Below are 57671 nucleotides of genomic sequence, written 5' to 3'. Positions count from 1 at the left end.
ACACGCATACAGCCGCCCTGAGGTCCCCTTGAGCACACTTCTCGACGCCGATCTCACCGCCGACCAACTCGTCCTTCTCCACCTACTGGGAGCACCGTGGGCCGAGACCGGGGAGTGGCCACGCTGGGGCTACGTGCAGCACCACTTCGATACGAAGCGACGCTCGGACGCCGAAGCCATACTCCGGTCCCTCCCCCGCATCGGATCAGACACGCCTTTCGGGGCCGGCTACGGCCTCACCACCGCCGTCACAGACCACCGCGCCATAGGCGAGACCGACACCATCCGCCTCACCATCGCCGGCTCCATCCACATCGCCTCCATGCGACAGAAGGCTGGCATCCCATTCGTCCGTGTCCTCAAGCACATGATCCAACTCTGGGACGACAAACCCGTCTCCCCCAGCGACCCCGGCAAGGCCTATCTACGCTCTGAAGGCCTCGCCCAGAAGCTGCGCCTCCGCCAAGTCTTCGTCGACGCACTGCCCGACCTGTTGTCCTACGAACCAGCCATCACCACCGGCAACGGCACCACCACGGCCGACGGCACCTGGGAACGCGAGATCACCCGGAGCGTTCTGCAATACCGCGACACCAAAGGCCTTGAGGATTACATCGCCGCCACCGAACGGATCGTCGCAACCAACGCCGCCCAGTACATCTCCTTCCCCGCCACCAGCCACCTCCCCCAGCCCACGCCGGACCCCACCCCCGCAGCGACCGATTCCCAACCGCCCTACCTCGACGCCGAACTCCTTGCCGACCTTGCGGGCGTGGCCGAAGACACGAAGTGGAAGCTCGGCAAGCTCCTCGCACTGTGCCACGAACTCAACAACAACTACGCAGCCCGCAACCCCTACGCCTGCGCCGCCCTCATCCGAGCCATCACCGACCACGTCCCACCTGTGTTCGGACACGCCGACTTCAAGCAAGTCGCCGCCCAGCACACCTTCGCAATGCAGCGGACCGACAAGGCCCACGCCCGGGCACTCGCCGACTTCAAGGACATCGCACACGACGCGCTCCACCGCCCCATCAGCCCCAACCTCCCGATGATCACCATGCACGACCTGCCCGGACCCACGCGGCTCAGAGCCGTACTCCACGAACTCGTGACGGTCCTACAGCGGCAGGAACCCAGCTGACTACATGCTGAGTGGCGGCGGCCATGCTCTCACGGGCCCGGAACGAGCACCCGGAACCAACCGGGCGTCCTGGGGACCGACAGGCAAGCGGTCTACATCCGGTCGAGACCGAACATCCTGTTCACGGCTTGCTTGATGGTGAACTTCGGCCTGGGTGAAGCACCTGCCTGACCGCACCCGACAAGTCCTACTGCTGCGGAGCAATGAACATGGTCCACCGGCTCTCCAGTGGATCAAAGCGGTATCAGGTGCGCTTGATCGTGGTAGCCCATGGGGTGAGGGATCCGGACGTCAGGTGATAGGCGCCGGAGACGGTTGTGCGCTGCTGTGAGGGCCGATGCGGCTCGGCCCAATAGACCTTCTCTCCCAATGTCCATCCCCACAGGACCAGTTCGTGGCGTGCCAAGCATTCTTGTAGGTGGCTGGCCTTGACCCACAGAGCCAGCGGGGCGGCGAATTCATGGTCGCTGAGGCCGGAGGCGAAGGCGACCAGGCCGCCGCCCGACTGCCAGCTGTGATCGGACTCCGCAGGGCCAAGTTGGTATGCCGTGTGGAGGTGACTGGCCGTGGGGGCCCACCGGGCTGCGAGGAGCCCGAGTAGGGCCGGCGAGGGCATGAGCCCACCCTTGAGAGTCTTGACACTGTGATCGTGGGTTGCCTGATGGCTGTAGGAGGTGGTGGTCAGAGCCAGGTCACAGGTGAGGCCGCGGGTATCGAGTGTGCTCCAGTGCGGGTCGGTAGGCGGGGTGCTGCGGACGCCGTAGTGACTTGTTCGGATCTCGTCCAAGTGGAAGGGCCAGGGTCCGAGGTCGGGGTACTCACCGAGCAGCCCCAGGGTGAACGGTGTGGGTGTCGGCATCCACAGGCCCATCCAGTCCTGCTGGGCCGCCCAGTCCCCGATGCGGCGGACATCGGCGCTACGTGCGAGGTAGGCATGGCTGCGCATCCACTGCTGACGCTTGGATCCCGCGAAGGGCGTGTGTTCCGATGTCTCCCATAGGACATGGGCTTCCAGGGCGACCCACCTCTCACCGAATGGGTCGGTTGCTTGTAGCAGGCTGGTGTGGTGGGGAATGTCGGAGCGGTCGTCCAGCCAGCTGACGTCGTCGCCCGTTTCGCTGAGGCGGTGCTGGAACACATAGTTCCACCATGCGGTGCTAGAACGCCGCGCGGACGCAATGGCTTCAGACGGAGGCTCGTCGCCTCGGGCGATGATGCAGGGGTCGATATCGCGAGTGCCGGACAGCTGCCAGGGATCAGTGAACGGAGCGCTGGAGCTGTGCGGTTCCTGGATGTGGCATGCGCCCAGTTCATGGAGTACGTGGTGGTAGGCGATCCAGGTGTACTTCTTTGCGAAGCGTTCGCTCTCCGCCCGTCCGTAGTCTCGGGCCTCACGCAGCGCGGCGTCGATGGCCGCGAAATGGTCAGGGGACCAACCCAGGTCGAGTACGCGTTGGGCGACCCATCGGCCCACCAGGTCCGAGTCTGGCCTCACCAGTTCGTCGCCCTCGGCCCGCAACAGAGCGGTGTCCAGCCGCTGAAAGTACGCTGCGGCTTCCTCGTCGAGCGCATCCCGTAGGCGGTACCAGGAGACTCGGCTGCCGTCGGGGACGAGGAAGCTGCTGATCCAGTCTCCAAGGCCGGCGGGCTCGTCGTCTCCTGGTTCCGGCTCGGTGATCCCCTCGTCGCGCTCGCCGGAGGCGCTGTTCTGACCCGCAGCTTCCTGGAGTGCCAGTGCCAGCTCGTTCAGCACCGTCGTGGCGTCTACCGAGTCGTTCGGGTCCGGCCCCGGGTCCACCGGGCGGGTGCGGCGTAGACGGAGGCAATCGTCCAGCTGGGCAAGGCGTGCTTCGTCGCCGCGGGATGACAGCAGGGTGCGCAGCAGACCGGTGAGGTGGTCGATCTCCTGATTCACGGCTTGAAGTTGCTGCGCCTGGAGCCGATCCTGGTCTGGTAGTACGAGCCGGTCGCACGCATATCGGATGACGTAGTGCTCGAAGTCGTCCCCGATCTCACTCACGGCGAACAGGAAGTCGGACGGCTCCCTGCCGTAGGCGGTGGCCAGTTCGTGCAAGGTGGGCGCGGCCAGGGACAGGGAGCGTTCGGGGTTCGCAGGGGTGGGCGAGTCAGCGCTGACTGTGGTGAGTTGTATGCATGCTTGGACGTAGTGGCGGACGAGGATGTGCTCGGCCACGGACGCATCCGCCAGGCCTGTGGCGGCTGCGCCGATCCGAGCCCAAGCAACCTGCGCTTCCTGATCGCGGGGAGTATGGCGGTGTCGCAGAAGGTGCCCGTATGCGACGGCTGTGATCCGTTCGACGACGTACGGGTCGTCGATGTCGGCGTCGTCGAGGAGCGCGGCCAAAGCCCGTGGCCGGTGGTCGAGGATGCGTACCAGGGCCTTGGTGGCGCTGTCGCGGAGTCTTCGGTTGGGGCTGGCGAACAGCCACACAAGCAGTTTGGACGCGAGCAGGGCCACTTCTGAATCTGCGTGGTCGGTTCTTACGGACCATGACCAGTTGATGAGCCGCGTGAGGGGGTTGTCAGGGCGGGTCGTGAAGATCCGGGTCGCCTGCGCGGTCCAGGTGCGGTCTCGGTCGGCCAGCGTGAGACGCCGAAGTTGAGTGTCTCGCCATTGGCTATTGAAGGGGTGGCCGGGGATGCAGGCGACATTGAGGGTGACCGTGAGCAAGCGCTGCTCGAAATGAGGGTCTGACGCCGCCAGATGTTCGACCAGGGCAACTGTTCTGGGTTGGATCGAAGCGGGGGAGCGCCAGACGAGTGAGTCGAGGAAGTGCTCGGCCAGGTAGCGGTCAACCCATGGGGTTTCGTGCAGGGCGTCGTCTGCTACCACGAGGGCATACAGCTCGGTGTCGGTCTGCTCGCCGATCACAAGGGCGAGGGCCTCGAACAGGCCGAGATGCCGCCAGTGGGAAGGCCCGGCGAGCATCCGGTGCACGTCTTGGGCCACGTCCTGGGGCATCGGCAAGCGCTGGAGGAGGGCTTCGGCCCGCACGTGGTCGGAGAGTCGCTGATACGTGAAGCGGACCTGTTGCTGATTGCGTGATGCGGAGTTCGGCGCGGGCTCCTTCAGCAGGAGGCCCTCCGTGATCAGGGCGTTGAGGAGGGAGCTGCTGTATCCGCCGCGGGAGGGCAGGATTGTGGCACACAAGGTAGCGGCGGTGTGCACGGGGAGCGCCTCGGTCTGGTCGTCGAGCATGCGCTGCGCGAGAAGGCGCATGGCCTGATGGACTACGCCGTCCTCGACGGCGTAGTCCAGCCGGTCGGGGCGGGCCAGACGGGCCTCGATGGCATCAAGGAGGCCGTCGAACACCCAGGTCAACGTGGCGGCGCCACGAGGAAAGGTGTGCAGCCCCTGACCCTGGATCGATTCGCATAGGGCGCGTAGGAACAGCGGTCGGCTGAACTCCGGTTGCAGCGGCGGAAAATCCGGTTCACGCAGCCCGTAGTGCTGGGCGTACACGGTAAGCGCTGTGTGTTCCTGGCCCGCGAAGCCGGGGTGTGTCACGTGCACCGTGGTGCTGCGGACCTGCTCGGGAACGACCGCGTCGGCGTAGGTGTCGCGGACGGTGACAGCGACGGCCACCCAGGGATGGCGGGCTGCATCGGCGAAGAGGCCGGCGAGTTGCTCGCGCCAGACGTCCGCTCCACCTCCTTCATTGAGTGCGTCGATGATCAGCAGTGCGCGTCCATCGCGCCGAACGCGGGCGGCTTGAGCCAAGGTGGCCCAGAAGTCCGACGCCGTGAGGTCGAGCCCGACCTGGGCCGCGATCTGCGGCCAGGCAGCTCCCTGTTCGAACTGCTGCCCAAGCAGAAGAAGTGTCGGTCTGCCATGAGCGGCACGTTGTATGGCGGTGTCGGCCACGAGATGACTCTTGCCGCAGCCAGCGGGTCCCGAAATCAGCATCATTGGCGGGCGCAGGGCGGCTTGGACGAGTTCGGTCAGCTGCAGTACGGCAAGGTGACACGCGTGCAGCGGCCTGCTGACCGCTCGGGGTGGCTTGCCGGCTGTCTGCCCGCTGCGAGATCCGGTGCAGGCACTGTCGAAGGGATCGAAGGTCTCGTACTCATCCTCCAAACGCCGGAGGTTGGCTACACGAGCGCACTCAACGGCGCGGGCCGCACGCGTGCAGGCTGCCTCGAGCTTTCGGTAGATGTCCGATTCCGCGTCCGTCAGTTCCTCGGCGCGGGCCTCCCCGTCGTCGGCGAGGGCACGAAGGCAGGTCCGCAGGGCGGCGAGGGATGCAAGGGAGCCGTTCCCATCCTGTTGCGTGTCCGGTGCTATGGGCAGTTCGCGGCTGACGTCTCGAACCTTGGCGAGGGCTCGCCGGACAGAGTGGACGAAGTCGGGGCCGAGGGTGAGGGTGTCGAAGGAGGAGGCAATGTTGATGTCAACATGAGCCTTCGGCAGGTATCGCTGCCCAAGATTACGGACAGCCCTGCCAACCTGTGTCTGGCAGAAAGTGCCGGTGAACGCGTCCTGGTCGAAGAAGTAGCGCAACGTGCCGGCGTGTTCGTCCCGCAGAAGGGCGGTCAGCAGAGCCGAGTGCCCCAAGTAAACGAACTCGACATCCCGGCCCGCCTGCCGGGCCCAGCCTCGCCAAGTCTCCACATGCTCGTCCCACCGTTGCAGACCGCTCTTGCCCACTGCCTTCCCATGGCGAGTCGGTTGCCGTCCGGAGCGATCGGTGGGCAGGTAGAAGGCGTAGCGCACCAGATCCGGTGTGGTCGCAAGAGCTTCCCTCACGCTCTTGTCCATCTGACTCATGGTGGCCGACTCAAGGTTGAACAGGTACTTGGCTTGCCACGCCCACGTCCCCTGACCTCCCGGTGCGGGGCAGGAGAACTCAATTCCGCCGTCGGGTGTTCCGCGCCGGACCATCTGCGTTCCTGCCGGCAGGTCCTCCATGGTGGGGACCAAAACGTACCCGAGTTCCTCGAAGGCTCGCTGCTGGCTGGTCTCGTGCTCGCGGATGTTCCGGAAGTCCACCCGGGGAAGCGGATCACTCATGACCGCAAGCGTCTCACGCCCCACTGACACGCGAACGTGCCACGAAACTCCCTGGCGGTAGCGGGCCGCCATGCGCCTCGTCTGCGATGAGTCAGCTGAAGCAAGCCCGGCTGCCTCTGCTCGGCTTCAGGGTTACCTCAGTTGCCGACACTCGACTCCGCCAACCTCCGTAAGGACAACCCCGAGGGTAGCTGGCCTCGGTGAAGACGGGCTGGTCACCCTCGTCGGTCTTCCGGGGCCCGCCGCTAGTGCTCTGACGAGGAAGGTTCGCCGGGATGAGCCGTGCGAGATGGTCGCGTCATGAATGAGATCGTCTTCATGGCTGATCCGAAGGTAGCGGCCATACCCGTTGCGGAATGCGGTGGAAATGGTGAATAACTGCATGAACCCCCCTGTAACCTACGTAGACCTGACTGGGCTTTATGGACTGGACGGCGTGGTGCTCTACCCTGTCCAGGGCCGCAGCCCACACGATGCTGCGACCGCCCAGTTCCTCGGGTCGGTCGGCCTGCCCAACGACAGGTTCTTCACTTCCCGTGCCGGGGTGACTGGGGATAAACGGGACCCATACGAGGTGGGCGCTCTCTTCGCACTCGACGATCGTTACTGCCCCGAGGAGTCTCGGAATTGGCAGGTACTCGGCTACCTGCCCGCAGCACTGGTCACTCTGGATCCCTCATCGGGCACCGTGTACATCTTCCAGGAAAGCGCCCGTGACTATCAGATTGCGCACCGGGATATCACGGCATTCGTGCACTGCCTGACGGAATTCCGGAAACTCGAAGACGCATACAAGGAACCTGACCCCGACGTCGAAGACCTCGTCGACGCGTTCCGCGCCTCAGTCAACGCATTTGATTCGACTCCACTGAGCGACCCTGAGTCTGAGTGGAATCGCATGCTCGAGGAAGTGCTTGAGGAAATGTGGTAGCAGGCCTCACCGGTCCCCGTCTGGCTACCTCGAGTCACAAAACATCGGACGGGGTGCGGTGGGCTCTCGGCCCAGCCGCGGCCAGGACAAATCCCACGCCGTCGACGCCACCCTGGCGCGGAAGCCACCGACGGCGCGATCTTCCCCCTGCGGATCACCGCCCGCAACCCATGTCCCGCCTGCGCCTCCAGGACCGACGAGAAGGCTGCACGGTCCTGCACGACCTGCGAGGTGGAAGGCCGGATCACCCGGGAGCAGCAGCACACCTACAAAATCCGTGTCCCCGCCGGCGTCAAGGACGGCCAGGGGGTCAGGATCCGCGAGCTCGGCGGCCCCGGCCAGCACGGCGGCGCGCCCGCGGACCTGTACGTCATCGTGCACGTCGTCGACTGACCAGCTGCCGGACTTCGGCGCCAGGGGACTGGTCACGGCCTGGTGCGCATCCGCTCAGGCACCCGGCTGGTCTGTCCGAGCCAGATGGCGACACAGCGGGCACGTCGTTTCCGGCAGTTCGTGAGGCTTCGGCTCCAGCAGCGTGAGGGCCCGCACTGTCGGGTGCGGGCCCGCACGCTATGGGGGCTACCTGACTTCTATCCAAGCGCTTCGGATGGTGTAGAAGCCGGATCCGCACCAGACATCCGAGTAGGCATTGGTTGCGGCCTTCCTCCAGGGGCCGGGTGCGTAGAAGCCGAACTCGCCCCACTCGTCGACGCCGCCGCAGTCGGCGACCACCCGGAACTGGCCGGTTCCGCCGTCGCACCAGCCCCAGGCGTGCAGGTCGGAGTAGGTGAAGTACGTGCCGCACCGGCTGGGCGCGGCACTCGCCGTGGTGGTCGTTGCTCCTAAGAGAGTCGTGGCCATGATCATGGCCGCACCGAGCGCATGACGTTTGCGCATGATTGTCCCCCGTCGTCGGCGTGATGAGCTGGATGTGCACCAACGGAAGCACGGTCCTCAGGGAAGCCAAAGGGGCCATTCACGCCACTTGCTGCGACCCCGTTACTGCGAATCCACACGGCCGCTGACGCCAGCCGGTCCTCGGCTACGCCGGACTGGTCCTGCTGACGCGTCTACAGGCGGCCGCGGCGCCGGCGGTGCCTTGCCCGTACCGGGCGCGGGCGCGGTCCAGGGCGGTCTCCAGGTCGCGAGCCTTGTCGTCGTGGGTGTCGAGGGTGAGTTGGTGGGTGGCGGTCTCGGCGGGTTGGAGGCGTTCGGCTCGTGGCCGGTGCCGGCGAGTGCGGGGGTGCGGGCGGTGGCTTCGGTCAGGATGCGGGTGCGGCTGGTTGTGGTGCGGTCGGCGTAGGTGACGTTGAGGGTGAGCGCGGCCGCGATGCTCTGGTCGTGGCGGAGTTGGGCGCCAAGTTGCTCGACGAGGCCGAGGACGGCCCGGTGGTGTTGCTCGGGGTCGAGTTCGTCGCGGTCGAAGCGGTGTGTGCGGGAGAGGGACTTCGGGGCGGCGTCGGGGACGATCGGACGGTCGTCGGTCCCGAGTGCACGGTCGTGGGCCTGGCGGCCGGCGGCGGTGCCGAGGATGCGCTGCAGGGTGGCGAGGGGGGTGTCGGCGATGTCGCCGACGGTTCGGATCCCGAGGCGGTCCAGGACTCGGGCGGCCGCGGGGCCGATGCCGGGGAGCGCGGCGGCCGGCCGGGGCCGCAGGAAGGCCGCGATGTCGTACGGGGTGTTGCCGACGATGGTGGCGGCGCCGGGTGGCGTGATGTCGGCGGCCATCGCCGCGATCATCCGGTTCGGTCCCGCGCCCGCGCTCGTCTGGACGCCGTGGAGGGCGAGCGCCCGCAGCCGGATCACACCCACGAGCCCGGAGCCCCGGTGAGGGAGACGTCGGCGGAGTAGTCGGCCGGGTGCGCCTCGACCTGCGGGGTGATGCCTTCGAGGAGGGCCAGGAGCTGCTCGTAGAGACCCCGCGTCGGGTTCAGGCAGGTGGAAACGCGCATCAGGGTGCGGGGGCTGGTCGTCATCCGGCGCTCCCGAGGCCGGTGTGACCGAGGCGGGTGAGGTCGGCGGAGCGGGTGCCGACGGGCTGCAGGTCGGCAGCTCCGCAGCCTCGGCCTGCTCCGCAACGCGCGCGCCACCCACTGGACGCCCCCAGAAGATGGGCCTCACGCCTGACCAGTGGGCTCGCGATCAGCACGCAGAGACCGGCGTCATCATCCCGTTGCCCCTCTCGGTCACGCCCCTGGCAAGGGACGACGCCGCGGCTGGCGGCGAATCCGAGGGCGAGGAGGAGTGGCAGGTCACGACGTTCATCCTGCTGCTCGACTCACCGCAGTACGACGACGAACTGCGCGCCCTGATCGAGTGGGTAGAGGTAGTGCTCGTACCCGGCTACCTGGCCGAGCCATCGGCCGACGCCCGCCGGTGCCACATGTGGTTCGAGCACCCCGTCGCCATCGCGCGCCTGCACGCGCTGTGGCTGGCCTGGCAGGAACTCACCGAGCCGGCCACCTGCAGCTGCACAGCGTGGAATCATGCCGAGTCGTGAGGCATCCTGTAGCGAGCCAGGAGCCCTGCGCGCTTGGCGACCGGGGTGAAGGTCTCGCGTCAGCCACGAGTCAGCCTCCGGCCGGAAGGAGCCGGCAGGCTGCAGTCGAGCGACTGATTCAAACCCGACCGCCGACACGATCCCTTCTGTCTGGAGCAGTCACACCATGAGCACACCCCAGCCTGCGCCGGACTGGGAGTACTGCGGCCAGGGCTCCCACCCAGACACGGATCCCATCGGCTGCCGCGGAATCTATGTCCCCGGCCATAGCGCCTGCCTTGCTCACCTGAGCGACACGGACCGCGACACATACCTGGGAGGTTTGACCCCGGGCTCGTCCATCGACCACCGCGGCACCCCCTTCACCGAAGACCTCCTGGACCGGCTCCTGACTGCCCTCACCGACCCCACATCCGGCGATCCCCACTTCGGCGACGCCAATTTCCGCATGGCTACGTTCGCCGGCCGCGCCGTGTTCGACAAGGCTCAGTTCCTTGGCGAGGCGGCGTTCGGAGGGGCGCAGTTCGCCAGGGCCGCCCGGTTCAAAGTGGCGCGGTTCTCCAGGGCTGCCCTGTTCGGCGGAGCGCGGTTCTCCACCACCGCCGGGTTCGACAGGGCCCAGTTTTCCGGGAATGCCACGTTCATCAGGACACAGTTTTCCGGTGACGCCCGATTCGACGGGGCGGAGTTCTCCAACGTCGCCGTGTTCGACAGCAGCCAGTTCTCCAGGGTCGCCTGGTTTTGCAGAGCGCAGTTCTCCAGCCGCGTTCGGTTCCTCGCGGCGCAGTTTTCCGGCGAGGCGCAGTTCGGCGGGGCGCAGTTCTCCGGCGAGGGGCACTTCGGCGATAGCCAGTTCTCCGGCCGCGCTGACTTCGGAGAGGCGAAGTTCTCCAGCAACGCCGACTTCGACAAAGCGAACTTCTCCAGGGTCGCCTGGTTCACCAGGGCGAAGTTCTCCGGCCCGGCCCGGTTCAGCGGGGCGCAGTTCTCCAGCGAGGCCTGGTTCTACAGGGTGCAGTTCTCCAGCGACGCGGCATTCAACGGGGCGCAGTTCCTGGCGGCTGATCGGTTGGGGCCGTTGGTATGCGCCGGTCTGTTGGATCTCTCCGGGTCGGTGTTCGGGGCGCCTGTGACGCTGGAGATAGCAGCAGGTGAAGTGCGCTGCGAGCGGATCAGATGGGAGTCAACGGCCACCGTGCGGCTGCGCCGGGCCTCGCTGAATCTCAGCTATGCGGTGCTGGCGGCTCCTCTGGCGGTCACAGCCCACCCCGCCCCCTTCACTACCGCCAGCGGCTCCGTGGGCGAGAGCCTGCTCACTGGCCCGGAGGGCGTTCAGGTGACCTCGGTACAGGGAGTGGACGCCGCCCACCTGGTCCTGACCGACACCGATCTCTCGGACTGCCTGTTCTCGGGAGCTTTCCACCTTGACCAGCTCCGCCTGGAAGGACGTACGGTCCTCGCGCCCACGCCCACCGGCTGGTACCGCCGGGGCATAGCCCCCCTGCGGTGGACACGCCGGCGCGCCCTGGCCGAGGAACACCACTGGCGCGCGCAGACCGCCGGCCAGCCCGCCGTACCCGCCGACACCGTGCCACCGATCGGCCAGTGGCGCACCGGTCCTCACCACGCCGACCCCGCCCGCACCCCTGACCCCGACGATGTCGCCGCCGTGTACCGGCAACTCCGCAAGGCGTTCGAGGACGGCAAGAACGAGCCCGGCGCCGCCGACTTCTACTACGGCGAATGCGAGATGCGCCGCCACGACCACACCGGCACCCCCAAGTCCGAGCGCGGACTCCTGTGGGCGTACTGGCTACTGTCCGGCTACGGCCTGCGCGCCTCCCGCGCCTTCGGCTGGCTCGCTGCCGCCATGCTGACCACGATCCTGCTGCTGATGGCCTTTGGCCTGCCTGCCTCCTCCCCCAAACAGGAAGCTACCGGCACCGTTCCCCCCGGCGGGGGCAAGGTCACCTTCACCATCGACAAGCAGGACCCGAAGAACCCCACCGGGGACCGGTTCACCACCAAGCGCTTCGACAAGGCCCTGAGCGTCACACTCAACTCCGTGGTGTTCCGCTCCAGCGGACAAGACCTCACCACCACCGGCACCTATATCGAGATGACCTCACGTCTCCTCGAACCTGCTCTTCTCGCGCTCGCCGTCCTCGCCATCCGTGGCCGCATCAAACGCTGACCGCCGATGGCTCGGGTGCCAACGCGCCGGGACGTGACTCGCGGTCAATGGGGAGCACCGAGCCCGCCGTGGGATCGGTAACGGGCTGCTTCGCAGACCCAGGACTGGGATCATCAGCTGGCCACACGGCAGCGGGCGCACCACCAGGCGCTGTCGAGACGAGAGAAGGCTTCTGTGCACAGAGGAATACGACGCGCGCTGACGGTTGCTGTGCTGTCGGCTACTTCCATAGCCACCACGGCCTGCGGGCCGACAGCCGACTCGGCCAGCGGGCCCAAGCCCTCCCCGCCCAACGAGCAACCGCTGACCGAGGAGCAGCTGACGAAGGCACTACCCGACGTCAGCGAACTCGCCGGCTTCACCACGATGCCTCAGAGCCTTCCGCTCCTGGAAGCCGAGGACGTCGTCACGACAGACAAGCTCGCCTGCCGTCCGATCGCCGACATGATGAGCGTGCGCCCGAAGCATCAACGCCGAGCAATGGTCTGGGCGACCGTGAAGCCCGACAGCGCGCCCCCCGAGGCGACACCCGGCAGCTTGACGTTGACCAGCCATACTCTCAAAGACGCCGAAGCCTGGATGGCTGAAATCAAGAATGCCCTGGTCAGCTGCAGCCAGTTCAAGGCCACTTCTCAGGCAGGCTGGATCCACCGCTTCAACGTACGGCCGCTCTCCACGGCGAAGGCCGGAGACGACACCGTCACTTACCTCCTGACCAACATCCTCGCCCCCAACGGGAAGGGAAACGTCATGACCGTCGTCCGCACAGGGGGCACCCTCGCCACGTACCTCATGAACGAAGACGCAGATCTGCCCGTCCCTGTGCCTGCCTCCATCGCGAACCAGCAGCACAAGGAACTGCAGGCCGCCGCGACACAGCCCTGAGCAACCCGCCGGTCTGGTGGGAAACGATCGCCGTCAACGTGGGATCTGCGCAGCGCACACCCCACGTCCCCGCTGATCAGCGAGTTCCGTCGGTGACCCCAGGCCGTCGGTGACCCCAGGCCGCGTACGACGAGTCGAAGGCTTCCTGAGCACCTGGACGAGAAGAACCCGCTTCCGGAGGAGCTGGAAGCCCCAGCAGCCCGACGCCGTCGGCCGGCGCGCGGACTTCCAGGTGCAGGTGCGGTCCGACGAGGTGGAGCCGGAAGGCGAAGAACGGACAGCACTGCTGCACGGACGGCGCCAGCTCCGCCACCCGCGCCTCGACGGTAGACCTTCGGCTCAGGTCGAGCGTCAAGCCGGAACCCACACGTTCCTCCACACCAGGGCGACGCACACGACCCGGTTCGAGCCTGACGACCTCCGGGAATCCACGAACCCGCGAACTTCCACCGGTGGTCCCCTCAAGCTGATGCGGCTCTTCGGGATCACCGCGCAGACCGCCATGCGCCATGTCGGCGCCGCCTGCCCGGAGCGCACCGCGAAACTGCCCAGGCAGCGGGCCCGCTCCGAGCCCGATGCCAGCTGAAAGCCCGTGGCGGTGTAGTAGTGGGTCCGGCATCATCCCCATGTGATTGTGATGCAACCCGTTCTGGAGATCTCCGCCGCCGACGACTTCGCGCTCTGGCCGGTTGGCGAGCAGGAATCGTATGGCTACCTCCTGCTGAACGGGGGGCTGACTCCGGCGGAGGTCGGCACGGCGGTTATGCAGATCGCCGCCTGCAACGACTTCGAGCCGGAGGAGGAGCACGGGCCGTGCCCCACCGACCCGCTCGGCACATTCCTGCACGGGCTGCTCACCATGCGTGGTCTGTTCGCTGCCGGAGGGTTCCGGGTGACCGAGAATGCCACCGACACCGTCTTCGTCGAGCCGGGTTGCTGCAACGGCCTGGAGACCTGGCGGGACTGGCTGGAGGTGCTCGACGGCACCGGCTGCTCCTACTTCGGCCACGATCCGTCGTCGGTGGCCGAACGCGTTGGCGACATTGTCCGGCTGACGTTCGACGCTTACGGGACGGACGGCAGCCCGGTGATCGAGTTGTCGGTAGACCAGGCACGCAGGCTCGTCGCGGGCGCCCAGCAGGATTTGCAGGACTTCCTCGGTCTTGCCGGAATCTGGGCTGAACAACACCTGCCGGCACACGCCGCCGCCGTCACTGCCGCCCTGGCACGGGCACTGGACCTGGCGCCCACACAATGACCAGCTTCCTGACCCACCGAGCGCACGTGCACGACGCCCGTCTCCCCCTCCGCCGGCGGCACAGCGCGCTGCGCACCTGCCTCACCGAGTTTGCTCCTTACGGCCTGCGGGCGACGTACCACCACCTCACGCTCAGCGCCGCGATCCCCCGGCGGCTGGAGGCGGACCCGGACGCGCTGGTGCGGGCGGTGGAGGAACTGCATGAGGCGCGGGTGCTGTGGCTCGCGCGGGCGGAGGAGTACGCCGCGCAACGCCGGGCGGCGAAGCGGGCGGGGCGGCGGGCTGTCGTGAACCCGCGACCGTGGTGGCTGCGGAGCTGGTGGGAGGGCCCGAACCGCGCCTGGTACGAAGACCCGTTTCGCCATCCGTCGCTGCGGCTGCCTGAGTACGTCCGGCGACAGAACGCGATTCTGGACGGCGCCGACCTCCCCGGCTGCCCCGCCTGCGGGGACGAGAGACCGCTGGTGTCGAACTCGACCGGGCACGGCTGGGTGGAGCTGTGCCGTGGGTGCGCGTGGGTGCTGGCGCCCTGTCCGTGCGGGCAGCGGCACCGGTTCGTCCCGGAGACGCCGTTCAACTGGAAAGGAATCTGGCAGCGGGCCCACATGAGCGATGACGGCATGCCGAACCCCCATTGGCCTGCGGGCTAAGCCGTTTCGGATGTATCACTGAGCGGACCAGATGAAAATGGAGGGCGCGCTCAAGGGGACATCGTCGAAGGCGCCTTGCATCCTGAGGTGATCATTACTGCACAATGTGGTCGGAGGGAGGGTCGCATGCCTTGGGTACGAGTCGCGTGGGACTTGGTCTTCGCCGCTGTGTGCGGGTTGGTCGCATGCAGCTGTCGAGACTCCGCGTGGCGCATACACGGCTACGCGGCAAATCGCATTGGGGTGAGTCGTGTCTTCACCCCCACGGTCATGAGGGTCACGTGCGGCGTGCTCGGCGCCATCGTGATCACAGAAGCAGTAGTTCGCCGGTGACGGCTACCCGGGCACCTGTCAAGAGAGGCTGAGGCGCCTGCCGGCGGCACGGGGGCTCGAGTGTGGCTGATCAACTGGGTGCGCTGCCTGATCTTCCACAAAACCCTGGACATTGCCCAGGCGGTGCGCGAACTGCAGGCCGAGGGCTGGCAGGTGGAATCCGAGGACCTGGCCGAGGTCTCGCCCTAACTGACCGAGAAGGTCATGCGATTCGGCGAGTACTCCACCGGCGAGCTCGACTTGGCACCAGAGGCGTACGAGCAGCACCTCGATGTCGACTTCGCCAAGCTCGGCCCACAGGACGAAGGAGCATGACCGGGCATCCTCTCAGGCTCCAGCGGCACGGTTGAGTTCAGTGACCGGAAACGGTGTCCGCTTGCTCTCCGACAGCAGCCGGTGGTGGAACCCGTCCAGGACAACGGCGACCCGGGCATGACGTTCGATGACTGCCGCGATCTCAGGCGGAACGTCATCGGGCCTTCGCCCTTCGACCCATTCCCGCAGGAACGCGTCTGTATCCATATCGCCCCGGAGGGGGTCGACGAGGTGGTGGTGGATGAGATGACTCGCGGTGTAGTGGCGGTCGTAGGTGAGATGGTCCGAGAGGAATTGCTCCTCGGCCGTCGAGAGCTCGAAACCCGAGCTCAGGGCCAGCCCGAAGTCTGCGAAGTAGATCAGCCGGCCGTCGGTCAGGAGGTTGCGGAAATGGGCATCGAAGTGCACGAGTCCGCGAGAGCTCATGAACGCCGTACCCTGCGCCAAGCCATCGTCCACCCACGAATACGGGAAGTCGCTGCTGGGCACCGTATCCTCCCGACGCTCCTGCAGCCACGCGCCGAGCGTCTGCGGCACGTGCTCCAGGAAGAGCACCAGGCTGTGGGAGGACCGGCCGATGGCCTCCAGCCGCTCGCGTACGGCCGGTGAGCCGTCCCAGTGCGCGACCGCTCCGTCGATGCCCCCGAACTCATCCACGAAGCCCTCGGGAGGGGAATCGGGCAGGACACGCCAGTGGTACATCAGCGGAAAACCCGCGTACTCCCTGCCCAGGACCCAGTTGGTGGTCATGGTGTGTACGGCCAGTTCCCGCCAAGCACCGAAGCCAGCCGAGCCCACTCCGTACTGGTAGAACATCGGCAGACCGAAGAGGTTCGCCGTTGACCGCACGTTCTCCGGCCGGGTCTCGACGTCCGTCAGCGGCACCCTCTTGACGAAGACCCGCGTCCCGTCGACGTCCAGCTCCGCGGACCTGCCGCCGATGCCGGCCCCGACCGCAGAAGCGGACGCCACGACATCGCCGAGCCGCCTGTCGCTCAGCAAGGACAGGCGGGTGGCCACGCTCCCGTAGGCGGCAAGCCGCGCGGCGTACGTGGCGTCGGCGTGGCGCATCAACAGCTCCTCGGTGCCCCGAACCAGTGCGTCAGTGATCATACGAACACAAGCGGCTCTATCCGCCAAGGTCGACTTGTTCTCGTAAACGACCCCTTCCGGGAGCAAGATCGGAATCGGCCGCCAGGGCCGACCCGAGCACCCGATCGGTTCTCAAAACCCGTTCTCACTCAAGTGGTCACAAACCCTCATTTTGGGAATGGTTTGCGAGAGGACCTCGGGCGTGACGGGCTCTCAGGACACCACCGAGAGCGACGCCGACGACGTCGAGCGCCACACGGCCGCGCTGCGGCGTCCAGCCCGGCTCGCCCTGCCCGCTCGCGCTCGGGCGCCGTCGCCGGGATCTACCACACCGGCCGCTTCAGGAAGGTCGCCCGGCTCGCCAAGCTGCTGCGAGTGCCCCCGGCCGACCGCGGACCCGGACAGCCCTGGCGACCCGGCACCCCGCCGCCAGCCGCACCCGAGACCGGCACCCCGGGCGCGTTACCTGCTCCCCGGCGAGGAAGCCGACAACGCCGAGCGCCGACGGGTGCGGGCCCGCGTCGAGCACGCCTTCGCCCGCATGAAGAACTACAAGATCCTCCGCGACTGCAGGCAACGCGGCACCGGTCTCCATCACGCGGTCCAGGCCGTCGCCCACATGCACAACCTCGCCATGGCGGCATGACCAGACCGGCCACGAACCCGGCTCCGACCTGCCCGAACGCAGCTTCTGCAACACGCTTTAGAGCCGTTGGCGGAGTCGAGGAGGGCGGGGAGGCGGGTCGGTACTCTACGGGAACGCATCCCCTGAGACGGAAGCGGTCGGGAGCGAGCTGTGCGGGCGGTGGCCGCCACCCGGCTGACCGAGCCCAGGAGGGTGACCAGGACGGTCCGGTAGAAAGGGCCCATGTCGAAGCGCGGTCCTGCACCGGGTGCGTAGAAGAAGGCCGAGCTGGGGTGCCAGGCATCGAGGCCGGGGCCCTGGAGGACGACGCTCGCGCTGACCGGTTCGCCTATCGCGCCGGCCCGCAGGGCACGGTGAGCGGACTGGAGTCCGGCCCCAAGGAAGGGTCGTCGCGCACCCGGACATACAGGCGATCATGCTGGTCGAGCGGGCACAGCTGCGGGGATGGGCCGTTCCCGAAGACCTCGCCGTCGTCACCTACGACGATGCTCTTGCCACGCTTTCCGACATCCGCTCACGGCCGTCGCCCCGCCGCGGCGGACGGTCGGCCAGATCGCTGTGTCCCGGCTCGTGCAGCGGATCAGAGAGGGCAGTGCGCACATTCCCCAGCACATCCTCGTCCCACCTCGGCTCAACATCCGCGCCTCTAACGGCGGTTGGCCCAGACGATCGGGCCCCAGGCTGTCCACCACGCTCGGACGACGACAGAAGGCGCGACAGAAAGCGCTTGCGCGACCCGTTGACGCCAAAGGAATCCCAGCCCTACGCTCCGGGCGCAACAAGTTGACTCACACCCCGTCAGATACAGAGCGAGACCGGTCGGTGCCTCCCGACAGGTCGACCCGAGCGAACGGCGACCGCCGGACGCATGCCCTCTGTCGAGGCGCGATCAGCTGATCGCAAACCCAGTACGAGTCAGGACAACAGCCCGCGGGAACGGTTGCACGAACGGAGTCATGGGCCTGTCCCACCTCGCGCACCGTCGTGCGACGTGGTGACTCTCCGGCGGCGGTGCCGATGAGGGCGTGAGGGGTGCCGATCTGGGTTCCGTGCTCCCAAGTGCCGCCCACGCGGTGCCGGCACCTGTCGCGGTGCGTACCCACGCCCGGTGTCGGCATGGGACACCACGCTCTACAACACCTCGTTCAACCCTCCCAACAGCTGGTGGTGGCAGGTGCTCGCCACCGTGCTCGGGCTGACCGATGCCGTGACCGCCTGCGAGTCCGTCGGTATGGGCGGGGCCGAGGACGTCGCGGATCCCGACGCACTCCAGGCAGCAGCCGTGGGCGAGGCGCTCGCACCCGCTGCCGAGCCGGACCCGTCGTTGCAGGCCGCTAGGCCCATGCAGCATGCGAGTGCCAGTGCGGCGATGGCCGTAGCCCGTCCGTAGTCGACGGTCATGCGTCCCCCACTGCCGACGCGATCTCTCGCGCTCCGCTTTCCCGAGCGCAGGCTACAACCCGGGCCTCGCCAACGGATCGCCTCGGACCGCAAGAAGAGCGTGCCTCATGTACCTCAGCTGCCGGCCCACTCGGAATCGTCATCCTAAAAGGGCCGGCACCCCTCACCTGAGTGGCGGAACGCGTTACCAACGCCTCCGGCGACCTCTCACACGTCATGCGACAGACGGCAGAGAACGCCCACGCGGGAAACACCACCCACAAGGCCGAAGACATCACCCTTGCCGCTGAACTAGAGCGGACCCTCTGCGAAACCGTCAAGGACTTCTGCCTCGCGGCCATCAGCACCATCGGTAAACCAACTGATCGAGGGACTCCGAGCCCCGGCCCCCAGGCCGTTGCATCAGGGTCGGCCGAAAGCAAGGTCGATGACTTTCCGCCAGTCCACCCGCGGCGAGGCCGCAGGGACGCCTGGCCGGTCACGCGGCACGAGGACCCGCAGAACCCCCGGCCGCAGGGTGCACACAACGGGGACCGCCATCCGCAACGCCTCCCCGTCCACCGCCACCGGGATATCGATATCCCCCGCGCCGGAAGTCACCTCGACTCGCCGCGCTGTCAGGACCGTCAGAGCGGACGAGTCGGAACCCCGCACTGCCAGGTCCGCGGCCTCCGCCGCCCCCTCCACCCGGATCGCCAGGACGCCCAGCTCACCGTCGTCGAGGCTGGGCCTGCGTGCGCCGGTGCTCAGCTCGTCGGGTGACTCGTACGCGTTGTTGCTGACCAGCAGTGCCTGCTGGGCGGAGAGCGTTGTGCCGTCGATCCGCGCGTCGAGCCGTCGCACACCGTCGCCGACGAGCAGGTCCGGCATGAGGGCCAAAGCCGTGCCCGCCTTGTCGTCGCGGTACGCGGGGCGCTGTACGACGTCGGCGTACACCCCGAAGGACACGGTGTTGACGAAGGGCCGCCCGCCGACGTCGCCGAGGTCGATCCGGAGCTCCTCGCCGTCGGTCAGCGCGTCGAGACAGCGCGTCGGGTCGGACCGGTCGAGGCCGAGGTCCATGGCGAAGTGGTTGCGGGTGCCGGCCGAGATGACGAGGAACGGCAGACCGTGCTCGGCAGCGACAGCCGCCACCAGCGCCTGGGTGCCGTCGCCGCCGGCGACGCCGAGCAGGTCGGCCCCGTCGGCCACCGCTTCGCGGGCCAGCTCGGCCACGTCGGCCGGGGCCGCGGGGTCGAGCACCGTCACCCGGGCGCCCAGGGCCTCCGCGCGGTCGACAAGGCCGAAGCGGCCGACCTTTCCGCCGCCCGACTTCGGGTTCATGATGAGGAACGGCCGCTTCGGCCGACGCGCGACAAACGGTCGCTTGAGCCGTTCGGGCTGCGCCCTGCGCAGGGCGGCCCGGGCGCAGGCCAGCGCCGCGCCCCAGCACAGGATCAGCACCAGCGCCGTCCGCCACAGGCCGTCGTACGAGTAGAGCACCAGGACCCCGATCGGCGCGGCCACCGCGACGACCGCTCCGATCAGGCGCGGCAGGCCCCGGTGGGCGAGGAACCACCACACACCCGCCGCGCCGAGGACCAGCCCGAGCAGGCCGGCCCCGAGGACCTCAAGGCCGCCCTCCCCTACCGAGAGGACCAGCACGACCAGGGAGCCGACCGCCGCGAGCACGGCCGGCCGCGCCAGCAGACGTGCCCCCGCACCCCCGCCGGGGCTTGTCATCCGTGACCTCCCATTCTCCCGCCGCGCCGGTACACCACACCATGCGCCTCCTCAGGCCTGTCGGCATCCCCGGTCAATCCCTCACGTCGCGCGGTACCTGCCCGGCTCCACCTCGGCCGGTGCGGGCGAGGACGCCGCGTGTGGGAGAGACCGTGGCGGCGAGGGTCACACTTGTCACCGCCGTGAGACGGCCAGGAAGGCGACGCAAGCCACGGCGGGGATGAGCACGTCGCGCCGTACTGATCGACGGCGCCGACCGGCTCCGCGCCCGCGCCGTCATCGGCAGGGCGGGTGCCGCACTCGGAGTGTCCGAAGCCGACGGTCACCCCCTCACAGGTGAGGATGTGACCGTCGGCTTCGGTTGCTCCCCTCTCCGCTCCCCCGTCCCCGCTCCCGTCCCTGCGAGTCGCCTTGATCGCTCTCCTCGTTCTGCTGTCCCTGCTGTTTCTGTGGACCGTCGTGTCCGACCGGCTGGCGCGGTGGAGCATCACCGCCCCCATCACTTTCGCCGCGGCCGGCATCCTCCTCAGTGGCCTCGACGACCCCGTCGTACCGCTCGACATGGACACCCACACCTTCCAGCGGGCCATCGAACTCGTCCTCGCGGTCATGCTGTTCACGGACGCCACCGAGACGCGGGAGTACGTCCGGCTGCGTGGACCGGTCGGTGAGGGAAGGCTGCTGGGCATCGCTCTGCCGGCCTCCCTCGTGCTCGCCACAGTTGCCGGTGCGCTCGTCTTCCCGGGAACGAGCTGGTGGCTGCTCGCGGTCGCGGCGCTCGTCGTCATGCCCATGGACCTCGCCCCGGTCCTGATGATCCTGCGCGACCAGCGCGTGCCCCTGCGGGTGCGGGCCGCGCTCAACATCGAGGGCGGCTTCAACGACGGTCTGATCTCCCCGCTCTTCGTCTTCTGCGTCGCCAATCTGGTCTCCGCCGAGGGCGAGACCTTCGGTGACCTCCTCCTCAACGCCCTCAAGGGCGCGGTGTACGCCGCCGCCGTCGGCAGCGTCCTCGGGTACCTGGCCTCCCAGGCGGTGCGCCGGGCGCTGCGGTCCGGGTGGGCCAAGCCCGCGAGCCTGCGCATGGCGGGTCTCGCCCTGCCCTTCGTCACTTACGCGGCGTCCGTCCTCCTCGAGGGGAACGGCTTCGTCGCGGCCTTCGTGGCGGGCCTCTGGTACGCGAACACCGTCTCCGCGGTCGGCGGTGGCTCCCTCGACCTGGTGGAGGACGTCAGCCACCTGCTGGCTCTGGCGGCCTGGTACGCGTTCGGCGCGCTGGCCGCGGAGGCGTTCGCCGACGGGATCGCGCTCCAGGTCCTCGCCTACGCGCTGCTCGTGCTGACGGTGGCCCGGTTCGTCCCCGTAGTCGCGTCGCTCACCGGCACCGGCTTCACCCGCGCCGAGCGCGCCGCGATCGGCTGGCTCGGGCCACGCGGTGTCACCTCGATCGTCTTCGCGGTCCTCGCCTACACCCAGCTCCCGAGGGACGACTCGGACTTCGTGGTGAACGTGACCGCTGCGACGGTCCTCCTCAGCGTGGTCCTCCACGGGGTGACCGCGGAACCGGTCGCACGCTGGTTCGCACGACACCCACGCCCCGAGGAGGCGGTGCCACCGCCGGCTCCTCCCGCTCGGTGAGCGCCGTCAGGCGCGTCACGCGGTCGTGTTGAGGGCGGAGACGACGCTGGCCACCGTGATCGTGTTGAAGACGAACGCGATGACGGAATTGGCCGACACGGTCCGGCGCATCTCCCGCGTCAGTACCGTGACATCGGTCGTCCCGAACGTCGTCATGACCGACAAGGCGAAGTACACATAGTCGCCCCAGAGGGGTTCTTCGCTGCCGGGGAACTCCAGTGCCTGCTCGTCCTCGACGAGGTCGTCCGCGTGGAAGGCCACCGCGAAGGCGACGACCACACAGATCCAGGCGAGCACCACCAGGACGAGAGCCACCACCCCACGGGCCACCGTGGACAGCGCCGAGTCGATGTGCCCCGGGAACCACACCACCGCCACGACGAAGGCGCCGGCCGCGATGAAGAGGGAGACCCCGGGCCCGGGCGCCGTGCCGAGGACGTACCGCTGGAGCCAGGTCCCGCGCTCGGAGCGCCGGGCCCAGCCGCGTACCCGCTCGGGGGAGGCGGTCGAGAAGGCGACCGAGGTGAGCAGGAGATACGGCAGCAGATAGGCCACCAGCGCCAGCACACCTACATCGGCAGCCGACATCCTCGCCCAGCTCCCGTCGACGCCCACGAGGAGACCCGCCGTTGCGACCGCGATCGCGGCACTCACCGCCGACCGCCGCCGCTCGGAGAGCCACCGGCTCCCGGCGCGGCGAGGAGCACGGTCCTGCACGGGCGACCTCCTGGAGCGATCAGCTGCCGACCGGGGAGAAGCTACGGCATCACGCCCCTCCCACCGGGGATGACAACGCGCGGCGCCGCAGTGCGTCCCCATACATCCCGCACGGCGGAGCCGGTCATGGAGATGTGTCTCGAGACAGGGGGCTCCCTACCTAGATCTCGATGACGACGAAGCCGGCACGCGAGCGGCGATGGAGCTGGGCGCTGCAGGGAAGGGGCCGACGTTCCGATCTTCGTCGGCTGTGGCGCATCCCCCGGACTCACCAATGTGACGGCTGCCTCTGTGGCCCGCGGTCACTCCTGTGCGTGCGCGCTCAGCAGACCCACCACGTTGAGGAATGCGTACGCGCCGAGAACGTAGAAGAAGACTCGCCATGCGACGCCCTTCGCCTTCCACCTCTCGGTCACCCGATCCGTGCGGTCATCCTCGCTGTTCACGACGGCTCCCTTCCAGATTTGACAGTGCCTCGCCAGAAGAGCTTAAACTCGAAGTCGATTCGATATCCAATTGAGGTGTCCTCGAGTGACGAGAGCGCACCGTCGGGAGCGATCGTGATGAGCACTGAAGCCTGTGGCACCACTTCACACGTCCCCCTTGAGGGGTACTCCCACAGAACGCGGACATGGCGCAAGGCGAGCTGGAGCCGGGTTCTCCGTGAAGCGAGCGTCGGAAGTGTGATCATGCTCGTGCCCGTCCTGCTCCTTGGGTTCTTCATCTCCTGGACGATCGGCATCGCCATCATCGGGATGACAGCGGCAACGGCCACACTCGCCTCGGCCTTCTTCTCCCTCAGGGGGCACAGGCCCGGGTGCTCCGCCAAGAAGGGCATCGTCCTGGCCCTGGGGTGGTGGGAGCGGGTCTGAAACACCCGTCAGACCTTCGCGCGCGCCCGTGGCGAGCGGCGCCCGGCCTCCGCCGGCGACTTCCTGGTGCCGAGCCATCCGAGAAGGAAGGCCGCGGGGACCGAGACCAGTCCGGGGCTGTGGAACGGGTACCAGTCGAAGGCCAGGTCCGGCCACAGCGCGTACTCGGTCCCGGAGACCGTCGGGGAGAACAAGGTGAGGACGGTGCAGAGCATCAGTCCCCCGTACACGGCCCACACCAGTCCCCGGTGGTTGAACGCCGGCCAGAAGAAGGAGTACACGAGCACCGGGAAGACGCAGGTCGCCGCCACGCCCAGCGAGAAGGCCACCAGGAACTCGACGGGGTAGCGGTGGACGGACGCCGACAGTGTCACCCCTCCCACGCACAGGACGGCGACGACGGTACGAACGGTCCACACCTGCCCCGTCTCGGTGAGGGGGCGCTTGGTCCGGGCGAGGACATCGTGGGTGAGGGAGACCGCGGCAGTGAAGGTCACGCTGGTCACGGTCGTCAGCACGGCGAGGAAGGCGACACAGGCCACGACGGTGATGAGGGCCACCCGTGCCGTCGATCCGTGATCGAGGATGCCGGAGGCGAGCAGGATCGGGGCCGCCTGGCCGTTCGCGTCGACCGCGCCGATCGTCTCGCCGCCGACCACGGCCGCCGCGGCGAACCCTGTCGTGATCAGAAGGAGGTAGAAGACCCCCGTCAGCCCCACGGCGATGCTCGTGGACCGTCGGGCGGACTCCCCGTCGCGTGACGCGGCGACACGGAGGATCAGGTGCGGCATCATCGCCATGCCCAGGATCACGACGATGTGGTCGCTGATCGTGTTCAGCGGACCGAGGCCCGCCGTGTGCACCCAGAGCCCCCGGCTGAGGTACCCGTCCGGAGCCGCGCTCCGCTCCACCGCGGCCGAGAGCAGATCGGCGGGGCTCCACGAGAAGTCGCGCAGGGCGAGCAGCGTGACCACCGCGAGCGTCACCAGGGTGACGGGCACCTTGACGACCTGGACGAAGCTGGTGCCCCTCAGGTCGGCCACCGCGGCGAAACAGGCGACGAGGCAGCCCATCAGGATCGTGCAGGCCACCTGGGCCGTGTCGCTCGACATGCCGATCAGCAGCGCCGCGCTGATCCCGGCGGCCCGCAGCTGGACGACGAGCAGCGGGACCGCGATGACGAGGGTCACCACGGCCGCCGCGGTGCGGGGCCCCTGGCCCGACGCCCGCAGGGAGAAGAGTCCGCCGAGCGTGTAGTGACCGCTGTCGCGGATCTTGCGGGCGAGCAGGAGCAGGACGCCGAGTGCGATGACGCTGTCGACGGCGGACGCGAAACCGTCGTAGCCGAAGAGAGCGATGGCACCCGACGCCGTGAACAAGGTGACGACGGTGATGTACTCGCCCGCCAGGGCGAAGCCGTTGAAGACCGGTGAGAGGGAGCGGTCGGCGGTGTAGAGCCTGTCAGGACGTTCGTCCGGGCTCGCGAGAGTGAAGACCCACAGCAGGCACAGGCAGATGAAGATCAGGAAGGCGCTGATCACCGGGCCCCGGGCGGCCGAGCCGACCGGATCGAGCACGCCCGAGCTCAGGAGGAACGAAGTCGTCACCGGCCGGCCGTCCCCAACTTGCGTCGCAGGGAAGCGGGTTCGGATTCGTGCGACCGCTCACCGGGATCGCGTGGGCGCGTGGACCGATCCTCGTACCACCACACGCTGCCGAGGAAGACGCACAGTTGGAGCGCGGCCCATACGACGCCGAGGGTGAGTCGTCCGTACACCTGGACTCCGGTGAGCGCCGTGGAGCAGGACAACACGATGCCGACGCCGAGAGGCACCGCGTTGACGGTCAGGAAAGTCCGCCGGACGTGCCGGCCGGCCGGAGCCGGGACGGAAGGGGAGCGCACGAAACCTCCGAGGAGTGAGGGGGAGGGATGGATGGAGTGACGGCAGGGGTGAGTGACGGCGAGGCGTGGAGTGACGGCTAGGTGTGGAGTGACGGCGAGGTTGGAGTGACCTCGAACGGCGGCGGAGGCCTGGGGCTAGACGACGCCCTGCGCCGTCATCGCCCGCGCCACCCGCAGGAAGCCCGCCACGTTGGCGCCGAGCACGTAGTCCTCGGCGTTGCCTCCGTACGCCTCGGCGGTGGCGCGGCACTGGGTGTGGACGTCGCGCATGATCTCGGCGAGCCGGGACTCGGTCTGCTCGAAGGTCCAGCTGTCGCGGGCCGCGTTCTGCCGCATCTCGAGCGCCGAGGTCGCCACTCCGCCCGCGTTGGCGGCCTTCCCCGGTCCGAAGAGGACCCCCGCCTCGCGGAACACCGCGACCGCATCGGGGGTGCACGGCATGTTCGCGCCCTCCGCGACAGCTAGCACCCCGTTCTTGACCAGGGCCACCGCGTCGTCGCGGCCCAACTCGTTCTGCGTCGCGCAGGGCAGGGCGATGTCGCAGGGCACGTCGTAGACCGTGCCGCGGGCGGTGAAGCGCGCGGTCGGCTTCGCCTCCGCGTATGCGGAGATCCGGGCGCGCCGCACCTCCTTGACGTCCTTCAACAGCTCCAGGTCGATGCCGTCCTCGTCGACGACGTACCCGGAGGAGTCGCTGCAGGCCACGACGCGGCCGCCCAGGGCGTGCACCTTCTCCGCCGCGTACACGGCCACGTTCCCCGATCCGGAGACCACCACTCGGCGGCCGTCGAAGGTGTGGCCGCGGGTGGCGAGCATCTCCTGGGCGAAGTACACCGCTCCGTAGCCGGTGGCCTCGGTGCGGACGTGGGAGCCGCCCCAGCCGACCGCCTTGCCCGTGAGGACACCGGCTTCGTAGCGGTTGGTGATCCGCTTGTACTGGCCGAAGAGGTAGCCGATCTCTCGCCCACCCACGCCGATGTCCCCGGCGGGGACGTCGGTGTGCTCGCCCACGTGGCGGTGGAGTTCGGTCATGAAGGACTGGCAGAAGCGCATGATCTCGCCGTCCGAGCGGCCCTTCGGGTCGAAGTCCGCGCCGCCCTTGCCGCCGCCGATCCCCATCCCCGTCAGCGCGTTCTTGAAGATCTGCTCGAAGCCGAGGAACTTCACGATGCCGAGGTTCACGCTCGGGTGGAAGCGCAGGCCCCCCTTGTACGGGCCGAGGGCGCTGCTGAACTCCACCCGGAAGCCCCGGTTGACGCGTACGGCGCCCTGGTCGTCGACCCAGGGGACCCGGAAGATCAGCTGCCGCTCGGGCTCGCACAGCCGCTCCAGGATCCCGGTCTCCGCGTACTCGGGGTGCCGGTCGAGCGCGGGAGCGAGGGAGTCCAGCACTTCGGCCGCCGCCTGGTGGAACTCCGCCTCCCCCGGGTTGCGCCGGCGGACCTCCGCGTACACGGCCTCGATGCGGGCGTTGACGTTCATGGTGGGTCTCACTTTCCTGGTCCGGCGGAGCCGGTGCCGTTGAGGCGGTCCGCCAGCCGGTCGACCGCCCAGACCGCGCGGAGTGCCGGGGCGTTGAAGACGGGGGAAGGCAGGAAACTCGACCGTTCGCGCCATACGGCGGCGAGGTCCTCGTGGAGCTCGTCCCCGGCGAGCCGGTCCGCGAGCAGAGTGCCGAGGTAGGGCGCCTGGGCAAGGCCGTGGCCGTTGCAGCCGATCACGTAATGGACGTTCCTGGCAGCCTCTCCGGCGACCGGGAGCCACGACGGCGTCAGCGCGACCCAACCGCCCCACGCCCGTTGCGGTGCGATGTCCCGCAGGGAGGGGAAGCGGGCGTGGAAGCCGCGGGCGAGGTCCGTCACGACCGCGGTGTCCGGCTCGCGCTCGCGCACCGCGCCCCGCCCCAGCTGGAGCCGGCGCACGCCGATCATGACCGTGCCGCGCTGGGTGGGACGGTAGCTCTCCATCAGATTGTGCTGGGTGGCGATGCCGGCCCCGCTCGTCCATCCGGTCGCCTCCAGGCGTCCGGCCTCGATCGGTTCGGTCTCGACCAGGCTGACGAAGACGGGTGCTGCCAGTCGGCTCGGCGCGGCCGCGAGGGCACGGGAGTAGGCGTTGGTGGCCAGCACGACCCGCTCGGCACGGACCTGCCCTCCCGCCGTACGGACGACGACGTGCGCGCCCTGGTGGTCCACGGCCTGGACGGGGGTACCTTCGAACACCCTGGCGCCGGACCGAAGGAGCGCCTCGCGGATGCCGAACGCGAACCGTCCGGGGTTGAGCAGCCCGCCGGCGCGCTCGTGGACACCGCCCAGGAACGCATCGGGCAGACCGAGGTCGCGGGCGTCCCCGAACTCGGCGTCCGCACCTGCCTTCTTGAGGATCCGCGTCTTCCGCTTCGCCTTCCGGAGCTGCCCCTTGGACACGGCGGCGCCGATGTTGCCTGTCGGCCGGTACTCGCAGTCGGTGTCGAGCCGTCCCATCAGCTCCTCGGTGAAGCGGACGGCGCCCTCCGCCAGGTGGACGAGGCGCGGAAAACGGCGCGGGTACAGCGCGCTCAGCATCTCGGGGTCGCCCGCGGGCGCGGCCGTCAACTGGCCGGCGTTGCGCGAACTCGCTCCGTTGCCGCAGTACCCGGCTTCGAGCAGTACGACGTCCACACCGCGCTCGGCCAGCCGCAGTGCCGCCGCCATGCCGGCGTACCCACCGCCGACGACGGCGACGTCGCAGTGGATCCCGCCCTGCAGCGCGGGCGCCGTCTCGGTGGGCGGCTCCGCCCAGCCGGGAGACGTCGAGTACGTGATTCCTGAAGTGGTCATCTCACACGTCCCCGACCACGCCGGAGGAGCCGACGACCTTGGTCTGGGCGGAGAATCCGAGTCCGCCGAGACCGGCCTCCTCGGCCAGCCCCAGGTTCTCGACGGCCGCGGCGAGGAGCCCGGCCCGCTGGCCGGCACCGCGCATGACCGCCAGGCCGGCGCGGGCACCCTCGGCGTAGGTGGCGAGGGTCGCCCGATCCGTCGCGTGGTCGTCGCCGAGGATGGCCGCGATGGTCTCCTCGGTGGCGTTCTGGAGGCCGGCGAGGGCCACCAGAGTGCCTGCCCGCAGCACTTCGGGGTCCAGGCCCTTACCGAGCACGTAGGTGGCCGCCTCCACATAGGAGGCGAGCGCGCTGACGTAGAACGCGCCGACGATCCCGACGTCCAGCAGGCCGGCGGCGCTCACCTGCTCGGAGACGTGGAGCGACGCGCCGCCGAGGGTCCTGAGCGTCTGCTCGTGCTCGGACCAGGCGTCGGGCGAGCCGGAGAAGAGGATCATCGTGGCGTCCGAGCCGATGTCCTGGGGATAGCCGAGGATGGACCCGTCGAGGTAGCGGCCGCCGCGCTCCACTGCCCAGTCCGCCATGCGCGCGGCCTCGTCCGGTGCGCCGCTCGCGACGTTCACCAGCGACGTCCCGTCCCAGGTGGTGACCGGGTCGAGCGCCGTGAGCGTGGCCTCGTAGGTGGACATACAGGCGATGACCAGCCGGGTGGTACCCACGGCGTCCTGGACGGACCGCACCGCGTCGATGCCGACGCCCTCGCGGGCGAGTGCTTCCGCACGCTCGGGGGTGCGGTTCCACACCGCGACCGAGTAGCCGCTCTTGGCGAGGGTGCGCGCGAGGGCGGCGCCCATCAGGCCGCAGCCGATGACCGCGATGTCGTGGGCCTTCGGCCCAGTGTCGGACTCGGTCATGGTGACCTCCGTGTTCGCCAGGGACCGGGCGGTCCGCTGATTCGAAATTCGGGTGGGGGATGGGGGATCGGGGATTCGCGTCGTCCGGGCCACGGTTCGACCCGCTGTGTGCCGACGCGTCGGCTCCGCGCCGTCAGCTGTTCTCGGCGGCGGCGATCCACTCGTTGTAGAACGGCGGCATGGCGGAAGCCGGCCGTGTGAAGCGTGGGGAGCGCTTCTCGCGGAAGGCCGACACGCCCTCGGCTCCGTCGCCGACGCTGGAGTAGAACATCGCCAGGGAATCCACCCGATGTGCGTCCTGCGGGCGTTCCAGGTGCGCGTTGCGAACGGTCATCTGACGGGTCAGCGCGGTCGCCACGCGCGAACGGCCCAGCGTCCAGCGGTCCGCCAGAGCGCGGGCCTCCTTCAGGAGGCGGTCGGGGTCGTGGACCCCGTTCGCGAGGCCGATGGCCTCTGCGGCTTCCGCGTCGAGGATCTCGGCGGAGTACAGCAGGTCCAGTGCCCTGGCCATGCCGACCAAGCGGGGCAGGAACCAGGTCGAGGCGGCCTCCGGCGTGATGCCGAGCCGGCCGAAGACGAGGCCGAAGCGCGCGGTCGTCGACATCAGTCGCGCGTCCATCGCGAGCGTCATGGTCGCGCCGATCCCGACGGCGGGGCCGTTGATCGCGGCGATCACGGGCTTCCGGCAGGCGTGGATGGCCAGGGTGACCCGGCCTCCGGTGTCCCGGACCCGGCTGATGTCGGGACTGTTCAGATCGCTCATGTCGGCGAGCGTGGGTGTGCGGGACTCGTCGAGCCCGAAGGCGTTGCCGTCCGAGCCGAGGTCCATGCCGGCGCAGAACGCCTTGCCCGCGCCGGTGACGACGACGGCCCGGACGTCGTCGTTGTCGTTCACCTCGGTGAAGGTCCGCTCCAGTTCGCCCGCCATGGTCGGTGTGAAAGCGTTCAGGCGGTCCGGCCGGTCCAGGGTGACGGTGAGGACGCCGTCGTCGACGCGGTGGTGGAGGGTGGTCCAGGTCATGAGGGTCGCTCCTGCTTTCGTACGTGGGGGGGCAGGGTTCAGCGGCGGAGGTCGGCGAGCCGGCCGATGGTCTTCTCGGCGTCGGCCACGATGCCGCTGACGATCTCCTCGCAGGTGGCGACCGACTCGATGAGCCCCTGCGCCTGGCCGGCCCACCACAGGCCGTCGTCCATGTGGCCCTGTTCGAGCACGCGGGTGCGGCCCCGGACGCCGGAGGCCAGCGCGGCGACGTCCTCGAAGGCCGCGCCGGGACGCTTCGAGCGGGCGACGATCTCCTCGGAGATCGCGTTGCGCGCGACGCGGCCGGTGTTCCCGAACTCCCGGAAGACCAGCTGGGTGGCCCGTTCGTCGTTGGCCACGATCTGATCCTTGACGTTCTGGTGCACCGGGGCCTCCGCACTGGCGACGAAGCGGGTGCCCATGTTCACGGCACAGGCCCCGAGCGCAAGGGCGGCGGCGAGGCCACTGCCGGTCGCGAAGCCGCCGCTGGCGATGACCGGGATGTCCAGGCGTCGCACGGCGGCGGGGATGAGCACCAGGCCGGGGATGTCCTCCTCACCGGGGTGTCCGGCGCACTCGAAGCCGTCGATGCTGACCGCGTCGACGCCGAGGCCCTGCGCCTTGAGGGCGTGCCGGACGGCCACCGCCTTGTGGATCACCTTGACACCGGCGGCCTTGAAGTCCGCCACGTGCTCCGCGGGGTTGCTGCCCGCCGTCTCAACGACCCGTACGCCGCTCTCGATGATCGCCGCCCGGTACTCCGCGTAGGGCACCGGCCTGAGCGTCGGCAGGACGGTCAGGTTGACGCCGAAGGGCCGGTCGGTCATCTCGCGGCATCGCGCGATCTCCCGCGCCAGCGCCTCAGGGGTGGGCTGGGTCAGCGCCGTGAGAAACCCGAGCGCGCCGGCCTCGGCCACGGCGGAGACGAGTTCCGCGGTGCCGACGCCGGTCATGCCGCCGCAGACGATCGGGTGGTCCACTTCGAACAGTTCGGTGAAGGTGGTCGAAATCATGAGTGGGGCCGGCCAGGGCCCTCTCCGTTCTTCCGCCGTCGCCGGACGCGAGTCACACGGCGACCTCGTGTCGCCGACGGCGTGGCGCACCGAGAGCGAGATTCGATTTCGAATCCACTTCGAGTTTAGAGTCGCGGAGTGCCGAACTGTCAAGGTCCTGGCGAAGGCCCGCCCGCCCCCGATCGACCGACGCGCCCGCCGCAGGCGGACTTACCGCCCGCGCGGCTCCTGCCGCCCGGACAGGCGGGCGACCTGGTCCTTGGATACGTTGCCCTCATGGAGAAGGACGTCTCCGCCTTCCTCAGCCGCCTGGCGCACGAACTGAGACCGCGCTCGGACCAGTGGGCCGCTCTCCTGATGGAGCGCACGCGCGGTGAGCTTCCCGAACTCTGGCAGCACGAGGACCTCGCCCAGCGCGCGCTGAGCGAGACAGCCGACCACGTCTCCGCCTTCCTCGACGCCCTCGACCAGGGCCGCGACATCACCGAGGCCCAAGCGCCTCCGGCCGCCGTGGAACTCGCCCGCGGGTTCGCCGAAGGCGGCGTACCGCTCAGCACACTGCTCCGCACCTACCGCCTCGGGCACGTCAGCCTGCTCCAGCTGCTCCAGGAAGAGGCCATCCGGCTCACCGACGACCAGCGCCTGGCCAACGCAGCGACCCTCCGGCTGATCGAGACCGGATTCGCGTACGTCGACCACAGCTCGGAACAGGTGGTCGCCGCCTATCAGGAGGTACGCGACCGGCGGGTGCAGCGCAGGCTGATGCTCGCCAATGAGGCGAGCAGGCGGATCGGGACCACCCTCGACATCACGCGCACCGCCGAGGAGTTGGCGGAGGTCGGCACCGACGGCTTCGCCGACCTCGTCACCGTCGATCTCCTCGACTCCGTCCTCCAGGACGGCGAGCGGCACCCGCCGGCGGATGCGCCGATGCTGCGGCGCGTGGCTCAGCGGTCCGTTCTGGACGGCCGCCCCGACTCCCCCGTCGACACGGGCCGACGGCACGTCTACGCATCGGAGTCGGCGCCGACGGAGGTACTGGCCACCGGGCGACCCCTCCTGCTGCAACTCGCGGACGCCGACGCCCCGGCGTGGCTCGCGCCGCCCGGCCCGCCCCGCTTCGGCTTCCACTCGGTGCTGCTGCTGCCCCTGTACGCGCGGGGAACCCTTCTGGGCCTCGCCCAGTTCGTCCGTCATCGCACCCCCACCCCGTTCGACGACGACGACCTTCTGCTGGCGCAGGAGATCGCCGCCAGAGCGGCGGTGTACATCGACAACGCCCGCCGGTACACGCACGAGCGCACCACCGCACTCGCCCTGCAGCGCAGCCTGCTGCCGCAGCGCCAGGTGGAGCAGTCCGCCGTCGAGACCGCCGCCCGCTACCTCCCCAGCGGTTCACGGGCCGGTGTGGGCGGCGACTGGTACGACGTGATCCCCCTGTCCGGAGGCCGCGTCGCCCTCGTCGTGGGGGACGTGGTCGGCCGCGGACTGCGCGCCGCCGCCACCATGGGCCGCCTGCGCACCGCCGTCCGCGCCTTCGCCGACATCGACCTGATGCCGGACGAACTGCTCACCCACCTCGACGACGTCGTCATCCGCCTCCAGAGGGAGGAGGCCGACGAGGGCGGCGAGATCAGCGCCACCTGCCTGTACGCGGTCTACGACCCCGCGACCCGTCTCTGCTCCCTCGCCAGCGCCGGGCACGTACCGCCTGCCGTGGCGACCCCTGCGGCTGACGCCGGGACGACCGGCCCCACGTCCGCCGACGCCGGGCCAGCCGACACCGACACCGACACCGACACCACCGAAGCCCAGAACACGGAGGCGGCGCCGGCCGGCCTCCCCGACCTACCGATCGGCCCACCGCTCGGCCTCGGCGGCCTGCCGTTCGAGACCGCCCAGTGGGAACTGCCCGAGGGCAGCCTGCTGGCCCTGTACACCGATGGCCTCATCCAGAGCCGTACGCGCGATCTCGACGCCTCGCTGACGCTGCTGGGCGACGCCCTCGCACGGGCGGGACGGTCCTCGGCTTCGCCGGACGAGGTCTGTGAACGCCTGCTGGCCACGATGCTCCCGGCGCGCCCTTCCGACGACGTGGCTCTCCTGGTCGCCCGCACCCGCGCACTCGACCCCGGCCACGTCGCCACGCTCGACCTCCCGTCCGACTTCGCCGCGGTCTCCGGAGCACGTCGCTTCGCCGCCGACACGCTGGGCTCGTGGGGACTCGACGAGCTGTCCTTCGCGACAGAGCTCATCGTCAGCGAACTGGTGACCAACGCGATCCGCTACGGCAAGCCCCCCGTCCACCTGCGGCTCGTCCTCGACTCGGCCCTCACCTGCGAAGTGTTCGACGCCAACAGCACCGCGCCGCACATGCGGCGCGCCCGGACCTTCGACGAGGGCGGCCGCGGCCTGCTGCTCGTCGCCCAGTTCGCCGAGCGCTGGGGCACCCGGCACGGCCGCGAGGGCAAGACCATCTGGGCCGAGCAGGCCCTGCCCTAGCCCCAACGCGCCCCGTCGGGCCGCAGGTATCGAGTCGGCCTCATCGAGGACAAGACCTTGACGGCACTTGACCGACGGTTAAACTCAAACTCGATTCGACATCGAATCTCGCGCCTTCGGCCACCCTTCCGGCCGTCCGCGACACGGAGGTCGCCGCGCGCCCGGCGACCGCAACAGAACGGAGCGGGCCATGACCCACTGTTTTGACTTTGCGGTGCTCGAGGCCGGAGTCGTCGCATGACCGCGCGGAAGGTCGTCTTCATCGGCGCCGCGGGCGAGATGTGCAAGGTGGCCATCGAGCGCTTCGCACGGGCGGGGGGCGACTTCGAGCTCACCCTGTGCGACATCCGGCCCGAGCTGCTGCGGCCGCTGGTGAAGAAGCTGCCGGCCGGGCGGGTCAAGGTCAGGCAGCTCGACCTCTACGACCGGGGCGCCCTCTTCGAGGTGGTCGAGGGCGCCGCTCTGGTCGTCCTGGGCGCCGGCCCCTACATCCGCACCTCGGAGCCGGTGATCACGGCCTGCATCGAGCTGAAGGTGCCGTACCTCGACTTCGACGACGACGTCGAGAGCACCCTGCACGCCCTGAGCCTCGCCGACAAGGCCCAGGAGGCGGGCATTCCGCTCTACATCGGCTGCGGCGCCTCACCGGGCATGAGCAATGTGATGGCCGTGGACGCCGCGAACGAGCTGGACACCGTCGAGGACATCGAGCTGTTCTGGACGGTCGGCGACGAGCGGCCGAACGTCGGCCGGGCGGTCATCCATCACCTCATGCACATCGCCGCCGGCGACTGTCTGACGTGGGAGAACGGCGGGCCGGTCACCCACGAGTCGTACGTCGAGACCGGATCGGCGCCGATGGGCGGCAGCCTGGGCGAGACCCTGCTGTACGAGACGGCCCACCCGGAGCCCGTCACCCTCCCCCGCCGCTACCCCCAGGCACAGCGCATCCGATGTCTCGGCGGAATGGACCCGGCGCCGATCAACGGCCTCGTCAAGGGCCTCGGCCAGGCCATCCAGTCCGGCGACATGACATCCGACGAGGCCGTCGACTTCATGATGGAGATCATCAAGAGCCGCTTCGGCACCCCCACCGGCTGGCGTCACGCGCTGCGCGGCATGGCCGGCCAGGTGCGTCGCGGCGAGAGCGGCGCGGGCGAGATGCTCAAGTTCCTCGGGGCGTCGGCACTCCGCCGCCGCTACACCTGGCGCGGCGGCCTGCTCGCCCGCGTCACCGGCACCCGCGGCGGGCGCCCGGCAGTCGCTGTCCGACGCATCCCGGTCAGCGGACCAGGGACCTACCTCGGCGCCAGCATGGCCACGTTGACCGGGACCGCCTGCGCCGCGTTCATCGTCCTGGCGCTCGACGAGGCCGGGAAGCGCGCCGGTTCGTTCGCCCCGGAGGACTGGGCCGAGCCGGAGGCCTTCTACACGGCCCTGGAGCGCGTGGGGACACCGCGCTACGAGATCGTCGAGTCGGTGCACTAGGGACGCTCCCGACTCGACCCTGACCGGGGCATCGCCGCGACCGCGCACTTGGGAGGTCCGGGCGCGGCGATGCCCTGGTCGCAACCATCACCCTCGCGTGCGCCGCCCGCCACGCACTCGCCCTGGAGCCGCCGAGATGCCTCGCCCCATCACCCCAGTACCACGTACGCACAACCCCTTCCCTCAGGATGACCTGGTGAGGGACGTGAAGGGTGTCCCCAGGTATCCGGACGCGCCCACGACCCTGCTCGACGTGCTCCGTACGCACGTAGAGATCCGCCCCGACGCCGAAGCGGTCGTCGAACTCGGCGGCGACCGGCTCACGTACGCGCAGCTGTGGCGGCGTGCCAGCCGCGTGGCCGGGGGGCTGCGCGCCCGCGGTGTGACAGCCGGCGACCGGGTCGCGGTGCGGTACCAGGCGGGCACGGACTGGGCCCTCGCCTTCTGGGGCACCGTACTGGCCGGCGGCATCGCCGTGGCGGTCAACACCCGTTCGGCGCCCCCGGAGGTGGAGTTCGTCCTGGCCGACGCGGGCGTCAAGGTTGACCTGCCGGACGGCGCACCATTGCCGGACGGGGATCCGTACGTCACCACGGATCTCGACACCGCCGACGTGGCCGCGCTCTTCTACACCTCAGGCACGACCGGGCGCCCCAAGGGCGTGCCGACCACGCACGAGGCGTTCGTGACGAACGCCGAGAACCTGATCCGTTGTCTCGGCATCCCCCGGGACGCGGGACCGGAGCTGCGGACCCTGATCTCGGTGCCGCTGTTCCATGTCACCGGCTGCAACGCGCAGTTCGTCGTCGCCGCCTGCCTCGGCGGCACATCGGTGATCATGCCCAGCCTTGATCTGCCGCGGCTCACGGCGGCGTTGACGGAGGAACGGATCTCGTTCCTCGTGACCGTGCCCGCTGTGTACTCCCTGCTGCTGCGGCACCCGGCCTTCGCCGGTGCCGACGTCTCCGGGGTCCGCTGGCTGGCGTACGGCGGCGCACCGATCGCGCCGTCGCTCGTCCGCTCGCTGAAGGAGGCCTTCCCGGCGGCCACGGTGATCAACGGCTACGGCATGACGGAGACGGCGTCGCTCATCACCGTCCTGCCGGACCGGGACGCCGCCGAACACGCGGACTCCGTCGGCTACGCGGTCCCGTCGGTGGAGCTCGGCGTCGCCCCGATCGGCGACGATCCGTACACGGGCGAACTGGTGGTCCGTGGCGTCACCGTGACCACCGGCTACTGGCGCAGGCCGGAGGCCACGGCGGAGGCGATCGCCGACGGATGGCTGCACACCGGGGACATCGTCCGGGTCGACGAGGCCGGGCGCGTCCACATCGTCGACCGGATCAAGGACATCATCAACCGCGGCGGCGAGAACATCTCCAGCGTGGAGGTCGAGGCGGTACTGCTCTCCGCGCCCGGAGTCGCCGACGCCGCCGTCCTCGCCGTGCCCGACGACGTCATGGGCGAGAAGGTCGGAGCCGTCCTCTTCGCCGACGGGCCGGAGATCGACGTCGCCGCGGTGATCACGCACTGCCGGGGCAGGCTCGCCGACTTCAAGGTTCCGCAGTACGCCACGGTCGTCACCGAGGCGCTGCCGCGCAACGCCGGAGGGAAGCTCCTCAAGAACCGGCTGCGCGACCAGGTGCGGTGGGGTGGCCCGCTGCGTTAGCCGTCGGCCGGCCGCCCCCGCGCGCCGGTGTCGTCACCGCGTCCCTTCGGAGGCGTAGGTCTCCAGGTACGCGGTGACGAGGCGGCGCGCTTCGTCGATCGTGGCGTCGTCCCCGGCCGGGGCGCGCCGGAACGCGATGTCGAAGAGCCGGGTGCCCACCTCGAAGGCGAGGAGCAGGGCGAGCAGGGGCATGTCGGCCGCTACGAGGCGCTGCTCGACGAGGTGGTGCCAGAGCCGTTCCGCCTGGGCCTCGTCGAAGGCGCGCACCATCTCGTCGAGCGTGGCGTGACGTCCCGCGAACCACAGCTCCGTGCAGCTGCGGTGACGGCGGAGATAATCGAGGAGCAGGTCGATCATGACGTCGACGGCCTCGCGCAGCGTCTGCGCCGTGGGTTCGGCCAGTGCGGCGCCGATGAGCCTGTCCAGCTCGCCCAGGTGTCGCTGCAGCAGCTCGGCGTCGACCTCGTACCGGTCGGCGAAGTAGTGGTACATCGAGGCGATCGGGATGCCGGCCCGCTCGCCGGTCGCCTTCAGGGTGGCGGCCTCGTAGCCCTGCTCGGCGAGCAGCCCCTCGGCGGCGTCGAGGATGGCCTTCCTGCGCTCCAGCCCGCGACGCTGGGCCGCCGGGCGAGCCGGGGTCCGGCTTGTCGCATTGTTATCGAACACGATTCGAGATCGTATCAGCCTCACGGCCGGACCTTCCTTCCCGGCGTGTATTGACACGCCCTGAACACCTCATAAACTCGAAGTCGAATCGACATCGACTTATGGCAGCACGCGAGCCGAACGAACGGAGAAGCCCATGGCCCACAGGTGGGACGTCGTGGCCGAGAGATGCGCGGGACGGACCGCGATCATCACGGGCGCCAGCCGCGGTATCGGGCTCGCGATCGCCGAGCGGCTGATCGCCGAGGGCGCGAAGGTGGTGATCACCGGACGCAGGCCGGACGCCCTGGCCGCGGCCGTCGCCTCGCTCGGCGGCCCCGACCACGCACTCGGCATCGCCGGTCACGCCGCCGACACCGCCCACCAGGACGAGGTCGTCGCCCGGGCGGTCGACACCTTCGGCAGCGCCGACCTGCTGGTCAACAACACCGGCGTCAACCCGGTGTACGGGCCGTTGATGGAGCTCGATCCCGACGTGGCCCGCAGTGTCGTCGAGGTCAACGTCCTCTCCGCGCTGTCCTGGGTCCAGAAGATCTACAAGGCATGGATGTCCGGACACGGCGGCGCGATCGTCAACGTGGCCTCGCTCAGCGGCATCCGGCCGGAGCCCGGCATCGGAATGTACGGCGCCAGCAAGGCGATGCTGATGCATCTCACCAAGGAGCTGGCTGTCGAGCTGAGCCCGCGCGTCCGGGTCAACGCGGTCGCGCCGGCCGTGGTGAAGACGAGGTTCGCCGCCGCGCTCTACGAGGGGCGGGAAGACGCTGTCGCGGCGGAGTATCCGCTGGCACGGCTCGGGACCCCCGATGACATCGCCGGCGTCGTGGCGTTCCTGCTCTCCGGGGACGCGGCGTGGATGACGGGTCGGACGCTGGTCGTCGACGGTGGTCTCGCAGCGGCGGGCGGTGCCTGATGGGAGCGCACGAGGCGGGCGCGACTCCGGGGCTCGACCTCGCCCGGCTCCGCCCCTGGTTCGCCGAGGCCGTGCCGACGGCCCGGTCCGGCACACTGTCGGCCACCCTGATCACCGGCGGCAAGTCCAATCTGACGTACCGTCTCACCGACGGCGAGTCCCAATGGATCCTGCGCCGGCCGCCCCTGGGCCACGTGCTGGCCACCGCCCACGACATGGGACGCGAGTACGCGGTGATGGCGGCGCTCGCCGACACACCGGTGCCGGTGCCGCGGCTGCACGGCCTCTGTCTCGACACCGGCGTCCTCGGGGCCGAGTTCTACATCATGGAGGCGGTCGAGGGCCGGCCGTACCGCACGGCGGCGGAGCTGGCACCCCTCGGCCCCGCGCGGGTGCGGCGGATCTCCGGCGCCCTCGTGGACACCCTCGCCGACCTCCACATGGTCGACGCGGACGCGGTCGGGCTCGGCGGCTTCGGCCGACCCGAGGGCTTCCTCACCCGCCAGGTGGCACGCTGGCGCAGGCAGATGGGCGCCTCCTACTCCCGCGACCTGCCGGCCGCCGTCACCCTCCACGCCGAACTTGAGGCACGCGCACCCGCGATGGACGCGACCACCCGCCCCGGCATCGTGCACGGCGACTTCCGGCTCGACAACGTACTGGTCGACGGAGACGACCGGCCGCGCGCTGTCATCGACTGGGAGATGGCCACCGTCGGCGACCCGGTCACCGACCTGGCGCTGATGCTGCTCTACACCCGGCTGGCCCGGCTGGTCGGGCCGGAAGTCGCCCCCGACGCCGGCGACGCGCCCGGCTTCCTGAACGAGTCCGAGATCGTCGCCCGTTACGCCGCGCGCGGCGGACGCGACCTCGGCGCCATCGGCTTCCACCTCGGTCTCGCCGCCTTCAAGCTCGCCTCGATCCTCGAAGGCATCCACTACCGCCGCCTGAGAGGGCAGACCGTCGGGCCGGGCTTCGACCGTATCGGCGAGGCGATCCACCCGCTGCTCGACGCCGGACTCGCCGCACTCAAGGAACACTGATCATGCACTTCGCCTTCGATCCCCGCACCGAACTACTGCGCGAGAACCTGCTCGACCTGATGTGGAGTCACATCCACCCGGCGGAGCGCGTGTTCGACCAGCAGCTCGAAGCTCTCGACGACCGCTGGGCGTGGGACTCGGTCCCGGTGCTCGGCGAACTCCGGGCCGAGGCCCGCCGCCGTGGCCTCTGGAACCTCTTCCTCCCCGGCGAGGAGGGCGCCGGCCTCACCAACCTCCAGTACGCGCCCCTCGCCGAGATCACCGGCCGCTCGCCGGAACTCGCGCCCGCCGCCCTCAACTGCGCGGCACCGGACACCGGCAACATGGAGGTGCTGTCCATGTTCGGCACCGAGGCGCAGCGCAAGGAGTGGCTGGAGCCGCTCCTCGCCGGCGAGATCCGCTCCGCCTTCGCGATGACGGAACCCGACGTCGCCTCCTCCGACGCCACCAACATCGCGACCTCGATCGTCCGCGAATGCGACGACTACGTGATCAACGGCCGCAAGTGGTGGATCACCGGAGCGATGAACCCCAACGCCCAGGTGTTCGTCGTCATGGGCAGGACCGACCCCGAGGCCGACCGGCACCGCCGGCAGTCGATGATCCTCGTCCCCCGTGACACCCCCGGCGTCGAGATCAGGCGCGCCATGGAGGTCTTCGGGTACGACGACCACGACCACGGCGGCCACGCCGAGATGGTCTTCCACGACGTACGGGTCCCGGCCGCGAACCTCATCGGCCAGGAGGGCGACGGATTCGCGATCGCCCAGGCCCGCCTCGGCCCGGGACGGATCCACCACTGCATGCGCTTCATCGGCGTCGCCGAGCGGGCGATCGAGCTGATGTGCGCCCGCGCCGAGGAACGGGTGGCGTTCGGCAAGCCGCTCGCCCGCCAGGGCGTGATCCGCGACTGGATCGCCGAATCCCGGGTGCGGATCGAGCAGCTGCGCCTCCTCGTCCTCAAGACCGCCTGGCTGATGGACACCGTCGGCAACAAGGGCGCCCACACCGAGATCCAGGCCATCAAGATCGCCACGCCCAGGACGGTCCAGTGGATCCTCGACAAGGCCATTCAGATCCACGGAGCCGGTGGCCTGTCCCAGGACTTCGCGCTCGCCCGCGCCTACGCCGGCATCCGCTCGCTGCGCTTCGCCGACGGTCCCGACGAGGTGCACAAGAACGCCCTCGCCCGCGCCGAGCTGAGCCGCCGGGCAGCCGCAGGCGACTGCCGACCGGCGGGAGCCGTCCCCATACAGCCCCACCCCACCGCGGCCAGGAGTCACCCGTGACAAAGACGACCACCAGCCGCCCCGCGTCCACGGACGTCGACGTGCTGATCATCGGCGCCGGGATCTCGGGCATCGGCGCGGCCTCCCACCTCACGACCCTCCGTCCGGGCACGTCCTTCGTGATCCTGGAGGGCCGCGACGGGATCGGCGGCACCTGGGACCTGTTCCGGTACCCCGGCATCCGGTCCGACTCCGACATGCCCACCTTCGGATACGGCTTCAAGCCATGGACCCACCGCAAGTCGATCGCCGACGGACAGCTCATCCTCGACTACCTGCGGCAGACGGTCGCCGAGCACGGCCTTGCCCGGCACATCCGGTTCGGGCACCGGGTCGTCAGCGCGGAGTTCTCCTCCGCGACAGGACGGTGGACCGTCACCACCCAGCAGCCCGGCAGTCGGAAGAAGGCGAGGTTCACCGCACGCTTCCTCTTCCTCGGCACGGGCATGTACGACCACGACGCGGGATTCACACCGGAGTTCACCGGCATCGAGGAGTTCGCCGGCACGGTGATCCACCCGCAGCACTGGCCCGCGGACCTCGACTACACCGGCAAGCGCGTCATCGTGATCGGCAGCGGCGCCACGGCCGTCACGCTCATCCCGTCGATGGCCCGCACGGCCGGGCACGTCACCATGCTGCAGCGCTCACCGAGCTACGTGTTCTCGCTCCCGGCCCACGACGCCGTGGCCCACGCGCTGAGGAAACTGGTCGGCCACCGACGGGCGCACCGAATCGTCCGGCGCAAGAACATCATGGTCACGCGTGGCGTCTACAAGGCCAGCAGGCGCATGCCGAAACTGATGCGGAGGCTGCTCATCGCCCAGGTGCGCCGACAACTCCCCCGCCACTTCGACGTCGACACGCACTTCACGCCGCGCTACGACCCGTGGGACCAGCGGCTGTGCGTGGTGCCCGACGGCGATCTGTTCAAGGCGATCTCGGCCGGCCGTGCCTCGGTCGTGACCGACCACATCGACCGATTCACCAAGACCGGCATCCGGTTGAAGTCGGGTCAGGAACTGACCGGAGACGTCGTCGTCACCGCGACCGGGCTCACCATGGCGCCCTTCGGCAAGATCCGGCTGAGCGTCGACGGCCGCGAGACGAAGCCCTCGGAGACCATGGCGTACAAGGCGATGATGCTCTCCGGCGTCCCGAACCTCGTCTTCGCGCTGGGCTACACCAACCTCTCCTGGACGCTCAAGGTCGACCTGGTCTGCGAGCACTTCTGCCGCCTGCTCGACCACATGGACGCCCACGGCCACGCCACCGTCGAACCCGTCCTGGACGACCCGACCGTCGCACGGGTCCCGTACATGGACCTGAGCTCCAACTACGTCCTGCGGGGCATCAGGGACTTCCCCCGGGCGGGAACGAGCGGTCCGTGGACGGTGGAGATGGCGTACGAGAGAGACGTCGAGCGGCTGCGTGAGGGGTCGGTCGAAGACGCCGCGCTCCGGTTCACCGCCGGCGGCCCGGTGCCGTCGGGGTCGCGGCCCCGTCCGGAGGCGACACGATGAAGCGCGACATCACCTTCCTCAGCCGGGGCGTCCGCTGCGCCGCCTGGCACGTACCGGCCACGAACGACGCCCTGGCCGGACCGGGCGGACGGCCCTGCGTGGTCATGGCCCATGGCTTCGGGGGCACCCGCGACAGCGGCCTGCTGAACTACGCCGAGGGCTTCGCCGCGGCCGGGATCGACACCTTCGTCTTCGACTACCGCGGCTTCGGGGACTCCGGCGGCAGGCCCCGCCAGGACGTCTCCGTCCGCCGCCAGCGGCAGGACTACCACGCGGCCCTCGCCGCCGCCCGGCGGCTGCCCGGCGTCGACCCGGACCGGATCGCGCTGTGGGGCGTGTCGTACGCGGGCGGCCACGCCCTCGTCGTCGCCGCCCAGGACGCGCGGGTCGCGGCGGTCGTCTCGCTGACACCCGTCACCGACGGGCTCGCCTCGCTGGCCCACCTGGTGCGTCACGCCGGGGTCGGCCGGATGCTGCGGCTGGCGAGGCACGGGCTGCGTGACGCCGCCCGCGCCGTCACCGCGCGGCCGCCGCACCACGTACCCGTCGTCGCGGAGCCGGGCGCACTGGCGATGATGGGGGTCCCGCGCGCGCAGGAGATCTGCGCGTCCTTCGCCGGCCCCACCTTCCGCAACGAGGTGCGCGCCCGCGCGGCGCTGAAGGTCGGTCTCAACCGGCCCACCACCTTCGTGGACCGCCTGGCGTGCCCGATCCTCGTGCAGATCGGTACGAAGGACCGCATCGCACCCCCCGAGGCGGCGCGGCGGGCCGCCCGCAAGGCCGGCCGGCGGGCGGAGCTGCACGAGTACCCCGTGGACCATCTGGACGTCTACGCGGGACCGGGACAGCGGCAAGCACTCGCCGACCAGCTCGACTTCCTCACGCGGGTCCTGGATCACCACGGATCCCCCATTCAAGGGACGGGATGAACATGTACGACTACGTCATCGTCGGCGCCGGATCCGCGGGCTGTGTCCTCGCGGCGCGGCTCTCGGAGGACCCCGGCGTGCGGGTCGCGCTGATCGAGGCCGGCGGTCCCGACACCGCGCAGGAGATCCACGTTCCGGCGGCGTTCCCGCAGCTCTTCAAGTCCGCCCTGGACTGGGACCTCGACTCCGACCCGGAACCGGGCATCGGCGGACGGCGGGCCTATCTGCCCCGGGGCAAGGTGTTCGGCGGCTCCAGTTCGATCAACGCGATGATCTACATCCGCGGCAACCGCGCCGACTACGACGGCTGGGCGGCGGCCGGGGCGACCGGTTGGTCGTACGCCGATGTGCTGCCGTACTTCCGGCGCTCGGAGGACAACGAGCGCGGCCATGACCTCTACCACGGGGTGGGCGGGCCGCTGACGGTCAGCGACGGCAGGTCCGATCATCCGCTCGCCTCGGCCTTCGTGCGGGCGGCCGAGCAGGCCGGGCACAAGGGCAACGACGACTTCAACGGCGCGACGCAGGAAGGCGTCGGGCGCTACCAGGTGACGCAGCGCGGCGGACTGCGGTGCAGCGCCGCCGTCGCCTATCTGCACCCCGCCCTGGACCGGCCGAACCTGACCGTGCTCTCCTCGGCCCGCGCCCTTCGCGTGGTGATCGAGGGCGGCCGGGCGACGGGGGTCGAGGTCGAGCGGGACGGCGGCGTCGAGGTCGTCCGGGCCGAGCGGGAGGTGATCCTGTCCGCGGGGGCGTACGAGTCTCCGAAGCTGCTGATGCTCTCCGGGATCGGTCCTGCCGCCGCCCTGTCCGCCTTCGGCATCGTCGTCGTCCGCGACCTGCCGGTCGGACAGGGCCTGCAGGACCACTACATGACGCTGCTCAACTTCCGTACGGACGCCGAGTCCTTGATCAGCGCGGCGAGCCCCGAGAACGCGGCGCTGCTGCAGAGCGAGGGGCGTGGCCCGCTGACCTCCAACCTCGGCGAGGCGGGCGGGTTCTTCCGCAGCCGTCCCGAACTGGACGCTCCCGACGTGCAGTTCCACGCCGCTCCGGTGCTGTTCCACCAGGAGGGGCTCGGCGCGCCGACCGGCCACGGCTTCTCTTTCGGCCCGTGCGTGGTCGCCCCGACGAGCCGTGGCGCGGTGACCCTGCGTTCGCCGCGCCCCGACGCTGCGCCCCGGATCGTCCACAACTACCTGACGACGGCCGAGGACCGGGCTGCCATCGTCGCCGGCATTCGGATCGCCCTGGAGATCGCCGCGCGGCCGGCGGTGACCGGCCTGGTCACGGAGGCCTTCGACGTGCCCGTCTCGCACTCCGACGCCGGACTCCTCGACTGGGCGCGGCGATCCGGGCAGACGCTGTTCCACCCGACGTCGACGTGTGCGATCGGCTCGGTGGTCGACCCCGAGCTGCGCGTGTACGACGTGGCGGGCCTGCGGGTCGTCGACGCCTCGGTCTTCCCTTCGGTGCCGCGTGGCAACACCAACGCACCCACGATCATGGCCGCGGAGAAAGCGGCCGACCTCATCAAGGGAGCCGTCCGATGACAACGTCCCCGCCCTCCACCGAGCAGGTGTGGGAGATCGACCGGGCCGTCGACGACCTGGTCCGCGGTGAGGCGGCCTGGGCCGCCTGCGACCGGGCGAAGCGACGCGAACTCCTGGAACGGATGCGGGCGGCGACCGCCGCGCAGGCCGAGGCGTGGGTGCGTGCGGCCGTCGCGTACAAGGGGCTCGCGGAGGACAGCCCGCTGGTCGGCGAGGAGTGGATCTCCGGCCCGTACCCCGTGCTGACCGGCCTGGGCACCCTCGCCGCGAGCATCGAGGCCCTGGAGGAGAGCCGCAGCCCCGTCGACGGGTTCTCCTTCGGCCGGGCGCCCGGCGGGCGCGTCACGGTCCGCGTCCTGCCGCACAGCATCTGGGACCAGCTGCTGCTGAACGGATTCAGCGCCGATGTGTGGATGCCGCCGGGCGTCACGAGGCAGACGGTGACCGATCGCGCGGGCCTCGCCCTCCTGCGCCCGGCGGAGACCAGGGGCGTGGGCGTCGTACTCGGCGCGGGGAACATCACCTCGATCCCGATCCTGGACGTGCTGTACGAGCTGTACGCGAACAACCGGGTGGTGGCCCTGAAGCTCAACCCGGTCACGAACGGGCTCCTCGAAGTCTTCGCCGAGGTCCTGGCCCCGCTGATCGACCTCGGCGCGGTCCGGATCCTCACCGGCGGCGCCGACGTGGGCGCCCACCTCGTGCGGCACCCGAAGGTCGGCCACGTCCACATGACGGGCAGCGCCGCGACCCACGACGCGATCGTCTTCGGTACGGGCGAGGAGGGCGCCGCCCGCAAGAAGGCCGGGACTCCCCTGCTCGACAAGCCGGTCACCAGCGAACTCGGCGGGGTGTCCCCGACGATCGTGCTGCCCGGCGGCTGGTCCGAGGCCGATCTGCGCTACCAGGCGGAACACGTCGCCACGCAGAAACTGCACAACGGCGGCTACAACTGCGTGGCGAGCCAGGTGGTCGTCGTCAGCTCCGACTGGGCGCAGAAGGGCCGCTTCCTGGCCCATCTGCGCGCCGCCCTGGCCGACGCGCCCGCCCGCCCCGCGTACTACCCGGGCAGCGACGACCGGGTCGCCCGGGCTCTCGACGCGTACGACGGGGCCGAGCGCATCGGCGGAGGCCGCGTGCTGATCACGGGGCTCGACCCCGCGGAGAACGGACCTGCCCTGACCGGCGAGTTCTTCGCCCCTGTCCTCGCCGTCCTGGAACTCCCCGGCGACGCACGCCAGTTCCTCGCCGCGGCGGTCCGTGCGGCGAACGAGGACCTCGCCGGCACGCTCGGTGTGAACCTGATCGCGCACCCGGGCACCATGGCCGTGCTCGGCCCCGCGCTGGACGAGGCGATCGCCGAACTCCGCTACGGGACCGTCGCGTTGAACGCGTGGACCGGAGTCGGCTATCTCACCGCGACGGCCCCCTGGGGCGCCTTCCCCGGCCACACCCTCGACGACGTGCAGAGCGGCGTTGGCGTCGTACACAACGCGCTGCTCCTGGACGGACCGGAACGCACCGTCGTACGGGGCCCGTTCCACCCAGCGCCCCGGGCGCTCCTCCACGGGAGGACTACCCTCTCCCCCAAGCCCCCGTGGTTCGTCACCAACCGCACGGCGGCCACCACGGGCCGCCTCCTCGCCGACTTCGCCGCCGCGCCCCGCTGGAGTGCGCTGCCGAAGATCTTCGCCTCCGCACTCCGCGGCTGACGCCCGTCACCCCGACGCGGCGTTCCGCGATCCGCGCGCACACGAAGGAGTTCGACCTTGCCCAGCACCGGATACACGGAGATGGGGTTCGGGGCCGGAGTCACCGTCCTGGTCGGTGCGGAGCGAGGTGCCTACCCCTACGCGAACTCGGTCCTCGTCCGCGGCACCGCAGAGACGTTGGTCATCGACCCGTCGCTGTCGCTCGTCGGGACGGCACCACCCGCGGACGTGGTCCTCGTGAGCCACGCACACGAGGACCACGTCGCGGCTCTGGGTGACTACGAGACGCCTGTCCACGTCCACGTACAGGACCTGGCCGCGCTGCGATCCCGCGCGGTGATGGTCGAAGGCTACGGCCTCCCTCCGGACGCCGCCGAGCACACCGACCTCATGCTGCGCGACCGTTTCCACGTCCGGGACCGCCCCGAGGCCAAGGGCTTCGAGGACGGCAGCGTCTTCGACCTCGGCGGCCGCACCGTGACCGTCGTACACCTGCCCGGACACACGGCGGGCCACTGCGGATTCCTGATCGAGCCGGACGGTTTCCTCTTCGTGGCGGACATCGACCTGACGTCGTTCGGCCCCTACTACGGAGACGTCGGCAGCAGCCTCACCGACTTCGAGGTGTCCATGCGCCGCTGCCGGGAGATCGACGCCCGCTGGTACGGCACGGCCCACCAGAAGGGCGTGATCGAGGGCGCCGCCGAGTTCTCCGAGCGCCTCGACGCGTTCGCCGGCGTGATGGCGGCGCGCGACGCGACCCTCCTGACGTTCCTCACCGAACCCCGGACCGTCGACGAGATCGCCGATCGCCGCCTGGTCTACCGCCGCCACGTCGAAGGCCCCCACGTGCTGCCGGTCGAGCGGCGGACCGCGGTGCAGCACGTGCACCGTCTGGCCCGCACGGGGCGGGTCGCCGAGGTCGAACCGGGACGGTTCCGCGCCACGTAGCGCGCACCGTCCGGGTGTCCTGGAGTCGCCGACTCCAGCGATCTCGACATGGATTCGATTTTCAGTAATTCAGCACCGGAATACAGGTACAGGGAGTCGCGAGTCATGGCCGCAGCGCAACACAGTGACGAGGAGACGTGCGACGTCGTAGTCATCGGCGCGGGAATGTCGGGCCTGATGGCGGCCACGACCCTCGCGGACAAGGTCGACGTCGTGGTGGTCGAGGCCGAGGACCGGCCGGGCGGACGGGTCGAAACGGTCCGGAAGGGCGAGTACTGGATCAACGTCGGCACCCAGTTCACGGAGGGAACCGGGCCGTTGATCGACGCTCTCGACCGGCACGGCATCGAGATGGGGTCCCTGGCCGACACGAGCGTGGCGCTCGTCCTCAACGGTGAACTGGTCGACACGTCCGACGTGCTCGCCCTCATGTTCCGTACCCGCATGAGCTTCATGGACCGGGTCGGCATGGCCTTGGTCGGTGCCCGCATCCTCTCCGCGGTCCCGTTCCTGGAGTCGGACGGCCGCTTGGCGAAGAGGGTGCGGGCCAGGCTCGACAGGCGTCCCGCGTCGGACCTCCTGCGCGGCGTCCGCTCCGAGCTGACCCGGGCCGTGGTCCGGTCCTGGTCGGGGCAGTGGATGGGGTGTGAGCCGGAGGAGACGGCGGCGACACAGCTCGTGGCATCGATCGCAATCGCCCTGACGGACCCGGCGAAGGTCCCGAACTTCGCCCTGCCGGTCGGCGGCAATCAGACTTTGACCGACATCCTGGCCACGGACCTCGGCGACCGCCTTCGGCTCGGGTCGACCGTCCGGTCCGTGGAGAGGAGCGGAGACGGCGTCGTCGTGAACCACGTCGTCGCGGGCCGCCCGGCGCGCATTCGCGCCAAACGCGCCATCGTGACGGTTCCCAGCGATATCGCCTCGCGGATCCTTCCCGACCTTCCCCGGAGGCACCGGGAAGCCTTCGACGACATCCGCTACGGCCGGTACGTGATCGTCGGCTTCTTCACCGAAGAGGAGGGCCCTCAGCCCTGGGACGGACTCCTCGGCGTGTCCACGCCGCAGCTCTCCTTCCAGGCTGTGTTCAACCACGCCGCCGCCCTGCGCAAGAACGGCCCGAGAAAGCCGGGCGGCGCGCTGGCGTGCTTCGCCGGTGGCGCCTCGGCCGACACCCTCTTCAAGCTCTCCGACGAAGAGATCGTCGCTCGATTCTCCGGGGACCTGCTCACGGTCTACCCCCAGCTCGAAGGGAAGCTCGGGGAGGGAATCGTGCGACGTCACCCTCGCGTGGTGCCGTTCTGGGCACCCCGGGGGCGCGAATCGTTGCCGACGCTGCACGCCCCCCTCGGACCGATCCACCTCGCCGGCGACTATCAGCTCGACATGCCGTCGCTCGCCGACGCGGCCACGTCGGGCGAGAACGCGGCGAAGGCGGTTCTGTCGAGCCTGGGCCACTGATCCTTCGGCCTGGCCGGCCCGCCACGACGGCACGGGGCCGGCCGCTAAAAGATCGGCAACCAGATCCGGTTGACCCTCACCCCCTGGCGCCCCGCCCCGCACAGACAGGAGCCCCTCCACGGAACGGACGGGCTCCTGGCGTCGGACGCGGGGCCGTGGCACCTCAGCCTCCTCGCGGCTTCAGAGGACAGACGTCGATTGCCCCCGAGGTCAGGCCGCCCGCCAACTGCGCCACGATCACATCGCCCGCCTACTCCTGGGCGGACTCCAGTCCCATCCCGTACGGGCACCCGCTCGAGCCTCCTCGCGCATCTTTCTCCCGTTTCGCCGGAGCGTAAGGAGATTCGGCGGCCACACCCAGGGCGATCTCGATCGGCTCGATCAGCCCAGGAAGGTCAACCGCACCTGGCGCTCCGGGTTGTCCTTGTTCGTGTCGACGAGGCAGATCGACTGCCAGGTGCCCAGCTCCAGGCGTCCGCCCAGGACCGGCAGCGTGGCGTGGGGTGGGACCAGGGCGGGGAGGACGTGGTCGCGGCCGTGGCCCGGGGAGCCGTGGCGGTGTTGCCAGCGGTCGTCCGCCGGGAGGAGGTGGTGCAGCGCCGTCAGGAGGTCGGTGTCGCTGCCCGCGCCGGTTTCCAGGATGGCCAGGCCGGCTGTGGCGTGGGGGACGAAGAGGTTGAGGAGGCCGTCCTGGGCCGGGGCGGTCTCGGTGAGGAAGTCCGCGCAGGCCCGGGTCAGGTCGGTGACCGTCTCCGAGGAGCCGGTGGTGAGCGTCAGGACGCGGGTGCTGAAGGTCGACATGGGGCCATCCTGCCGCCCACAGCGCGGGACGGCGCGTCCACGCTCCGAGACGCCGTTGACCGCCACCGGAACGAGTCGCTACGTTCGCGCCATGTTGCGTACAGCCCTGCTCACCACGCGCGGTCACATCGACCTGCTGCGGGTGGCCTCCGCCGCGTGTCGTCGCGGCTGCTGACGCCCTCTCACACCCTGAGTTCTCTGCGCTGACCCCCCTCATCGCCTGCCGTTTCCGGCGTGTGTGTGGGCGCTGACGCGTATTCATCTCCCTTTTCTTTCCCTCCCTGCGGAGTGCCCTCATGACGGTCGGCCATGCCCCGCCCGCTTCACTGCCGGATATATCCCCCGTTTCGCTACTTGAGGAGGTGACCCCGGCCGCTCGTAGCCGTTCCGGGCGGATCGCGCGGACGCCTCGCTGGCTGCGGCGGGCCGTCGGGCCCCTGCTGCTGCTCGTCGCCTGGCAGGTGCTCAGTTCGGCCGGTGTCCTGCCCGCCGACGTGCTCGCCTCCCCCGGGACCATCGCCCGCGCCGGTGGCGAGCTGATCGCCGACGGCACCCTGCCGCACGCCATGGGCGTCTCGCTCCAACGCGTCGCCGTCGGGCTGCTGTTGGGCGGCGCGATCGGGGTGTCGCTCGCGCTGGTCTCCGGGCTCTCGCGGCTCGGCGAGGACCTCGTCGACGCGACGGTGCAGATGCTGCGGACCGTGCCCTGGGTGGGGCTCATCCCGCTGTTCATCATCTGGCTCGGCATCGGCGAGGCGCCCAAGGTGGCGCTCATCGCACTCGGTGTCGCCTTCCATCTATATCTGAACGTGTACGCCGGTATCCGGGGCGTCGACGCCCAACTGGTCGAGGCCGGCGAGTCGTTGGGGCTCAAGCGCTGGGGGCTGATCCGGCACGTGGTGCTGCCCGGGGCGCTGCCGGGTGCCATGACCGGGCTGCGGTACTCCCTCGCGACCGCGTGGCTCGCGCTCGTCTTCGGGGAGTCGATCAACGCCGACGCCGGCATCGGCTTCCTGATGAACCAGGCGCGGGAGTTCTTCCGTACCGACGTCATCGTCGTCTGCCTCGTCGTCTACGCCTTCCTCGGCCTGCTGGCCGACGCCGTCGTCCGTACTCTCGAAAGGCTGCTGCTGCAATGGCGACCGACCTTCACCGGGCAGTGACCGTCGAGGGGCTGACCCGCTCCTTCGACGGCCGTCCCGTCATCGACGACCTCGATCTGACCCTGCGGGCGGGCGAGTTCACCGCGCTCCTCGGGCACAGCGGCTGCGGCAAGTCGACGCTCCTTCGGGTCCTTGCGGGGCTCGACCGGGAGATCTCCGGGACCGTCCTCGTCCCCCGGCGCCGGGCGGTCGCCTTCCAGGCGCCCCGTCTGATGCCGTGGAAGCGGGTGTGGCGCAACGTGCTGCTCGGGCTGCCCGGCAGGCCCGAACGGGCCGTCGCCGAGCGGGCGTTGGAAGAGGTCGGGCTCAGTCAGCGCTCGGGCGCCTGGCCCAAGACACTGTCCGGCGGCGAGGCCCAGCGCGCCTCGCTCGCCCGCGCCCTCGTCCGGGAACCCGACCTCCTGCTGCTCGACGAGCCGTTCGGGGCGCTCGACGCGCTCACCCGCATCAAGGCCCAGCGTCTGGTGGCCGAGTTGTGGCAGCGGCGCGGGTGCGCGGTGCTGCTCGTGACGCACGACGTCGACGAGGCGCTGCTCCTCGCCGACCGCGCCCTTGTGATGCGGGACGGCGTGATCGCGTACGACACCCCCGTCGCCCTCGACCGCCCCCGCGCCGCCGGCGACCCCGCCTTCGCCGCCCTGCGCTCCCGCCTCCTCGCCGAACTCGGCGTCGAGGCCGAGCTCCCCGCCGTCCACCAAGCCGCCTGACCTCCGCGACCCGAGACCCGAGAGACCCGTCATGAAGCGCTCACTCCTGCCCGCTGTTCTCCTCCTGCCCCTCGCGCTGCTCGCCTCCGCCTGCTCCTCCCCCTCCTCAGCCGACTCCGGCGCCGGCTCCAACTCCGACGGCAAGGGCTCCGTCGTCCTCAACGTCGGTGACCAGAAGGGCGGTTCGGAAGCCGTCCTGCGCGCGGCCGGCGAACTCGACGATCTGCCCTACCGCATCCAGTGGTCGACCTTCACCTCCGGACCACCGCTCCTGGAGGCGGTCAACGCCAAGGCCGTCGACATCGGTTCGGTCGGCAACACCCCGCCCGTCTTCGCCGCCGGCGCCGACTCGAAGATCACCGTCGTTGCCGCCACCCACAGCGACTCGGCCGGGGAGGCGATCCTCGTGCCGACGGATTCGCCGATCCGCACGCCCCAGGATCTGAAGGGCCGGACGGTCGCCGTCGCCCAAGGCAGCTCCGCCCACTTCCAGTTGGTCGCCTCGCTCAAGCAGGCGGGGCTCTCGCTCGACGACATCGAGGTGACCCTGCTCCAGCCCGCCGACGCGCTCGCCGCGTTCACCAGCGGCAAAGTCGACGCGTGGGCCGTCTGGGACCCGTACACCTCGCAGGTGCTCGCGAACGGCAAGGCGCGGATCCTGACCGACGGCCGGGGCGTCGTCAACGGGCTCGGTTTCTCGGTCGCCTCGCCCGCCGCGCTCGCCGACAAGGAGAAGGCCGCGGCGATCGGCGACTTCATCGACCGGCTGCGGCGCGCCCAGGACTGGGTCCACGACCACCCGGACGTCTGGGCGAAGGTCTGGGCGAAGGAGACCGGGCTGCCCTACGAGGTCGCGCTCGCCGCCGTGAAGCGCAGCAGCGGCACCCGGATCGCGGTTGCTATCGACAAGGAGGCCATCGCCTCCGAGCAGGCGATCGCCGATACCTTCGCCGAACTGAAGCTGATCCCACGGAAGTTCGACTTCGCCGACTACGTCGACACCCGCTTCAACAAGAACCTGCCGCCGTCCACCACCGCGCCGCGCGGCTACGGAAAGGGATCCACCTCATGACCGTCCATCTGCACTGGTTCCTGCCGACCGGCGGCGACGGCCGTACGCTCGTCGACCGGCACGCCTACACCGACGGCGGCATCACCCGGTCCCGCGCCGTGACCGGCGTACGCGCCCCCGACATCGAGTATCTGGCGCAGATCGCCAAAGCGGCCGAGCAGTTGGGCTTCGAGGCCGTGCTGACCCCCACCGGCACGTGGTGCGAGGACGCCTGGCTGACGACTGCGGCGCTCGCCCAGCACACCGAGCGGCTCAAGTTCCTGGTGGCGTTCCGCCCTGGCGTGATCTCGCCCGTCCTCGCGGCGCAGATGGCCGCCACCTATCAGCGGATCACCCGGGGGCGGCTGCTGCTCAATGTCGTGACCGGCGGCGACTCGGTGGAGCAGCGGCGCTTCGGCGACCATCTTGACCACGACCGGCGCTATGCCCGCACGGCCGAGTTCCTGAAGGTCGTGCGCGGGGCGTGGACCGGGCAGCCGTACGACTTCGAGGGCGAGCACTACCAGGTGGAGGGCGCGCTCACCGCCCTGCCGCCGGACCCCCTGCCGGAGATCTTCTTCGGCGGCTCGTCGGCGGCGGCCGGGCCGGTCGCGGCGGAGCACGCGGATGTGTATCTGACCTGGGGCGAGCCGCCGTGGCAGGTCAAGGAGAAGATCGACTGGATCCGGAAGCTCGCCGAGGAGCGCGGGCGTGAGGTGCGGTTCGGCATCCGGCTGCACACCATCTCCCGGGATTCCGCGCGCGAGGCGTGGACGGTGGCGGACCGGCTGCTGTCCGACCTCGACGCGGAGACGATCGCGGCGGCGCAGCAGACGCTCGGCCGCAGCGAGTCGGTCGGTCAGCAGCGGATGCTGGCGCTGCACGGCGGCGGCTCGCTCGACCGGGACAAGCTGGAGATCGCGCCGAACCTGTGGGCGGGCGTGGGTCTCGTACGGGGTGGGGCCGGCACCGCGCTCGTGGGCAGCCACGCCGATGTCGCCGACCGGATCGAGGAGTACCACGACCTCGGAGTGGAGCACTTCGTGCTCTCCGGCTACCCGCATCTGGAGGAGGCGTACTGGTTCGGGGAGGGCGTGACCCCCGAGCTGGCGGCGCGCGGACTCCTGCCGAGGATCCCCGCCTCACCGCTGCTCGGCGTCCCGGCCGCCAACGGGCGCCCGGCGTCCGCGCCCGGCGGCGCCCCGCTGCTCCTGGCGGGCGGCGGGCGGTAGGCGGCAGGCGCGCGGTGATCGGCGGGTGAGGGACGCGGTGCCCGGTGTCCCCTTCTGGGGTGGGGGACACCGGGCACCGCTTGCCGTACGGGAAGATCCTCGACCCCTCCACGGTTAGTGGAATCGTGAACGATTTCGGGGTACGAGACGTGGACGTCGTCGTCATCGGCGCGGGCCAGGCCGGGCTCTCCGCCGCCTACCACCTGCGCCGCACCGGCCTGCTCCCCGACCGGGACTTCGTCGTCCTCGACCATGCCCCGCGCCCCGGCGGCGCCTGGCAGTTCCGCTGGCCCTCGCTCACGTACGGCAAGGTCCACGGGATGCACGCGCTGCCCGGCATGGAACTGACCGGGGCCGACGACCGTCGGCCCTCGTCCGAGGTGATCGGCGCGTACTTCGCGGCCTACGAGGACCGCTTCGACCTGCGCGTCCACCGCCCCGTGGAGGTGCGCGCCGTCCGTGAGGGCGAGGGCGGCCGGCTGCTCGTGGAGACCTCGGAGGGGACGTACGCCACCCGCTCGCTGATCAACGCGACCGGCACCTGGGACCGCCCCTTCTGGCCCCGCTACCCGGGCCAGGAGACCTTCCGCGGCCGCCAGCTGCACACCGCGAACTACCCGGGCCCCGAGGAGTTCGCAGGTCAGCGGGTGATCGTCGTGGGCGGCGGAGCGTCCGGGACCCAGCACCTGATGGAGATCGCCGAGGTCGCGGCGGAGACGACCTGGGTGACGCGGCGCGAGCCCGTCTACCGCGAGGGCCCGTTCGACGAGACGGTCGGCCGGGCGGCGGTCGCCCTGGTCGAGGAGCGGGTACGGAAGGGGCTGCCGCCGCAGAGCGTCGTCTCCGTCACGGGCCTGCCGCTCACCGACGCCATCCGCGAGGCCCGTCGGCGCGGTGTCCTGGACCGGAACCCCATGTTCGACCGCATCACCCCGACCGGTGTGGCCTGGGCCGACGGCCGGACCGTCGACGCCGACGTGATCCTCTGGGCCACGGGCTTCCGCGCCGCGATCGAGCACCTGGCCCCGCTCCGGCTGCGCGAGCCGGGTGGCGGCATCCAGGTGGAGGGGACGCGCGCGGTACGCGACGAGCGCGTCCATCTCGTCGGGTACGGGCCTTCGGCCTCGACGATCGGCGCCAACCGCGCCGGGCGCGCGGCCGTCACCGAGATCCGCCGCCTCCTGGAGCGGGAGCGGGAACAGGAGCTCGAGCCGGAGCCGGCCGCCGCCAGGTAAGCGTCAGCCCTCTCCCCTGGCCGCGCGGCGGACAAGGTTGAACTCCTCGACGTTCGCCTGGTGTTCGGCGTAGTCGGCGGTGAACCGGGTGTCCCCCGGCTGCACGGTCACGAAGTACAGCCAGTCACCCTTGGCCGGTTCGATGGCTGCCGTCATCGCCTGCTCCCCCGGGTTCCCGATCGGGGTGGGCGGGAGGCCGGTGCGCTCGTAGGTGTTGAAGGGGCTCTCGATCTTAGTGTCCGCGTGGGTGGTGTCCACGGTGGAACGCCCCAGGGCGTAGTTCAGGGTCGAGTCCATCTGGAGCGCCATGCCCCGAGCGAGCCGGTTGTAGACGACCCGGGCGACCTTGCCCATGTCCTCGGTCGTGTCTGCCTCCGCTTGGACGATGCTCGCGATGATCACCGTCTGGTGCACGCTCACGCCGTTGCGCTGGGCGCCCGCCGTGATGTGCTCGGCGCCGAAGCGCTTGCCCGCCGTCTGGACCATGTACCGGAGCAGGCTCTCCGGGGTGGTCGCCGACACGACCGGATAGGTCGCGGGGAAGAGGTACCCCTCGGGGTTGCCCTGGGTGGCGGCCGGCAGGCCCAGGGGGGTGACCGGGGTGTCGGCGGCCTTGCGGGTGGTGCCCGCGGCGAGGCCGAGGGAACGATCGACGGCCGTATAGACCTGTCCGGCCCGCCAGCCCTCGGGGATGAGCAGGGTCCGCTGCTTCTCGGGGGCGGGCTTCTCCTCGCCGCCGAGGAGAAGCAGGGGAACGGTGATCGCCGCCGCGGCCACGGCGAGGGCGGCGCCGATGAGTAGGGCGATCCGGCCGCGCCGGGTGAGCCGGGGGCGGCGGCGACGGTGTTCGGGCTGCCAGGACCGGTACGTCATGGGCGCACGCTAACCCGGCCCGCTCGCGAATCCGGGGAGCCCCGACACGCGGCGGCGCCGCCGGCCCCCTGGGACGGGGGACCGACGGCGCCGCTTTTCCTGCCGGGCGAACCGGACGGAAGGTCGGACGAGCCAGCCGTCAGACGAGCCAGCCCAGGAAGTGGAGGACGCCGGCGAGCAGGTTGGTGATGACGTTCATGGTGGTGCTTCTCCTTGTGCAAAGTGCATCTGCGGGACAGTGCGCGGTCGCGGTCTGCAGCCCGTCGCTTGCGCACCGTAATCATCAGCTGTCACAAGGGAGTTGAGCAACGAATCCCGGAACGATCACACGTTCTGGGGAACAACCGCTCCCACGTTCGCGTGTTCGTCCCTGCGCACCAGGGCCGCGTACCGGCCGTCGCGGGCGAGGAGCTCCTCGTGGGTGCCGCGCTCGGCGATCCGGCCCGCGTCGAGGACCACGATCTGGTCGGCGTCCCGGACGGTGGAGAGCCGGTGGGCGATGGTGATCGTGGTGCGTCCGGCGGAGAGGGCGTCGATGGCCTGCTGGACGGCGTGTTCGGTACGGGTGTCCAGGGCGCTGGTCGCCTCGTCGAGGATGAGCACGGGCGGGTCGCGCAGGATGGTGCGGGCGATGGCGAGGCGCTGCTTCTCGCCGCCCGAGAAGCGGTAGCCGCGCTCGCCGACGAGGGTGTCGTACCCGTCGGGCAGGCCGGCGATGTGGTCGTGGATCTGCGCGGCGCGGGCGGCCTCGTGGATCTCCTCGTCGGTGGCGTCGGGCTTGGCGAAGCGCAGGTTGTCGGCGACCGAGGCGTGGAAGAGGTACGTCTCCTGGGAGACCACACCGACCGCCCGGGCGAGGGTGTCGAAGTCGAGCTCGCGGACGTCGACGCCGTCGAGGAGGACCCGGCCGCCGGTCACGTCGTAGAGCCGGGGCACGAGATAGCTGAGGGTGGACTTGCCGGATCCGGTGGGGCCGACCACGGCGAGGCTGCCGCCGGCCGGGACGGCCAGGTCGACGGCGTCGAGCGTGGGCCGGCCGGCGTTCTCGGGGTCGTAGCGGAAGTCGACGTTCTCGAACGTGACCTCGCCGCTGATCTTCGGGAGCCGGACCGGGTCTGCGGGCTCGGTGATGTCGACGGGCAGGTCGAGGTACTCGAAGATCCGCTGGAAGAGCGCGAGCGAGGTCTGCATCTGGACGCCGGTGGAGAGCAGGCTCACCGTCGGCCGGAAGAGGCCCTGCTGGAGCGAGACGAAGGCGACCAGGGTGCCCAGCGAGATCGCGGGGCCGCCGGTCTGGAGGGCGAGGCCCGCGGCCCAGTAGATCAGCGCGGGCATGGCCGCCATGACGATGCCGATGGTGGACATCCGCCAGCGTCCGGCCATCGAGGAGCGCACTTCGAGGTCGACGAGGCGCTCGGACTCTTCGGCGAAGGACCTGGTCAGCGAGTCGGAGCGGCCCATGGTGCGGCCGAGCAGGATGCCGCTGACGGAGAGCGACTCGGTGACGGTCGCGGCCATGACGGCCATCTGCTTCTGCCGCTGGGTGGTGATCCTCTTGCGCTCGCGGCCGACGCGGCGGCTGATCCAGACGAAGACCGGCAGCAGGAGCAGCGAGACGACGGTGAGGCGCCAGTCGAGCGCGAGCATCGCGACGACGGTGGCGACGACGGCGGTGAGGTTCGAGACGAGGGAGGTGGCGGTCGAGGTGACCGTCGCCTGCATGCCGCCGATGTCGTTGGCGATCCGGGACTGGACCTCGCCGGTGCGCGTGCGGGTGAAGAAGGCGAGCGGCATCCGCTGCAGTTGGCCGTAGACCGCGGTGCGCAGGTCGTGCATCACGCGCTGGCCGACGGTGGTGGAGATCAGCGTCTGGAGCACGCCGAAGACGCTGGTCATCACGGCGGT

At 70.0% G+C, this 57671-nt stretch carries 47 protein-coding genes and 4 pseudogenes (1 of these 51 running past the window's edge); 32 read left to right on the top strand and 19 right to left on the bottom strand.

Annotated elements, in window-relative coordinates; all coding sequences use genetic code 11:
* Window positions 1-28: 28 nt before the first annotated feature.
* Entirely contained in the window at window positions 29-1144 is a 1116-nt protein-coding gene (locus ACFWRO_RS22415) for a hypothetical protein (protein ID WP_384512829.1), read from the top strand.
* A gap of 244 nt (window positions 1145-1388) precedes the next feature.
* Here ACFWRO_RS22415 and ACFWRO_RS22410 read toward each other — a convergent pair whose 3' ends face one another.
* A complete protein-coding gene (locus tag ACFWRO_RS22410) occupies window positions 1389-6176 on the bottom strand; it encodes a hypothetical protein (protein WP_384512828.1) in 4788 nt (1595 codons plus the stop codon).
* A gap of 382 nt (window positions 6177-6558) precedes the next feature.
* Here ACFWRO_RS22410 and ACFWRO_RS22405 point away from each other — a divergent pair, with 382 nt between their 5' ends.
* Together ACFWRO_RS22405 and ACFWRO_RS22400 are read left to right on the top strand one after the other, a co-directional pair.
* Window positions 6559-7107, top strand: coding sequence for an SUKH-4 family immunity protein (locus ACFWRO_RS22405; RefSeq protein ID WP_384512827.1), 549 nt, complete (start codon window positions 6559-6561; stop codon window positions 7105-7107).
* Window positions 7108-7197: 90 nt separating this feature from the next.
* Window positions 7198-7500 carry a DnaJ C-terminal domain-containing protein gene (locus ACFWRO_RS22400; RefSeq protein WP_384512847.1) on the top strand — a complete coding sequence of 101 codons (303 nt, stop codon included), beginning with the start codon at window positions 7198-7200 and terminating at the stop codon, window positions 7498-7500.
* A gap of 186 nt (window positions 7501-7686) precedes the next feature.
* On the opposite strand, the gene ACFWRO_RS22395 is transcribed toward ACFWRO_RS22400, so the two are convergent.
* The 3 genes from ACFWRO_RS22395 to ACFWRO_RS22385 form a co-directional block, all read right to left on the bottom strand.
* Complete coding sequence (locus ACFWRO_RS22395; protein WP_384512826.1) at window positions 7687-8004, bottom strand: hypothetical protein; 318 nt, start codon at window positions 8002-8004, stop codon at window positions 7687-7689.
* A 102-nt stretch (window positions 8005-8106) separates the two neighbouring features.
* Complete coding sequence (locus tag ACFWRO_RS22390) at window positions 8107-8919, bottom strand: hypothetical protein (RefSeq protein ID WP_384512825.1); 813 nt, start codon at window positions 8917-8919, stop codon at window positions 8107-8109.
* Window positions 8910-9083: a hypothetical protein gene (locus ACFWRO_RS22385; protein WP_384512824.1), complete on the bottom strand. Its 174-nt coding sequence runs from the start codon at window positions 9081-9083 to the stop codon at window positions 8910-8912. Before ACFWRO_RS22385 ends, ACFWRO_RS22390 begins: the two co-directional genes overlap by 10 nt.
* 20 nt (window positions 9084-9103) lie before the next feature.
* On the opposite strand from ACFWRO_RS22385, the gene ACFWRO_RS22380 reads away from it, so the two are divergent.
* From ACFWRO_RS22380 to ACFWRO_RS22350, 7 genes are all read left to right on the top strand, one after another.
* Entirely contained in the window at window positions 9104-9607 is a 504-nt protein-coding gene (locus ACFWRO_RS22380) for a DUF4913 domain-containing protein (RefSeq protein WP_384512823.1), read from the top strand.
* A 166-nt stretch (window positions 9608-9773) separates the two neighbouring features.
* Window positions 9774-11801: a pentapeptide repeat-containing protein gene (locus tag ACFWRO_RS22375; RefSeq protein ID WP_384512822.1), complete on the top strand. Its 2028-nt coding sequence runs from the start codon at window positions 9774-9776 to the stop codon at window positions 11799-11801.
* 174 nt (window positions 11802-11975) lie between these two features.
* Window positions 11976-12686 (top strand): hypothetical protein, encoded by a 711-nt coding sequence (locus ACFWRO_RS22370; protein WP_384512821.1) that lies wholly within the window; start codon window positions 11976-11978, stop codon window positions 12684-12686.
* Between the two features lie 232 nt (window positions 12687-12918).
* Window positions 12919-13272: a hypothetical protein gene (locus tag ACFWRO_RS22365; RefSeq protein WP_384512849.1), complete on the top strand. Its 354-nt coding sequence runs from the start codon at window positions 12919-12921 to the stop codon at window positions 13270-13272.
* Window positions 13273-13323: 51 nt separating this feature from the next.
* The gene (locus tag ACFWRO_RS22360; protein ID WP_384512846.1) at window positions 13324-13944 is read left to right on the top strand and encodes a hypothetical protein; all 621 of its coding nucleotides are present in this window, start codon (window positions 13324-13326) and stop codon (window positions 13942-13944) included.
* Entirely contained in the window at window positions 13941-14594 is a 654-nt protein-coding gene (locus ACFWRO_RS22355; protein WP_384512820.1) for a hypothetical protein, read from the top strand. Before ACFWRO_RS22360 ends, ACFWRO_RS22355 begins: the two co-directional genes overlap by 4 nt.
* A gap of 393 nt (window positions 14595-14987) precedes the next feature.
* Complete coding sequence (locus ACFWRO_RS22350; RefSeq protein ID WP_384512819.1) at window positions 14988-15116, top strand: hypothetical protein; 129 nt, start codon at window positions 14988-14990, stop codon at window positions 15114-15116.
* A gap of 138 nt (window positions 15117-15254) precedes the next feature.
* Here the strand turns inward: ACFWRO_RS22350 and ACFWRO_RS22345 are convergent, their stop codons facing one another.
* The gene (locus tag ACFWRO_RS22345; protein WP_384512845.1) at window positions 15255-16313 is read right to left on the bottom strand and encodes a protein kinase family protein; all 1059 of its coding nucleotides are present in this window, start codon (window positions 16311-16313) and stop codon (window positions 15255-15257) included.
* A gap of 487 nt (window positions 16314-16800) precedes the next feature.
* On the opposite strand from ACFWRO_RS22345, the pseudogene ACFWRO_RS22340 reads away from it, so the two are divergent.
* Window positions 16801-16980 (top strand): annotated as a pseudogene (locus tag ACFWRO_RS22340) (transposase); the annotation flags it as partial.
* On the opposite strand, the pseudogene ACFWRO_RS22335 reads toward ACFWRO_RS22340, so the two are convergent.
* Window positions 16929-17333: pseudogene (locus ACFWRO_RS22335) on the bottom strand (hypothetical protein); the annotation flags it as partial. The pseudogenes ACFWRO_RS22340 and ACFWRO_RS22335 overlap by 52 nt on opposite strands.
* Window positions 17334-17395: 62 nt before the next feature.
* On the opposite strand from ACFWRO_RS22335, the pseudogene ACFWRO_RS22330 reads away from it, so the two are divergent.
* Window positions 17396-17877, top strand: a pseudogene (locus ACFWRO_RS22330) (substrate-binding domain-containing protein).
* A 211-nt stretch (window positions 17878-18088) separates the two neighbouring features.
* Window positions 18089-18370: a hypothetical protein gene (locus ACFWRO_RS22325; RefSeq protein ID WP_384512818.1), complete on the top strand. Its 282-nt coding sequence runs from the start codon at window positions 18089-18091 to the stop codon at window positions 18368-18370.
* Between the two features lie 413 nt (window positions 18371-18783).
* Here the strand turns inward: ACFWRO_RS22325 and ACFWRO_RS22320 are convergent, their stop codons facing one another.
* Window positions 18784-20103, bottom strand: coding sequence for a diacylglycerol/lipid kinase family protein (locus ACFWRO_RS22320; protein ID WP_384512817.1), 1320 nt, complete (start codon window positions 20101-20103; stop codon window positions 18784-18786).
* Between the two features lie 411 nt (window positions 20104-20514).
* Between ACFWRO_RS22320 and ACFWRO_RS22315 the strand changes: the two genes are divergently transcribed.
* The gene (locus ACFWRO_RS22315) at window positions 20515-21741 is read left to right on the top strand and encodes a cation:proton antiporter (protein ID WP_384512816.1); all 1227 of its coding nucleotides are present in this window, start codon (window positions 20515-20517) and stop codon (window positions 21739-21741) included.
* 15 nt (window positions 21742-21756) lie between these two features.
* Here the strand turns inward: ACFWRO_RS22315 and ACFWRO_RS22310 are convergent, their stop codons facing one another.
* Window positions 21757-22458 (bottom strand): DUF1345 domain-containing protein, encoded by a 702-nt coding sequence (locus ACFWRO_RS22310; RefSeq protein ID WP_384512815.1) that lies wholly within the window; start codon window positions 22456-22458, stop codon window positions 21757-21759.
* A 302-nt stretch (window positions 22459-22760) separates the two neighbouring features.
* On the bottom strand, window positions 22761-22904 hold the full coding sequence (locus ACFWRO_RS22305) for a hypothetical protein (protein ID WP_384512814.1): 144 nt from the start codon (window positions 22902-22904) through the stop codon (window positions 22761-22763).
* A gap of 237 nt (window positions 22905-23141) precedes the next feature.
* Between ACFWRO_RS22305 and ACFWRO_RS22300 the strand changes: the two genes are divergently transcribed.
* Window positions 23142-23330 (top strand): hypothetical protein, encoded by a 189-nt coding sequence (locus ACFWRO_RS22300; protein ID WP_384512813.1) that lies wholly within the window; start codon window positions 23142-23144, stop codon window positions 23328-23330.
* A gap of 8 nt (window positions 23331-23338) precedes the next feature.
* On the opposite strand, the gene ACFWRO_RS22295 is transcribed toward ACFWRO_RS22300, so the two are convergent.
* From ACFWRO_RS22295 to ACFWRO_RS22270, 6 genes are all read right to left on the bottom strand, one after another.
* Window positions 23339-24937, bottom strand: a complete 1599-nt coding sequence (locus ACFWRO_RS22295; RefSeq protein ID WP_384512812.1) for a transporter — start codon at window positions 24935-24937, stop codon at window positions 23339-23341.
* Between the two features lie 431 nt (window positions 24938-25368).
* Window positions 25369-26715 (bottom strand): NADP-specific glutamate dehydrogenase, encoded by a 1347-nt coding sequence (gdhA, locus tag ACFWRO_RS22290; RefSeq protein ID WP_384512811.1) that lies wholly within the window; start codon window positions 26713-26715, stop codon window positions 25369-25371.
* Window positions 26716-26723: 8 nt separating this feature from the next.
* Entirely contained in the window at window positions 26724-28052 is a 1329-nt protein-coding gene (locus tag ACFWRO_RS22285) for an NAD(P)/FAD-dependent oxidoreductase (RefSeq protein ID WP_384512810.1), read from the bottom strand.
* 1 nt (window position 28053) lies between these two features.
* On the bottom strand, window positions 28054-28968 hold the full coding sequence (locus ACFWRO_RS22280) for an NAD(P)-dependent oxidoreductase (protein ID WP_384512809.1): 915 nt from the start codon (window positions 28966-28968) through the stop codon (window positions 28054-28056).
* 133 nt (window positions 28969-29101) lie between these two features.
* Window positions 29102-29989 carry a crotonase/enoyl-CoA hydratase family protein gene (locus ACFWRO_RS22275; RefSeq protein ID WP_384512808.1) on the bottom strand — a complete coding sequence of 296 codons (888 nt, stop codon included), beginning with the start codon at window positions 29987-29989 and terminating at the stop codon, window positions 29102-29104.
* A 38-nt stretch (window positions 29990-30027) separates the two neighbouring features.
* Window positions 30028-31002, bottom strand: a complete 975-nt coding sequence (locus ACFWRO_RS22270; RefSeq protein WP_384512807.1) for an NAD(P)H-dependent flavin oxidoreductase — start codon at window positions 31000-31002, stop codon at window positions 30028-30030.
* A gap of 276 nt (window positions 31003-31278) precedes the next feature.
* On the opposite strand from ACFWRO_RS22270, the gene ACFWRO_RS22265 reads away from it, so the two are divergent.
* The 3 genes from ACFWRO_RS22265 to ACFWRO_RS22255 all read left to right on the top strand — a co-directional run bounded on the left by ACFWRO_RS22265 (window position 31279) and on the right by ACFWRO_RS22255 (window position 36664).
* Window positions 31279-33504, top strand: a complete 2226-nt coding sequence (locus ACFWRO_RS22265) for a SpoIIE family protein phosphatase (protein WP_384512806.1) — start codon at window positions 31279-31281, stop codon at window positions 33502-33504.
* Between the two features lie 237 nt (window positions 33505-33741).
* Window positions 33742-34992, top strand: a complete 1251-nt coding sequence (locus tag ACFWRO_RS22260) for a saccharopine dehydrogenase family protein (protein WP_384512805.1) — start codon at window positions 33742-33744, stop codon at window positions 34990-34992.
* A 196-nt stretch (window positions 34993-35188) separates the two neighbouring features.
* Window positions 35189-36664: a class I adenylate-forming enzyme family protein gene (locus ACFWRO_RS22255; protein ID WP_384512804.1), complete on the top strand. Its 1476-nt coding sequence runs from the start codon at window positions 35189-35191 to the stop codon at window positions 36662-36664.
* Between the two features lie 33 nt (window positions 36665-36697).
* On the opposite strand, the gene ACFWRO_RS22250 is transcribed toward ACFWRO_RS22255, so the two are convergent.
* On the bottom strand, window positions 36698-37330 hold the full coding sequence (locus tag ACFWRO_RS22250) for a TetR/AcrR family transcriptional regulator (protein WP_384512803.1): 633 nt from the start codon (window positions 37328-37330) through the stop codon (window positions 36698-36700).
* A 136-nt stretch (window positions 37331-37466) separates the two neighbouring features.
* Between ACFWRO_RS22250 and ACFWRO_RS22245 the strand changes: the two genes are divergently transcribed.
* From ACFWRO_RS22245 to ACFWRO_RS22205, 9 genes and pseudogenes are all read left to right on the top strand, one after another.
* Complete coding sequence (locus ACFWRO_RS22245) at window positions 37467-38243, top strand: SDR family oxidoreductase (protein WP_384512802.1); 777 nt, start codon at window positions 37467-37469, stop codon at window positions 38241-38243.
* Entirely contained in the window at window positions 38243-39286 is a 1044-nt protein-coding gene (locus ACFWRO_RS22240; protein ID WP_384512801.1) for a phosphotransferase family protein, read from the top strand. The genes ACFWRO_RS22245 and ACFWRO_RS22240 overlap by 1 nt, the downstream gene beginning before the upstream one ends.
* A 2-nt stretch (window positions 39287-39288) precedes the next feature.
* Window positions 39289-40494: pseudogene (locus tag ACFWRO_RS22235) on the top strand (acyl-CoA dehydrogenase family protein); the annotation flags it as partial.
* Window positions 40495-40571: 77 nt separating this feature from the next.
* Window positions 40572-42098: a flavin-containing monooxygenase gene (locus ACFWRO_RS22230; RefSeq protein WP_384512800.1), complete on the top strand. Its 1527-nt coding sequence runs from the start codon at window positions 40572-40574 to the stop codon at window positions 42096-42098.
* A complete protein-coding gene (locus tag ACFWRO_RS22225) occupies window positions 42095-43027 on the top strand; it encodes an alpha/beta hydrolase (RefSeq protein WP_384512799.1) in 933 nt (310 codons plus the stop codon). Before ACFWRO_RS22230 ends, ACFWRO_RS22225 begins: the two co-directional genes overlap by 4 nt.
* Window positions 43024-44580 (top strand): GMC family oxidoreductase, encoded by a 1557-nt coding sequence (locus ACFWRO_RS22220; protein WP_384512798.1) that lies wholly within the window; start codon window positions 43024-43026, stop codon window positions 44578-44580. Before ACFWRO_RS22225 ends, ACFWRO_RS22220 begins: the two co-directional genes overlap by 4 nt.
* Window positions 44577-46292 (top strand): aldehyde dehydrogenase family protein, encoded by a 1716-nt coding sequence (locus ACFWRO_RS22215; protein ID WP_384512797.1) that lies wholly within the window; start codon window positions 44577-44579, stop codon window positions 46290-46292. The genes ACFWRO_RS22220 and ACFWRO_RS22215 overlap by 4 nt, the downstream gene beginning before the upstream one ends.
* A 57-nt stretch (window positions 46293-46349) precedes the next feature.
* Window positions 46350-47243 (top strand): MBL fold metallo-hydrolase, encoded by an 894-nt coding sequence (locus ACFWRO_RS22210; protein WP_384512796.1) that lies wholly within the window; start codon window positions 46350-46352, stop codon window positions 47241-47243.
* Window positions 47244-47348: 105 nt separating this feature from the next.
* Entirely contained in the window at window positions 47349-48704 is a 1356-nt protein-coding gene (locus ACFWRO_RS22205) for a flavin monoamine oxidase family protein (RefSeq protein ID WP_384512795.1), read from the top strand.
* 381 nt (window positions 48705-49085) lie between these two features.
* Here the strand turns inward: ACFWRO_RS22205 and ACFWRO_RS22200 are convergent, their stop codons facing one another.
* Window positions 49086-49505: a secondary thiamine-phosphate synthase enzyme YjbQ gene (locus ACFWRO_RS22200; RefSeq protein ID WP_384512794.1), complete on the bottom strand. Its 420-nt coding sequence runs from the start codon at window positions 49503-49505 to the stop codon at window positions 49086-49088.
* Between the two features lie 296 nt (window positions 49506-49801).
* Between ACFWRO_RS22200 and ACFWRO_RS22195 the strand changes: the two genes are divergently transcribed.
* The 5 genes from ACFWRO_RS22195 to ACFWRO_RS22175 all read left to right on the top strand — a co-directional run bounded on the left by ACFWRO_RS22195 (window position 49802) and on the right by ACFWRO_RS22175 (window position 54893).
* Window positions 49802-50668, top strand: coding sequence for an ABC transporter permease (locus ACFWRO_RS22195; RefSeq protein WP_384512793.1), 867 nt, complete (start codon window positions 49802-49804; stop codon window positions 50666-50668).
* Window positions 50641-51375: an ABC transporter ATP-binding protein gene (locus tag ACFWRO_RS22190; protein WP_384512792.1), complete on the top strand. Its 735-nt coding sequence runs from the start codon at window positions 50641-50643 to the stop codon at window positions 51373-51375. Before ACFWRO_RS22195 ends, ACFWRO_RS22190 begins: the two co-directional genes overlap by 28 nt.
* A 31-nt stretch (window positions 51376-51406) precedes the next feature.
* Window positions 51407-52447: an ABC transporter substrate-binding protein gene (locus ACFWRO_RS22185; RefSeq protein WP_384512791.1), complete on the top strand. Its 1041-nt coding sequence runs from the start codon at window positions 51407-51409 to the stop codon at window positions 52445-52447.
* Window positions 52444-53658 (top strand): LLM class flavin-dependent oxidoreductase, encoded by a 1215-nt coding sequence (locus tag ACFWRO_RS22180; RefSeq protein WP_384512790.1) that lies wholly within the window; start codon window positions 52444-52446, stop codon window positions 53656-53658. Before ACFWRO_RS22185 ends, ACFWRO_RS22180 begins: the two co-directional genes overlap by 4 nt.
* A 125-nt stretch (window positions 53659-53783) precedes the next feature.
* Complete coding sequence (locus tag ACFWRO_RS22175) at window positions 53784-54893, top strand: NAD(P)-binding domain-containing protein (RefSeq protein ID WP_384512789.1); 1110 nt, start codon at window positions 53784-53786, stop codon at window positions 54891-54893.
* Between the two features lie 3 nt (window positions 54894-54896).
* Here ACFWRO_RS22175 and mltG read toward each other — a convergent pair whose 3' ends face one another.
* Both mltG and ACFWRO_RS22165 read right to left on the bottom strand, forming a co-directional pair.
* Window positions 54897-55766, bottom strand: a complete 870-nt coding sequence (mltG, locus tag ACFWRO_RS22170) for an endolytic transglycosylase MltG (protein ID WP_384512788.1) — start codon at window positions 55764-55766, stop codon at window positions 54897-54899.
* A 324-nt stretch (window positions 55767-56090) separates the two neighbouring features.
* Window positions 56091-57671 carry the 3' portion of an ABC transporter ATP-binding protein gene (locus tag ACFWRO_RS22165; protein WP_384512787.1) on the bottom strand. It continues 255 nt past the right edge of the window, so 1581 of the gene's 1836 nt are visible here — the last part of the coding sequence; its start codon lies beyond the right edge, outside the window — the gene reads right to left on this strand; the stop codon is at window positions 56091-56093.

It is taken from the genome of Streptomyces sp. NPDC058579, from assembly GCF_042718575.1.
GTDB lineage: Bacteria > Actinomycetota > Actinomycetes > Streptomycetales > Streptomycetaceae > Streptomyces.
Note: the sequence above shows the minus strand (reverse complement) of the source record. Positions and strands in the feature narration are given on the sequence as shown.

Bases quoted from the DNA above. Each gene is read 5' to 3' on its own strand.
- ACFWRO_RS22410 (WP_384512828.1), bottom strand. From the start codon at position 6,176: ATGAGTGATCCGCTTCCCCGGGTGGACTTCCGGAACATCCGCGAGCAC.
- ACFWRO_RS22405 (WP_384512827.1), top strand. From the start codon at position 6,559: ATGAACCCCCCTGTAACCTACGTAGACCTGACTGGGCTTTATGGACTG.
- ACFWRO_RS22395 (WP_384512826.1), bottom strand. From the start codon at position 8,004: ATGCGCAAACGTCATGCGCTCGGTGCGGCCATGATCATGGCCACGACT.
- ACFWRO_RS22385 (WP_384512824.1), bottom strand. From the start codon at position 9,083: ATGACGACCAGCCCCCGCACCCTGATGCGCGTTTCCACCTGCCTGAAC.
- ACFWRO_RS22375 (WP_384512822.1), top strand. From the start codon at position 9,774: ATGAGCACACCCCAGCCTGCGCCGGACTGGGAGTACTGCGGCCAGGGC.
- ACFWRO_RS22360 (WP_384512846.1), top strand. From the start codon at position 13,324: ATGCAACCCGTTCTGGAGATCTCCGCCGCCGACGACTTCGCGCTCTGG.
- ACFWRO_RS22355 (WP_384512820.1), top strand. From the start codon at position 13,941: ATGACCAGCTTCCTGACCCACCGAGCGCACGTGCACGACGCCCGTCTC.
- ACFWRO_RS22345 (WP_384512845.1), bottom strand. From the start codon at position 16,313: ATGCGCCACGCCGACGCCACGTACGCCGCGCGGCTTGCCGCCTACGGG.
- ACFWRO_RS22320 (WP_384512817.1), bottom strand. From the start codon at position 20,103: ATGACAAGCCCCGGCGGGGGTGCGGGGGCACGTCTGCTGGCGCGGCCG.
- gdhA (WP_384512811.1), bottom strand. From the start codon at position 26,715: ATGAACGTCAACGCCCGCATCGAGGCCGTGTACGCGGAGGTCCGCCGG.
- ACFWRO_RS22285 (WP_384512810.1), bottom strand. From the start codon at position 28,052: ATGACCACTTCAGGAATCACGTACTCGACGTCTCCCGGCTGGGCGGAG.
- ACFWRO_RS22280 (WP_384512809.1), bottom strand. From the start codon at position 28,968: ATGACCGAGTCCGACACTGGGCCGAAGGCCCACGACATCGCGGTCATC.
- ACFWRO_RS22275 (WP_384512808.1), bottom strand. From the start codon at position 29,989: ATGACCTGGACCACCCTCCACCACCGCGTCGACGACGGCGTCCTCACC.
- ACFWRO_RS22270 (WP_384512807.1), bottom strand. From the start codon at position 31,002: ATGATTTCGACCACCTTCACCGAACTGTTCGAAGTGGACCACCCGATC.
- ACFWRO_RS22265 (WP_384512806.1), top strand. From the start codon at position 31,279: ATGGAGAAGGACGTCTCCGCCTTCCTCAGCCGCCTGGCGCACGAACTG.
- ACFWRO_RS22260 (WP_384512805.1), top strand. From the start codon at position 33,742: ATGACCGCGCGGAAGGTCGTCTTCATCGGCGCCGCGGGCGAGATGTGC.
- ACFWRO_RS22245 (WP_384512802.1), top strand. From the start codon at position 37,467: ATGGCCCACAGGTGGGACGTCGTGGCCGAGAGATGCGCGGGACGGACC.
- ACFWRO_RS22240 (WP_384512801.1), top strand. From the start codon at position 38,243: ATGGGAGCGCACGAGGCGGGCGCGACTCCGGGGCTCGACCTCGCCCGG.
- ACFWRO_RS22225 (WP_384512799.1), top strand. From the start codon at position 42,095: ATGAAGCGCGACATCACCTTCCTCAGCCGGGGCGTCCGCTGCGCCGCC.
- ACFWRO_RS22220 (WP_384512798.1), top strand. From the start codon at position 43,024: ATGAACATGTACGACTACGTCATCGTCGGCGCCGGATCCGCGGGCTGT.
- ACFWRO_RS22215 (WP_384512797.1), top strand. From the start codon at position 44,577: ATGACAACGTCCCCGCCCTCCACCGAGCAGGTGTGGGAGATCGACCGG.
- ACFWRO_RS22205 (WP_384512795.1), top strand. From the start codon at position 47,349: ATGGCCGCAGCGCAACACAGTGACGAGGAGACGTGCGACGTCGTAGTC.
- ACFWRO_RS22200 (WP_384512794.1), bottom strand. From the start codon at position 49,505: ATGTCGACCTTCAGCACCCGCGTCCTGACGCTCACCACCGGCTCCTCG.
- ACFWRO_RS22195 (WP_384512793.1), top strand. From the start codon at position 49,802: ATGACGGTCGGCCATGCCCCGCCCGCTTCACTGCCGGATATATCCCCC.
- ACFWRO_RS22190 (WP_384512792.1), top strand. From the start codon at position 50,641: ATGGCGACCGACCTTCACCGGGCAGTGACCGTCGAGGGGCTGACCCGC.
- ACFWRO_RS22185 (WP_384512791.1), top strand. From the start codon at position 51,407: ATGAAGCGCTCACTCCTGCCCGCTGTTCTCCTCCTGCCCCTCGCGCTG.
- ACFWRO_RS22180 (WP_384512790.1), top strand. From the start codon at position 52,444: ATGACCGTCCATCTGCACTGGTTCCTGCCGACCGGCGGCGACGGCCGT.
- mltG (WP_384512788.1), bottom strand. From the start codon at position 55,766: ATGACGTACCGGTCCTGGCAGCCCGAACACCGTCGCCGCCGCCCCCGG.